General features: G+C 39.4%; 54 protein-coding genes and 5 pseudogenes (1 of these 59 running past the window's edge). 54 read left to right on the top strand and 5 right to left on the bottom strand.

Annotation, left to right across the window (positions count from 1 at the left end; genetic code table 11):
* From ACFORE_RS04965 to ACFORE_RS04925, 8 genes and pseudogenes are all read left to right on the top strand, one after another.
* Positions 1-1,131 (top strand): annotated as a pseudogene (locus ACFORE_RS04965) (ABC transporter ATP-binding protein) (it extends 618 nt beyond the left edge of the window).
* Entirely contained in the window at positions 1,131-3,008 is a 1,878-nt protein-coding gene (locus ACFORE_RS04960) for an ABC transporter ATP-binding protein (protein WP_264879677.1), read from the top strand. The pseudogene ACFORE_RS04965 and the gene ACFORE_RS04960 overlap by 1 nt, the downstream one beginning before the upstream one ends.
* A gap of 154 nt (positions 3,009-3,162) precedes the next feature.
* Positions 3,163-4,128, top strand: coding sequence for a thiamine pyrophosphate-dependent dehydrogenase E1 component subunit alpha (locus ACFORE_RS04955; protein ID WP_154454250.1), 966 nt, complete (start codon positions 3,163-3,165; stop codon positions 4,126-4,128).
* Between the two features lie 27 nt (positions 4,129-4,155).
* A complete protein-coding gene (locus tag ACFORE_RS04950) occupies positions 4,156-5,160 on the top strand; it encodes an alpha-ketoacid dehydrogenase subunit beta (RefSeq protein WP_154454249.1) in 1,005 nt (334 codons plus the stop codon).
* 32 nt (positions 5,161-5,192) lie between these two features.
* Positions 5,193-6,542 carry a dihydrolipoamide acetyltransferase gene (locus tag ACFORE_RS04940; protein ID WP_154454302.1) on the top strand — a complete coding sequence of 450 codons (1,350 nt, stop codon included), beginning with the start codon at positions 5,193-5,195 and terminating at the stop codon, positions 6,540-6,542.
* 20 nt (positions 6,543-6,562) lie between these two features.
* A pseudogene (locus tag ACFORE_RS04935) lies at positions 6,563-6,821 on the top strand (biotin/lipoyl-containing protein); the annotation flags it as partial.
* 122 nt (positions 6,822-6,943) lie between these two features.
* Positions 6,944-8,323 carry a dihydrolipoyl dehydrogenase gene (gene lpdA, locus ACFORE_RS04930; RefSeq protein WP_373875657.1) on the top strand — a complete coding sequence of 460 codons (1,380 nt, stop codon included), beginning with the start codon at positions 6,944-6,946 and terminating at the stop codon, positions 8,321-8,323.
* Positions 8,324-8,333: 10 nt separating this feature from the next.
* Entirely contained in the window at positions 8,334-9,323 is a 990-nt protein-coding gene (locus ACFORE_RS04925) for a lipoate--protein ligase (protein ID WP_269725786.1), read from the top strand.
* 48 nt (positions 9,324-9,371) lie between these two features.
* On the opposite strand, the gene ACFORE_RS04920 is transcribed toward ACFORE_RS04925, so the two are convergent.
* The gene (locus tag ACFORE_RS04920; RefSeq protein ID WP_154454246.1) at positions 9,372-10,154 is read right to left on the bottom strand and encodes a protein-ADP-ribose hydrolase; all 783 of its coding nucleotides are present in this window, start codon (positions 10,152-10,154) and stop codon (positions 9,372-9,374) included.
* 145 nt (positions 10,155-10,299) lie between these two features.
* Here ACFORE_RS04920 and ACFORE_RS04915 point away from each other — a divergent pair, with 145 nt between their 5' ends.
* The 13 genes and pseudogenes from ACFORE_RS04915 (at position 10,300) to ACFORE_RS04855 (ending at position 18,246) form a co-directional block, all read left to right on the top strand.
* Entirely contained in the window at positions 10,300-10,590 is a 291-nt protein-coding gene (locus tag ACFORE_RS04915; RefSeq protein ID WP_154454245.1) for a rhodanese-like domain-containing protein, read from the top strand.
* Between the two features lie 77 nt (positions 10,591-10,667).
* On the top strand, positions 10,668-11,135 hold the full coding sequence (locus ACFORE_RS04910; RefSeq protein WP_154454244.1) for a GNAT family N-acetyltransferase: 468 nt from the start codon (positions 10,668-10,670) through the stop codon (positions 11,133-11,135).
* A gap of 177 nt (positions 11,136-11,312) precedes the next feature.
* Entirely contained in the window at positions 11,313-12,497 is a 1,185-nt protein-coding gene (locus ACFORE_RS04905) for an Mbeg1-like protein (RefSeq protein ID WP_235280931.1), read from the top strand.
* A 158-nt stretch (positions 12,498-12,655) separates the two neighbouring features.
* Positions 12,656-13,051 (top strand): stress response transcriptional regulator NmlR, encoded by a 396-nt coding sequence (gene nmlR / locus ACFORE_RS04900; RefSeq protein ID WP_168260903.1) that lies wholly within the window; start codon positions 12,656-12,658, stop codon positions 13,049-13,051.
* Positions 13,052-13,069: 18 nt separating this feature from the next.
* Positions 13,070-13,914, top strand: a pseudogene (locus ACFORE_RS04895) (aldo/keto reductase).
* A gap of 38 nt (positions 13,915-13,952) precedes the next feature.
* Positions 13,953-14,276 carry a carboxymuconolactone decarboxylase family protein gene (locus tag ACFORE_RS04890; RefSeq protein ID WP_235280928.1) on the top strand — a complete coding sequence of 108 codons (324 nt, stop codon included), beginning with the start codon at positions 13,953-13,955 and terminating at the stop codon, positions 14,274-14,276.
* Positions 14,277-14,291: 15 nt separating this feature from the next.
* Positions 14,292-14,729, top strand: coding sequence for a cupin domain-containing protein (locus ACFORE_RS04885; protein WP_269725787.1), 438 nt, complete (start codon positions 14,292-14,294; stop codon positions 14,727-14,729).
* A gap of 42 nt (positions 14,730-14,771) precedes the next feature.
* A complete protein-coding gene (locus ACFORE_RS04880; RefSeq protein WP_269725788.1) occupies positions 14,772-15,629 on the top strand; it encodes a hypothetical protein in 858 nt (285 codons plus the stop codon).
* Positions 15,630-15,699: 70 nt separating this feature from the next.
* Entirely contained in the window at positions 15,700-16,200 is a 501-nt protein-coding gene (locus tag ACFORE_RS04875) for a YkgJ family cysteine cluster protein (protein WP_154455045.1), read from the top strand.
* Between the two features lie 122 nt (positions 16,201-16,322).
* Positions 16,323-16,532 carry a helix-turn-helix domain-containing protein gene (locus tag ACFORE_RS04870; RefSeq protein WP_204984551.1) on the top strand — a complete coding sequence of 70 codons (210 nt, stop codon included), beginning with the start codon at positions 16,323-16,325 and terminating at the stop codon, positions 16,530-16,532.
* A gap of 214 nt (positions 16,533-16,746) precedes the next feature.
* The gene (locus ACFORE_RS04865; RefSeq protein WP_154455047.1) at positions 16,747-17,208 is read left to right on the top strand and encodes a LysR substrate-binding domain-containing protein; all 462 of its coding nucleotides are present in this window, start codon (positions 16,747-16,749) and stop codon (positions 17,206-17,208) included.
* A 98-nt stretch (positions 17,209-17,306) separates the two neighbouring features.
* A complete protein-coding gene (locus ACFORE_RS04860) occupies positions 17,307-17,561 on the top strand; it encodes a hypothetical protein (RefSeq protein ID WP_269725789.1) in 255 nt (84 codons plus the stop codon).
* Entirely contained in the window at positions 17,545-18,246 is a 702-nt protein-coding gene (locus tag ACFORE_RS04855) for a Rossmann-fold NAD(P)-binding domain-containing protein (RefSeq protein ID WP_269725790.1), read from the top strand. The genes ACFORE_RS04860 and ACFORE_RS04855 overlap by 17 nt, the downstream gene beginning before the upstream one ends.
* A 133-nt stretch (positions 18,247-18,379) precedes the next feature.
* Here the strand turns inward: ACFORE_RS04855 and ACFORE_RS04850 are convergent, their stop codons facing one another.
* Positions 18,380-19,051, bottom strand: coding sequence for a Crp/Fnr family transcriptional regulator (locus tag ACFORE_RS04850; protein WP_154455048.1), 672 nt, complete (start codon positions 19,049-19,051; stop codon positions 18,380-18,382).
* Between the two features lie 51 nt (positions 19,052-19,102).
* Positions 19,103-19,999 (bottom strand): LysR substrate-binding domain-containing protein, encoded by an 897-nt coding sequence (locus tag ACFORE_RS04845; protein ID WP_380435026.1) that lies wholly within the window; start codon positions 19,997-19,999, stop codon positions 19,103-19,105.
* Positions 20,000-20,114: 115 nt separating this feature from the next.
* Here ACFORE_RS04845 and ACFORE_RS04840 point away from each other — a divergent pair, with 115 nt between their 5' ends.
* The 8 genes from ACFORE_RS04840 to ACFORE_RS04805 all read left to right on the top strand — a co-directional run bounded on the left by ACFORE_RS04840 (position 20,115) and on the right by ACFORE_RS04805 (position 29,179).
* Positions 20,115-21,137, top strand: a complete 1,023-nt coding sequence (locus tag ACFORE_RS04840) for a YeiH family protein (RefSeq protein WP_154455050.1) — start codon at positions 20,115-20,117, stop codon at positions 21,135-21,137.
* 114 nt (positions 21,138-21,251) lie between these two features.
* The gene (gene uvrC, locus ACFORE_RS04835) at positions 21,252-23,039 is read left to right on the top strand and encodes an excinuclease ABC subunit UvrC (protein ID WP_269725792.1); all 1,788 of its coding nucleotides are present in this window, start codon (positions 21,252-21,254) and stop codon (positions 23,037-23,039) included.
* 70 nt (positions 23,040-23,109) lie between these two features.
* Positions 23,110-24,822, top strand: a complete 1,713-nt coding sequence (locus tag ACFORE_RS04830; RefSeq protein ID WP_264879463.1) for a hypothetical protein — start codon at positions 23,110-23,112, stop codon at positions 24,820-24,822.
* Positions 24,823-25,096: 274 nt separating this feature from the next.
* Positions 25,097-25,240 carry a hypothetical protein gene (locus ACFORE_RS04825; RefSeq protein WP_235281065.1) on the top strand — a complete coding sequence of 48 codons (144 nt, stop codon included), beginning with the start codon at positions 25,097-25,099 and terminating at the stop codon, positions 25,238-25,240.
* Positions 25,241-25,896: 656 nt separating this feature from the next.
* Positions 25,897-26,499: a nitroreductase family protein gene (locus tag ACFORE_RS04820; protein WP_168260892.1), complete on the top strand. Its 603-nt coding sequence runs from the start codon at positions 25,897-25,899 to the stop codon at positions 26,497-26,499.
* Positions 26,500-26,589: 90 nt separating this feature from the next.
* Positions 26,590-27,996, top strand: a complete 1,407-nt coding sequence (pepV, locus tag ACFORE_RS04815; protein WP_380435025.1) for a dipeptidase PepV — start codon at positions 26,590-26,592, stop codon at positions 27,994-27,996.
* A 60-nt stretch (positions 27,997-28,056) separates the two neighbouring features.
* Positions 28,057-28,641, top strand: coding sequence for a uracil-DNA glycosylase family protein (locus ACFORE_RS04810; protein ID WP_154455055.1), 585 nt, complete (start codon positions 28,057-28,059; stop codon positions 28,639-28,641).
* A gap of 118 nt (positions 28,642-28,759) precedes the next feature.
* Positions 28,760-29,179 (top strand): zinc ribbon domain-containing protein, encoded by a 420-nt coding sequence (locus ACFORE_RS04805; protein WP_235281022.1) that lies wholly within the window; start codon positions 28,760-28,762, stop codon positions 29,177-29,179.
* 81 nt (positions 29,180-29,260) lie between these two features.
* On the opposite strand, the gene mnmE is transcribed toward ACFORE_RS04805, so the two are convergent.
* Positions 29,261-30,634, bottom strand: a complete 1,374-nt coding sequence (mnmE, locus tag ACFORE_RS04800; RefSeq protein WP_154455056.1) for a tRNA uridine-5-carboxymethylaminomethyl(34) synthesis GTPase MnmE — start codon at positions 30,632-30,634, stop codon at positions 29,261-29,263.
* Between the two features lie 159 nt (positions 30,635-30,793).
* Here mnmE and rpiA point away from each other — a divergent pair, with 159 nt between their 5' ends.
* From rpiA to ACFORE_RS04775, 5 genes are all read left to right on the top strand, one after another.
* Positions 30,794-31,474 (top strand): ribose-5-phosphate isomerase RpiA, encoded by a 681-nt coding sequence (rpiA, locus tag ACFORE_RS04795; protein WP_154455057.1) that lies wholly within the window; start codon positions 30,794-30,796, stop codon positions 31,472-31,474.
* Positions 31,475-31,580: 106 nt separating this feature from the next.
* Positions 31,581-32,792, top strand: coding sequence for a phosphopentomutase (locus ACFORE_RS04790; protein ID WP_204984540.1), 1,212 nt, complete (start codon positions 31,581-31,583; stop codon positions 32,790-32,792).
* Between the two features lie 10 nt (positions 32,793-32,802).
* On the top strand, positions 32,803-33,618 hold the full coding sequence (locus ACFORE_RS04785) for a purine-nucleoside phosphorylase (RefSeq protein ID WP_380435024.1): 816 nt from the start codon (positions 32,803-32,805) through the stop codon (positions 33,616-33,618).
* Between the two features lie 55 nt (positions 33,619-33,673).
* Positions 33,674-34,381 carry a purine-nucleoside phosphorylase gene (gene deoD, locus ACFORE_RS04780; protein WP_154455060.1) on the top strand — a complete coding sequence of 236 codons (708 nt, stop codon included), beginning with the start codon at positions 33,674-33,676 and terminating at the stop codon, positions 34,379-34,381.
* The gene (locus ACFORE_RS04775) at positions 34,378-35,175 is read left to right on the top strand and encodes a LytR family transcriptional regulator (protein ID WP_235281024.1); all 798 of its coding nucleotides are present in this window, start codon (positions 34,378-34,380) and stop codon (positions 35,173-35,175) included. The genes deoD and ACFORE_RS04775 overlap by 4 nt, the downstream gene beginning before the upstream one ends.
* A 59-nt stretch (positions 35,176-35,234) precedes the next feature.
* On the opposite strand, the gene ACFORE_RS04770 is transcribed toward ACFORE_RS04775, so the two are convergent.
* The gene (locus tag ACFORE_RS04770; protein ID WP_154455061.1) at positions 35,235-36,143 is read right to left on the bottom strand and encodes a LysR family transcriptional regulator; all 909 of its coding nucleotides are present in this window, start codon (positions 36,141-36,143) and stop codon (positions 35,235-35,237) included.
* A gap of 285 nt (positions 36,144-36,428) precedes the next feature.
* Here ACFORE_RS04770 and cpsA point away from each other — a divergent pair, with 285 nt between their 5' ends.
* From cpsA to relB, 20 genes and pseudogenes are all read left to right on the top strand, one after another.
* Entirely contained in the window at positions 36,429-37,904 is a 1,476-nt protein-coding gene (gene cpsA, locus ACFORE_RS04765; protein WP_380435023.1) for an LCP family glycopolymer transferase CpsA, read from the top strand.
* Complete coding sequence (gene cps4B, locus ACFORE_RS04760) at positions 37,905-38,636, top strand: capsular polysaccharide biosynthesis protein Cps4B (RefSeq protein ID WP_154455063.1); 732 nt, start codon at positions 37,905-37,907, stop codon at positions 38,634-38,636.
* An 8-nt stretch (positions 38,637-38,644) separates the two neighbouring features.
* A complete protein-coding gene (locus ACFORE_RS04755) occupies positions 38,645-39,331 on the top strand; it encodes a Wzz/FepE/Etk N-terminal domain-containing protein (RefSeq protein WP_380435022.1) in 687 nt (228 codons plus the stop codon).
* 14 nt (positions 39,332-39,345) lie between these two features.
* Positions 39,346-40,086, top strand: a complete 741-nt coding sequence (locus ACFORE_RS04750) for a tyrosine-protein kinase (protein ID WP_380435021.1) — start codon at positions 39,346-39,348, stop codon at positions 40,084-40,086.
* A gap of 77 nt (positions 40,087-40,163) precedes the next feature.
* On the top strand, positions 40,164-41,303 hold the full coding sequence (locus ACFORE_RS04745) for a sugar transferase (protein WP_380435020.1): 1,140 nt from the start codon (positions 40,164-40,166) through the stop codon (positions 41,301-41,303).
* A gap of 255 nt (positions 41,304-41,558) precedes the next feature.
* Complete coding sequence (locus tag ACFORE_RS04740) at positions 41,559-42,956, top strand: sugar transferase (protein ID WP_380435019.1); 1,398 nt, start codon at positions 41,559-41,561, stop codon at positions 42,954-42,956.
* 50 nt (positions 42,957-43,006) lie between these two features.
* Positions 43,007-43,291: pseudogene (locus tag ACFORE_RS04735) on the top strand (UDP-glucose 6-dehydrogenase); the annotation flags it as partial.
* Between the two features lie 772 nt (positions 43,292-44,063).
* On the top strand, positions 44,064-45,203 hold the full coding sequence (locus ACFORE_RS04730; RefSeq protein ID WP_380435018.1) for a glycosyltransferase: 1,140 nt from the start codon (positions 44,064-44,066) through the stop codon (positions 45,201-45,203).
* Positions 45,145-45,423: pseudogene (locus ACFORE_RS04725) on the top strand (dTDP-4-dehydrorhamnose 3,5-epimerase family protein); the annotation flags it as partial. The gene ACFORE_RS04730 and the pseudogene ACFORE_RS04725, both read left to right, overlap by 59 nt.
* A gap of 16 nt (positions 45,424-45,439) precedes the next feature.
* Entirely contained in the window at positions 45,440-46,282 is an 843-nt protein-coding gene (locus tag ACFORE_RS04720) for a glycosyltransferase family 2 protein (RefSeq protein ID WP_380435017.1), read from the top strand.
* A 96-nt stretch (positions 46,283-46,378) separates the two neighbouring features.
* Positions 46,379-47,218 carry a glycosyltransferase family 2 protein gene (locus tag ACFORE_RS04715; protein WP_380435016.1) on the top strand — a complete coding sequence of 280 codons (840 nt, stop codon included), beginning with the start codon at positions 46,379-46,381 and terminating at the stop codon, positions 47,216-47,218.
* 2 nt (positions 47,219-47,220) lie between these two features.
* Positions 47,221-48,501, top strand: coding sequence for a capsular biosynthesis protein CpsS (locus ACFORE_RS04710; RefSeq protein WP_380435015.1), 1,281 nt, complete (start codon positions 47,221-47,223; stop codon positions 48,499-48,501).
* Between the two features lie 6 nt (positions 48,502-48,507).
* Positions 48,508-49,650, top strand: coding sequence for a glycosyltransferase family 4 protein (locus ACFORE_RS04705; RefSeq protein ID WP_380435014.1), 1,143 nt, complete (start codon positions 48,508-48,510; stop codon positions 49,648-49,650).
* The gene (locus tag ACFORE_RS04700) at positions 49,650-50,582 is read left to right on the top strand and encodes a glycosyltransferase family 92 protein (RefSeq protein WP_380435013.1); all 933 of its coding nucleotides are present in this window, start codon (positions 49,650-49,652) and stop codon (positions 50,580-50,582) included. The genes ACFORE_RS04705 and ACFORE_RS04700 overlap by 1 nt, the downstream gene beginning before the upstream one ends.
* Positions 50,583-50,605: 23 nt before the next feature.
* Positions 50,606-51,634 carry a glycosyltransferase family 2 protein gene (locus tag ACFORE_RS04695; RefSeq protein WP_380435012.1) on the top strand — a complete coding sequence of 343 codons (1,029 nt, stop codon included), beginning with the start codon at positions 50,606-50,608 and terminating at the stop codon, positions 51,632-51,634.
* Between the two features lie 66 nt (positions 51,635-51,700).
* Positions 51,701-53,134: a lipopolysaccharide biosynthesis protein gene (locus ACFORE_RS04690; RefSeq protein ID WP_380435027.1), complete on the top strand. Its 1,434-nt coding sequence runs from the start codon at positions 51,701-51,703 to the stop codon at positions 53,132-53,134.
* 25 nt (positions 53,135-53,159) lie between these two features.
* Complete coding sequence (locus tag ACFORE_RS04685; RefSeq protein ID WP_380435011.1) at positions 53,160-54,263, top strand: DegT/DnrJ/EryC1/StrS family aminotransferase; 1,104 nt, start codon at positions 53,160-53,162, stop codon at positions 54,261-54,263.
* Positions 54,264-54,269: 6 nt separating this feature from the next.
* Positions 54,270-55,274 carry an ATP-grasp domain-containing protein gene (locus tag ACFORE_RS04680; RefSeq protein WP_380435010.1) on the top strand — a complete coding sequence of 335 codons (1,005 nt, stop codon included), beginning with the start codon at positions 54,270-54,272 and terminating at the stop codon, positions 55,272-55,274.
* A 15-nt stretch (positions 55,275-55,289) separates the two neighbouring features.
* On the top strand, positions 55,290-56,684 hold the full coding sequence (locus tag ACFORE_RS04675; RefSeq protein ID WP_380435009.1) for a pyridoxal-phosphate dependent enzyme: 1,395 nt from the start codon (positions 55,290-55,292) through the stop codon (positions 56,682-56,684).
* 29 nt (positions 56,685-56,713) lie between these two features.
* A complete protein-coding gene (gene relB / locus ACFORE_RS04670) occupies positions 56,714-56,965 on the top strand; it encodes a type II toxin-antitoxin system RelB/ParD family antitoxin (protein WP_380435008.1) in 252 nt (83 codons plus the stop codon).
* Positions 56,966-57,671: the final 706 nt, after the last annotated feature.

Raw genomic sequence — 57,671 nt, 5'->3', positions numbered from 1 at the left:
AAAGCCTTTGTGCGCGAAGATTATGAAAATAAAAAATTCACCAAGGCAGCAGAGAACATTTACCAGCTTTTTGTTAAGGCTGAAAAAATTGTCATTTTCAATAACCCAATCATGATGTTTATCATCTTCGCGTGTATGATTTGCTTGTCGTGGTTTGGGGCACACTTTATCGTGGCAGGAAGCTTGACCACAGGGGAATTGACGTAGCTCTTTTCGTATATCTTTGCCATGATGATGTCTTTGATGATGTTGTCTATGATTATGGTCATGATTTCCATGAGTACGGCCAGTGCTGAGCGGATATCAGAAGTGTTGACGGAAAAAGCAGATATTGTGAATCCTGAAAATCCATTGATGGAAGTGCCAGATGGCAGCATTTGTTTTGACCATGTGCATTTTTCGTACAAGCATGGTAGTGGTGAGGAAGTGCTATCTGACATTGATTTGTCTATTGCATCGGGTGAGATTATCGGTGTTATCGGTGGTACAGGTTCAGGAAAAACCTCATTTGCAAACTTGATTTCCCGTCTTTACGATGTGGATGCTGGTTCCGTTACTGTGGGTGGTCATGATGTCCGCCAATACGATTTGGAAGTTTTGCGTGACCAAGTTGCCGTTGTGTTACAAAAAAATATCCTCTTTTCAGGAACTATTTTGGATAATCTTCGCTGGGGAAATGAGGACGCGACGGAAGAAGAATGCATTGAAGCTTGTCGCCAAGCCTGTGCGGATGAATTTATCGAGCGTTTCCCTGATAAATACAATACGTGGATTGAGCAAGGTGGTAGCAACGTATCTGGTGGGCAAAAACAACGCCTTTGTATCGCACGTGCTTTGTTGAAAAAGCCAAAAGTCTTGATTTTGGATGATTCAACCAGTGCCGTTGATACAGCGACAGATGCCAATATCCGTCGTTCCTTTGCTGAAACCATTCCTGGCACAACTAAGATTATTATCGCTCAACGTATCTCAAGTATCCAACATGCTGATAAAATCTTGGTGCTTGACGGCGGTAAGATTTCAGGATTTGCCAGTCACGACGAATTACTCAAAACCAATGCTATTTACCGTGAAATCAATGATGTGCAACAACAAGATGATGGAGATTTTGATATGGAAGGTGGTGCCTAATGTCCCAAACACAAAAAGAAGTGAACAAACAAGACACTCTAAGACGGGTCTTGGCCTATGTTTTTAGCAACTACAAATGGCATTTTTTGCTGGTGCTATTGCTGATTTTGGTGACGGCACTGTGTATGGTACGCTTTAGTTTGTTCATGCAAACCTTGATTGATAGCTACATCACCCCTCTTTTAGCTGCCCAAAATCCTGATTATTCAGGATTGGCACGGGCTATTTTTCGCTTGATTTTGGTTGGTATCGTGGGGGTTTTAAGTTCTTACGGTTACAACCGTTTGATGGTTTACGTTGGGCAAGGAACCATGCGTCGCATTCGTTTGGACCTCTTTACCCATATGGAGCGTTTGCCAATTAAGTATTTTGATACCTATGCTCATGGGGATATCATGTCTATCTACACCAACGACGTGGATACGCTGCGTCAATTGATTGGTCAAAGTATCCCGCAAGTGGTCAATTCAACCTTTTCTATCGTGGTAACCTTTACTAGCATGCTTATGTTGAGCTTTCCTTTGTCCATGCTATCGCTTGTCATGGTGGCTATTTTGCTGCTGGTAGCTCGTCAGATTGGCACACGTTCGTCTAAACATTTCCACCAACAACAAAACGATATTGGTCGTGTCAATGCCTTTATCGAAGAAATGATGACAGGGCAAAAGGTGGTTAAGGTCTTTAATCACGAGGAGCGTGCCAAGGCTGATTTTAGAACCATCAATCAAGAATTGCGATACTCTGCCACAAGTGCCAATATTTATGCCAATATTTTGATGCCAGTGTCGGCTAATATCGGGCATATTTCTTACGTGCTTTGTGCCATGTTGGGTGCCTTTTTAGCCCTAAATGATCACGCCAGCTTGTCTTTGGGGACCTTGGTGTCTTTCCTAGCCCTAAACCGTAGCTTTACCAACCCAATTACACAAATCAGCCAACAAATCAACTCGGTTATTATGGCGATGGCGGGTGCTGACCGTGTCTTTACCTTACTTGATGCTGATGTGGAAGGGGACGAAGGTTATGTTGAGCTGGTGAATGCCAAGGTGGACGCTGCTGGTCACATCCAAGAGGTGCCAGAAACCACAAGTATGTGGGCATGGAAACACCCACACGAGGATGGTACGGTGACCTACCACAAACTTGAAGGTGGCGTGACTTTCTCAGATGTAACCTTTGGTTACAACGACCACAAGATGGTCTTGCATGATATCAATTTGTTTGCAGAACCTGGGCAAAAGATTGCCTTCGTCGGTTCAACTGGATCTGGGAAAACCACTATTACCAACTTGATTAACCGTTTTTACGATATTCAAAAAGGGAAAATCCATTACGATGGTATCAACATCCGCAAAATCAAGAAAGCAGATCTTCGCCATAGCCTAGGGATTGTGCTTCAAGACACACACCTCTTTACAGGAACGGTGATGGACAATATTCGTTATGGTCGCCTGACGGCATCAGATGAGGAGTGTATCGAGGCCGCTAAATTAGCCAATGCTCATGACTTCATCAAACGCCTGCCGAAAGGTTATGACACTGTTTTGACTGGTGATGGTAGCAATCTTTCACAAGGGCAATGTCAGTTGCTAGCGATTGCGCGTGCGGCGGTAGCCAATCCACCAGCCTTGATTTTGGATGAGGCAACCTCTTCTATTGACACACGGACAGAAGTGCACGTCCAAGAAGGGATGGACGCTCTCATGAAAGGGCGCACAACTTTTGTTATTGCCCACCGTTTGTCAACGGTTCGCAATGCTGATTGCATCATGGTGCTTGAGCGTGGTCGTATCATCGAACGGGGTAACCATGATGATTTGATGGCGCAAAAAGGACGCTATTACCAACTTTATACAGGAAACGCAATTAGCGACTAACCCATCCAAACAACCTTTGAAAATGGCTGAACTGTTTTCAGGGTTGTTTTTTTCTTTAAATCGTTTTCAAAAAAGCGGTTAAATAATTTGTGATTTGACCAATAATAGCTTATGATAAATAAAATAAGACATGGAAATTTTGGAGGGCAATCAGATGAATTTGTCACGTGAAAACTATATAGAGATGTATCTAAAAATGCAGCGCATTCGTGAGTTTGACCTGCGCATCAATAAACTCGTCCGCCGAGGCTTTGTGCAAGGCATGACGCATTTTTCTGTGGGGGAAGAAGCAGCTAGTGTTGGGGCTATGGCTCACTTGACCTATGATGATATTATTTTTTCAAATCACCGTGGGCATGGGCAGTGTATTGCCAAGGACATGGATTTGAATAAAATGATGGCCGAATTGGCAGGCAAGGTGAATGGGGTATCTAAAGGTCGTGGGGGCTCGATGCACCTAGCGGATTTTGAAAAAGGCAATTACGGTACCAATGGTATTGTAGGGGGTGGCTATGCCCTAGCTGTTGGTGCTGCCCTGACACAAGACTACAAGCAAACAGGCAATATTGTCGTGGCTTTTTCGGGTGATGGAGCAACCAACGAAGGGTCTTTCCATGAATCCGTGAACCTAGCTGCCACATGGCACTTGCCAGTGATTTTCTTTATCATCAATAACCGTTACGGTATTTCGATGGACATCACAAAAGCAACCAACACCCCTCACCTTTACACGCGTGCGGAAGCTTACGGCATTCCAGGTTTTTACTGTGAAAATGGCAATGATGTGTTGGCGGTTTACGACACGATGGGCAAGGCGGTTGCGCATGTGCGTGCTGGTAAGGGACCAGCCATCGTGGAAGTAGAATCTTACCGCTGGTTTGGGCATTCAACGGCCGATGCTGGAAAATACCGCAGCAAGGAAGAAGTCGATGAGTGGAAGAAAAAAGACCCGCTGGTCCTCTTTCGCACCTATTTGACGGACAATCACTTGGTTGACGCTGAAGCATTGGATGCTTTGGATGCTCAAGTGGTCAAAGAAATCGATGACGCTTACGCTTTTGCTCAAAATAGCCCTGAGCCAGATTTAGCAGTGGCATTTGAAGATGTTTGGGCTGACTAGGCATTTGCATCAAAAAGGAGAGATATAATGACTGAAACAAAACAAATGGCCTTTCGTGAAGCCATTAATCTTGCGATGGCTGAGGAAATGCGCAAAGACGACATGGTTTTTCTCATGGGTGAGGACGTCGGGATTTATGGTGGTGACTTTGGAACGTCTGTAGGTCTGATTGAAGAATTTGGTGCCAAACGAGTGAAAGACACACCGATTTCAGAGGCGGCGATTGCAGGGAGCGCTATTGGGGCTGCTATTACAGGTCTGCGTCCTATTGTGGATGTGACCTTTATGGATTTCATCACCATTGCCCTTGATGCCATTGTTAATAACGGTGCTAAAAACAATTATATGTTTGGTGGTGGTCTAAAAACACCCGTGACCTTCCGTGTGGCCTCTGGTTCTGGCATCGGCTCAGCTGCCCAACATTCGCAATCGCTAGAGGCTTGGTTGACCCATATTCCAGGCATTAAGGTGGTTGCACCAGGAACGGCTAACGATGCTAAAGGGCTCTTAAAATCAGCCATTCGAGATAATAATATTGTCATTTTCATGGAACCAAAAGCCCTCTACGGCAAAAAAGAAGAAGTGAGTTTGGATGTTGAGGAGTATCTACCACTTGGTAAGGGTGAGATTAAGCGTGAAGGAACAGATGTGACAATTGTGTCTTATGGCCGAATGTTGGAGCGTGTGCTGCAGGCAGCTGACGAGGTGGCACAAGATGGTATCAGCGTTGAAGTGGTTGACCCAAGGACCCTTATCCCGCTTGATATGGACCTGATTATCCAGTCGGTTAAAAAGACAGGACGCCTCATGTTGGTTAATGATGCCTACAAAACAGGTGGCTTTATTGGGGAAATTGCTGCGCGGGTGACTGAGAGTGATGCTTTTGATTACTTAGACTATCCTATCGTGCGACTGGCTAGTGAAGATGTGCCAGTGCCTTATGCTCGCGTCTTGGAAGAAGGTATTTTACCAGATGTGACAAAAATTAAAGCTGCTCTGTATCAAATGGCACGCAATGGACGCGACAACTAAGGGAGGTGTGGCCTGTGGCAAAGGAAATTATTATGCCAAAACTCGGCGTAGATATGCAAGAAGGTGAAATCCTAGAGTGGAAAAAAGCCCAAGGAGATAGTGTCCAAGAGGGCGATATTTTGCTTGAAATCATGTCTGACAAGACCAATATGGAAATTGAAGCTGAGGATTCAGGAGTTCTTTTGAAAATCGTGCATCCTGCGGGTGATGTTGTGCCTGTGACCAAAGTAATCGGATACATCGGTGCAGCAGGTGAAGCCCTTCCTGATTCTGTGGGAGAGGAGACGGCTAGTCCAAGTCCGTCAACTCAGGAAGCGCCAGCCCAATCCTTGTCAGGTGTGTCAGCGCCAGCTATTGCCCCTAAAAAAGTGGATAATGGCAAGGTTCGTGCGACCCCAGCTGCTAGAAAGCTAGCGCGGGAGCGAGGGATTGACCTTGAAAAAGTGACGGGAAGCGGTGCCAATGGGCGTGTGCATGAAGCAGATGTGCAGGCCTTTAAGGCAGTGCGCGTGACACCTTTGGCTCGCAAGATTGCGCAAGATAAGGGCGTTGATTTGAATACTTTGGTTGGTACAGGGGAGCGTGGCAAAATTACCAAAGAAGATGTTTTAGCCAGTGTGCCAGCAGAAAAAGTGGCTACTTCGCAAAAAACACCTCTTGCTGTGAATCAAGCCCAAGACGGCGTTGAAGTGATCAAGATGTCTGCTATGCGTAAGGCTATTTCAAGAGGCATGACCCAATCTTATTTCACGGCGCCAACCTTTACCTTAAATTACGATATCGACATGACCAATCTCATAGCGCTGCGTCAGCAATTGCTTGAGCCAATCAAGACCAAAACAGGTTACAAGGTGACCTTTACCGATTTGATTGGGCTTGCTGTAGTTAAAACCTTGATGAAGGAAGAACACCATTTTCTTAACGCTTCTTTGATACATGATGCGCAAGACATTGAACTCCATCATTTTGTGAATTTAGGAATTGCCGTTGGGCTTTCAGACGGCTTAGTGGTACCTGTGGTTCACGGTGCAGACCAAATGACTTTGTCAGAATTCGTGGTGGCTTCAAAAGACATCATTCAAAAAGCGCAGGCTGGCAAATTAAAAGCGGCAGAAATGTCAGGATCAACCTTCTCAATCACTAATCTGGGGATGTTTGGCACTAAATCATTTAACCCCATTATCAACCAGCCAAATTCGGCTATTTTAGGTATTTCAGCGACGATTGATACGCCAGTAGCATATGAAGGTGAGGTGGTTATTCGTCCTATTATGGGAACGAGTTTGACCATTGACCACAGGCTAGTGGATGGCATGAACGGTGCCAAATTCATGCTGGATTTGAAAGCACTTCTTGAAAATCCTTTGGAATTGCTCATCTAATTAACAGAAAGGAAAAAGCAATGGCAGTAGAAATTATCATGCCCAAGCTCGGCGTTGACATGCAAGAGGGCGAAATCTTAGAGTGGAAAAAAGCCGAAGGGGATCCTGTGAACGAGGGCGATATTCTCCTTGAAATCATGTCTGACAAAACCAATATGGAAATCGAAGCCGAGGATTCAGGGGTACTTTTAAAGATTGTGCATCCTGCAGGCGATGTTGTCCCTGTCACAGAAATCATTGGTTACATTGGTGCTGAGGGTGAGGCCGTCGAATCAAGTCTGCAAAGGACAGCCGATAAAGCTGTCTCAGACCTAACTGCAGCAGGCTTGGTCGTTCCGCCAGCCGTTTCAGTGGTCAAAACCAACCATGACAAAGTGTTGCTGGCAGCTGAGGAATACGATATGATTGTCGTCGGTGGCGGTCCTGCAGGTTATTATGCCGCTATTCGTGGGGCTCAATTAGGAGCTAAAGTAGCCATCGTTGAAAAATCTGAATTTGGTGGTACCTGCCTCAATGTTGGCTGTATTCCAACCAAAACTTATCTCAAAAACGCTGAAATTTTGGACGGACTCAAAATTGCTGCTGGACGCGGAATAAACCTCGCCTCAACCAATTACAGCATTGACATGGATAAAACCGTTGATTTTAAAAATTCGGTTGTTAAAACCTTGACAGGCGGTGTTCGTGGGCTCTTGAAGGCTAACAAGGTTACTATTTTTGATGGTCTTGCTCAGGTTAATCCAGATAAAACCGTAACCATTGGCTCTCAAACCATTCAGGGGCACAGTATTATTTTGGCGACAGGTTCAAAAGTATCGCGGATTAACATTCCAGGTATTGAGTCACCTCTTGTTTTGACCTCTGATGATATTTTAGATTTGCGAGAAATGCCTAAGTCACTAGCTGTTATGGGTGGTGGCGTTGTTGGAATTGAACTTGGTTTGGTGTGGGCGTCTTACGGTGTTGATGTCACTGTTATCGAAATGGCAGACCGCATTATTCCAGCCATGGATGAAGAAGTGTCTCAAGAATTGCAAAAAATTCTCACTAAAAAGGGCATGACCATCAAGACCAATGTTGGCGTAGCGGAAATCAAGGAAAGCAATCACCAGTTGACCTTGACCCTTACAAATCACGAAAGTATTCAAGTTGAAAAAGCCCTGCTATCTATTGGACGCGTTCCACAAATGCAAGGACTTGAAAACCTCAATCTGGAAATGGAAGGCAACCGCATCAAAGTCAATGCCTACCAAGAAACCTCTATCCCAGGCATTTACGCTCCAGGTGATGTCAATGGGCAAAAAATGCTGGCGCACGCTGCTTATCGTATGGGCGAAGTGGCTGCTGAAAATGCTATTCGTGGCAATCATCGCAAAGCCAACCTCAAATACATCCCAGCAGCTGTTTATACCCATCCAGAAGTTGCCATGGTTGGTCTGACGGAAGAAGCGGCACGAGAACAATACGGCGATGTTTTAATTGGCAAATCAAGCTTTGCTGGCAACGGACGAGCCTTAGCATCTAACGAAGCGCAAGGTTTTGTCAAAGTCATTGCAGACCGCAAATACCATGAAATTCTTGGCGTTCACATTATTGGACCTGCTGCAGCCGAACTCATTAACGAAGCCGCAACCATTATGGAAAATGAATTGACCGTTGATGATGTGGCGCAAGCCATTCATGGACACCCAACCTTCTCTGAAAATATGTACGAAGCCTTCATGGATACTATCGGAGAAGCCATTCACAACCCACCAACACCTCGCCATTCTCAAAGATAAGGACCATTAGATGAAATACATTATCAATCATTCTCACAATCCAGCCTACAACATTGCCTTGGAAGCCTATGCTTTTCGTGAATTATTAGAAGAAGATGAGCTATTTATCCTGTGGATTAACGAGCCAACTATTGTTATCGGCAAGCATCAAAATGCTATTGAGGAAATAAATAAGGCTTACACAGATGAGCATGGTATCCATGTGGTGCGGCGTTTGTCAGGTGGCGGAGCCGTTTACCACGACCTCAACAATCTCAATTACACGATTATTTCCAACAAATCTCAAGAAGGGGCTTTTGATTTCAAGACCTTTTCTCAGCCTGTTATTGCCACTTTGGCGGATCTCGGCGTGACGGCAACTTTCACAGGACGAAACGACCTTGAGATTGACGGCAAGAAATTTTGTGGTAATGCCCAAGCTTACTACAAGGGGCGAATGATGCACCACGGTTGCCTGCTCTTTGACGTGGATATGACCGTTCTTGGCAATGCCTTGCAGATCTCAAAGGATAAAATCCAATCCAAAGGTGTGAAGTCTGTGCGTGCGCGTGTGACCAATATCTTGGATGAATTGCCTGAAAAAATCACGGTTGATGATTTCTCAGAAAAATTGCTCAACAAAATGCGAGAATTGTACCCTGACATGACCCAATACCATTTTTCAGAGCAGGAATTGCAAGCCATTCAGACTTTGGCAGACCAACAATTTGGCACCTGGGATTGGACCTACGGCACAGCTCCTGAGTACACAATCAAGCGCTCGGTTCGCTACCCATCAGGTAAACTAACCATTTATGCTGACATAGACAAATCCATCATTCAGGGCATTAAAATCTACGGTGACTTCTTTGGCATCAAAGACGTTTCAGATATTGAGAAAGCCCTTATTGGCCTTCGCTATGAGTATTCAGACGTCCTAGCTAAACTCCAAACCATAGACACAAGCCTTTACTTTGCCAATATCAGCCCAGAAGACATTGCCAAAGCCATTGTTGAGTAAGAAAAAACCGTTAGCTATTGCTAACGGTTTTGAGGTTGATGATTGGAATCAATTCAACAACTTTTGATAAATATGGCGTTCTTTATCGTTATTGACGGCAAAGATGACTTTTTTGACAAAGTGGCTTTGTTCTAAGAATTGTTTGGTTGTTTGGACGGCGACTTCGGCGACATTTTCATCGACAAAATGCGGGTCCTTGCTAGAATTAATCGCAGGTAGTGCCACGGATTCTAGCTGATTTTTCTCAGACAAGCCCAAGCAAGCCAAATAGGTTTGCGTCAGCAAATCCTTAGACATGGGGGTCAGAGGTCCACTGAGATTAGGGCTGACGGTGTGTAGGACAAATTTGGCAGGCAGATTGTAAGCGGGTGTGATTTTGGCTGTTCCTGTTGGTTCTTCATAAGGCTGTTGCTCCATGAGATTGTAACAATCTTGTCGCAGCTGAACACCCGCATAAGTGTGGATGGCATTTTCCGAGCAATTATGCAAAGGTTCAAAGCAGCCTAGCAGATGACGACTCGCCGTATTAACAATACCGTCAACTTTTAGCCGTGTAATATCCCCCTTCCAAACGTAAAAACGCTCATCGTTGGGAACAGTGTGTAAGTGGTTGAGAAAAACCACTACACGCTCTGCCGCTTTTAATTGCAAATAATCGTTTTGAACAGAGAGGAAGTGCCGAGATGTCGCCATTGGAGGACGAACATTTAATAGAGCACGCAATAAGGACTCTTGACCTGACAAATCCTCTGGAATATGAATTGCTTTGTATTGCGAATTTTCCTTTAGCAAGTAGCCTAAGAGATAATTAACCATTTCTTGTTTAGTCATGAGGCCTCCTTTATGAACGCATAAATGTTACTAAGGATAAGTATAGCACCTTTTTGACAAAATGGCATTAAGAAATGCAAACGATAACACAAAAAACATCTTTTTATGTTAATAAATGAGAATAAAAAAGGAGATAAGATGCATTATGATTAAAACCATTACAACACAGGACCTGAAAGAAAACCTGCAAAGACAACAATGTCATGTGCTTGATGTCCGTGAGCCAGACGAATATGCCACAGGGCACGTGCCAACGGCGGTTAATTTACCATTGAGTGAATTGGTCGAACGGTACCAAGAATTAGATAAGGACATGCTTTATTATGTGATTTGTCAGATCGGTGGGCGTTCTGAGCGGGCAAGTTTGTTTTTGGACCAAGAAGGTTACCAAGTCGTAAATGTGCTAGGAGGAACATCCGCTTGGCCAGGGCATTAGAAAAATAAGCTCTGCCGTAGTTACAAGCCACAAAGAAGATGGTATAATAGATAAAACGAGATATGGGGGAGTTAGACATGACCATTAGACCTGCGACAAGTGCTGATATTCCAAGCTTAATGGACCTTTTGCAACAAGTTTTGTCCGTACATCATGCAGTAAGACCTGATTTGTTCCAAGCTAAAGGTGTGAAATACACGGAGCAAGAATTGGCAGATCTGCTTTCTGATGATAAGCGTCCTATTTTTGTCTATGAAGGCGAAGAGGGCAAGGTGTTGGGGCATATGTTTACTATCATTGAGGAAGCGCAAGCGCCAAAAGTTCCTCACAAAACCTTGTTTATCGATGATTTGTGTGTGGACGCGGCAGCGCGTGGGCACAAAATTGGGGAGCAGTTGTACCAGTTTGCCTTGTCTTATGCGAAAGAGATTGGTTGCTACAACGTGACCTTGAACGTTTGGAATGCCAATGAAGCGGCTCTGCGTTTTTACCAACATCAAGGCATGACCCCGCAAGAAACCCGTATGGAACACATTATCAAATAAGCTGACAGTTAGGAGCAGCCCTAACTGTTTTTTTGCCATTTTTTGAAAATACATGAGAAAAACATGAAAAAAATACAGTTAAAATCCATCTTTTTTTCAAAAATATGAGATAATAGGAGTGTAAACGATTGCCCATTGAGCAGCAATCAGATGGCGTGTTTCGCAAAAGGGGGACTTATGGGGACAATAAACGATTATGTGACGCAACATCAAGACAAGACTTTCGAGGCTTTTCCACTTAATGAGGCGGATAAAATGTGCATAAATGAGTTGGGTTATTTTTGTTTTGAAGAACTGGCTGCCAGTATCGATGTGACCAAGGATGTCTTGGTGCAAGAAGTTTTTCGTCCGTATAGCACGGGGGAAAAGACCTTGGACCGCAATTTTTTGGCGACTAAATCACGTATTGATTTGCTAAAAACAGTGGCGGAATCGGACCGTTTTGCGGATTTGCACGTGTCTTATTATGTCAATGATGTGGACGAAGAATACGAAAGACAGTTTGCGGCAATGGTCTTTAGTTTACCTCAGTTAGATTATCGCCAACTGGTTTTTCGTGGGACTGATGACACCTTGATTGGTTGGAAGGAAGATTTCAAACTGAGTTATGTGCGAGAAATCCCAGCTCATCGTTCGTCTTTGAAATATTTGGAAGAAATTTTAAGTGAGAATGCGGGTTCTTTTACCTTGTCAGGGCATTCTAAAGGTGGCAATTTAGCCCTATACGCGGCGGCCAATGTGCGTCCTGACCTTCGCTCGCAAATCACGCAGATTTATATGTTGGATTCTCCAGGGCTTAATGAAGCCGACCTTGCAAAAGAAGGTTACCGAGCAATTCGCGATAAGGTGCGGGTTATTCGACCAGAAGAGTCTATCGTTGGGGTGATGTTGTACAATGACATCGAGCCAGTTATCGTTCAAAGTCAAGGTGTGGGCATCATGCAGCACGCTTTGACCAATTGGCAAATGGACGCTGAAACAGGCCAATGGCTAATTGCCGAGCATCCAACAGAATTGAGCCGAAATCTTGAAAAAACCTTTAAACAGTGGACGGATGATTTATCAAGCCAAGAATTAAAACTCTTGTTTGATACCTTGTTTGACACCCTCATGTCCAGTGGCATTACCAGTATCAACGATTTAGCGGTTAATCGAGAATTTGTGTCGAAACTCTCTGCTAGTCTGACCTCCTTTCACTCTATTGGAGCAGAGAAGAAGCTTCTCCTAGCCAAGTCGGCCAAGCTCTTTTTGGGGGCTTTTATGGGACACAGTAAATTAGCTACCTTGACTAAAGACAGAGGCAATTTGTCCCTGCCTGATTTGAATCGTTTCCGCGACTATTGGGACGATAGAAGAGAGTGATGAAATTGTTTAGCACTTAGATTGGTCTGGGTGCTTTTTTTGGTGTTCCAGCCTATTTTAGAAAACGATTATACTTTTACTAAAAAGTTCCTTTTTGGGCTTGACTTGGAGTGGACTCTAAGGTATATACTGAGGGTAACAAAGAGAGGAGATGACCTATGAATATCAAAACCGTTAGCGAGCAGACAGGGATTTCGGCAGATACGATTCGTTATTATGAGCGGATTGGCTTGATTCCACGCGTCAAACGTCAGGCGTCGGGCGTTCGTGATTTTTCAGAACGTGACATTGCGGCCTTGGAATTTGTCCGTTGTTTCAGAAGAGCAGGCGTTGGCATCGAATCCTTGATTGAGTACATGGGCTTGGTGGAAGCAGGTGATGGCACCGAACAAGCAAGGCTAGACTTATTAGAAGAAGAACGTGTCAAATTAGAAGCCCGCATTGCCGAATTGCAAGAAGCCCACAGACGACTCAACCGCAAAATTCAAAACTACCAAAACATCGTTCTTAAAAAAGAACAGCATTTGTTTAACGAAGAAATCACAAAATCTTGATGTGGAAAGGAGAACCTAGTGGAATACAAAACATTATCAAACGGTATTAAAATGCCTATTTTAGGATTTGGAGTTTACCAAATTCCTAATATCGATGAATGCGAGCGTGTGGTTAGTGATGCCATTTTAGTTGATTATCGTTTAATTGATACAGCTCAATCCTATAAGAATGAAGAAGCTGTTGGAAATGCTATCCGTAAGTCAGGATTGCACGTGAAAATTTTTTTATCACAACTAAAATTTGGATAAGCAATTATGGCTATGAGAAAGCAAAAGCTTCTCTGGATGCTTCTTTAGCTAAACTTCAAACAAACTATATTGATTTAGTCCTTCTCCACCAGCCATTTGGTGATTATTATGGTGCTTATCGTGCTATGGAAGAGTACTATAAAGCTGGTAAAATAAGGGCAATTGGTATTAGTAATTTTGCCCCTGATCGTATGGCAGATTTAGCTATTTTTGCGGATGTTACGCCTATGGTCAATCAAATTGAGACACATGTCTTTAATCAACAATTGAAAGCCCGTCAGACAATGGATGAATATGGTATTCAAATAGAATCTTGGGGACCATTCGCAGAAGGGCGCAATGATTTCTTTACAAATGAAACACTTGTTAATATTGGGCGAAAATATCATAAATCGGCTGCACAAGTCGCCCTTCGTTATTTGATTCAACGTGATGTTATTGTCATTCCTAAGACCGTGCATAAAAATCGTATGGAGCAAAATTTTGATGTCTTTAATTTTGTTTTAACAAAAGATGATATGGAAGCAATTTTGAAACTTGATATGGGGGAGAGTCAATTCTTTTCCCATGTTGATCCTGAAACAGTTAAAAGGATTAGTTCATTTAAACTTTAAGTGATGTGATTTTACTTTCTACCAGAAAGGAGAGAACAATGACCATTAAACAAACAGCAGGACGTGACCAATTGGGTGATTTTGCGCCAGCATTTGCTCATTTTAACGATGATGTGCTTTTTGGTGAAAATTGGAACGACACGGCTATTGACTTGAAAACCCGCTGCCTTATCACGGTAGTGGCCCTCATGGCACAAGGTATAACCGATAGTTCGATGGCGCATCACCTTGAAAATGCTAAAAATCACGGCGTTAGCAAGGAAGAAATAGCGGCAGTAGTTACCCATGTGGCTTTCTATGCAGGCTGGCCAAAAGCTTGGGCTGTTTTTCGCCTAGCTAAGGACATTTGGCAGGACGATTAAAGAAGGGAGTTTACTATGACGAATACAGAAATGGACAAAGTGGCATTTGATCAGGCAAATGTTTTCGGAAAAGGGCAGGCAAATGATGCTTTTGCACAGTATTTTGACGGGCAATCTTTTCTCAATCCCTTGGTGGATGAGGAGTCGCCTTTATTTCTCGCAAATGTGACCTTTGAGCCTGGTTGTCGCAATCATTGGCATATTCATCAAGCAGATAAGGGTGGCGGTCAGGTATTGATTTGCACAGCTGGGCAAGGTTGGTATCAAGAAGAAGGCAAGGAAGCGGTAAGCCTTGAGCCAGGCAAGGTCATCGTCATTCCAGCTAACGTTAAACATTGGCATGGCGCTAAAAAGAATGCTTGGTTTAGCCATATTGCCATCGAGGTGTCTGGTAATAATACCAAAACCATCTGGATGGAGGCCGTTAGTGACGCAGATTACAAGGCCCTTTAACTTTGCCGTGACAATTTAGCATTAGCGTGTTACACTAAAATCATGAAACACATTGCTCACACTCATATCGTCAAGGCAGGGCATTTTCTGAAACTATTCAAAAATGATGCCCAGTTTAGCACACCTATTTTTCGTCGAGATAAAAAACGCAAAAACCTACAATTTGTTATTGTTTTTAAAGATGCAAACGGATCTTACGCCCTTAATCATTCGCAGCAAGGGTATAGCTCGTACCTCAAGCGCCTCAAAACATTTAGTCAAAAGACGCTTTATCAAGGCATCTTGTCTGTGCCGGCAAAAGCGCGTGCGAGTGTTCAGGTTTTGCAGGTGCCAAGTGACCGAAAAGTTCGGGCGTCGGACGTTACCTATTATTCGGACGCTGAGATTGAGGCCATTTTGTCTAAGAAAAAGGTTATAGAAGAAGTCTATGATCCCTTTCGTGATGCTCATTCGGTAGTATTTCAGCAGGATACAAAAGCTTCTGAGATGACCTACGAAGATTACCAAGGCATCCAAGATTTTCACCCTTTTTTGACGCTCAAGGACCAAGCGACCGAGGTGTTTTGTACCTATCAAGACCACAACAAAAAACAAGCCATTTCCTTGAGTTTAATGGGGTGGTATTATCTGGGGCAACAATTAAAAATCAGCTGGAAACCTAATTCTCAGCCCAAAGCACGTTGGCGTTCATCCTTGCTTGCCATTGACAAAAAGACCAAGCGTTATTTCTTTCAGGGCAATATTTACCAAGAAAAGGGCACCGATCCTGTCTTTTTGGAAAATCTGACCTTTCAGCCACAAAAAAGCAGAGCTAATAGCCAAGCCGTGGCTGCAGAATTTCAGCGCCTCATCCAAGAAATAAAGCAACAGGAGCGTGCTGCTCTCTTGACGCGTCGCTAAAATGGCGGTTGAGTCTTTTGTGATTTATGCTATAATGATCTCTGATTGAAAATTGTTAGAAAGTGCAAAAATGACAGAATTGGATATTGAGCGTTACCACGAATTGGCTCAGCAAAAGCAAAAAGAACACCGCAAATTTTTAGCAACCCTCAAGAAAAAAGCCCCTAAAAACCTTGACAAAATCACGCAGGAAATCCACACGGAAGTCTTTCAAGAGATTGATTGCACCCAGTGTGCGAATTGTTGTAAAAGTCTGGGACCGCTTTTCACTGAAGCAGATATTACCCGCATTTCAAAGGCTTTTCGCATGAAATTATCAGTCTTTGAGGACGCTTATCTTCGTGTTGACGAGGACGGCGACAAGGTTTTCCAAAGCATGCCTTGCCCTTTCCTAGGCAGCGATAATTTGTGTACCATTTACGATGTCCGTCCCAAAGCGTGCCGTGAATTTCCCCACACCGACCGTAAAAAGATTTACCAAATCAATAACCTTACTATTAAAAATACCCTCTTTTGCCCCGCCGCCTATCTTTTCGTTGAAAAACTCAAGGAGCGATTGGAGGGGAGATAATTAACCAAAACTTCTTGAACTGTTTCGTTTCAAGAGGTTTTTATTATAATTTTATTAGGATTCTAATTATTTGCAATACCTCATGATATAATAGAATAACTAAAAATGAAATGAGAATTTCTATGCATATTGAAAAATTAAAATACTTCATAGATTTGTATGAATGTAGAAATTATATAGAAACAGCTCGTAAAAACTTTATTTCACAAGCATCTATTAGCCAATACATTTCTTCACTTGAAAAAGAATTTAACACGAAATTTTTTGATAGAAGTGTGACTCCTATTCAACCAACTTTAGCTGGAAAAATGCTATATAATAATGCAAAATGATGTTAAAGCAGTATGAAGAAACAAAAATTCAAATACAAAATTCAATAAATACCTTGAAGCCAAGACTCAGTATTGCCTATACTTCTTTATATGATTTAAGATTACCCCTACCTTTTATCTCCTATCTTAAAGAAATTGGCTTTCCTATCAACATTCAATTAAAAAAGTAGAAGGAAAAAATATTGAAACCTATGTTACAAAAGATATTTCTGATTTGGCATTATCATTTGGAGAAGAATTTACCAGTAAAAACATTTCAAAATTAGTGATAAAATCAGGTAGATATAATGCATTGGTCGCTCAGGGACACCCACTATTTGATTATCAGGTTATTAATGTTTCGGAACTGTATCAGTATCCTTTGTTAATGTTGAGTGAGGAGAGCATGGGTAAAAGTTATGTCATTATGAAAGAACGTTCGCTAAAAGATGGCTTTTATCCTAATATTGCTAGGACGGTTGATGATTTTGAAGAAAGTTTCTTTTATATATTATCAGAACAACTTATTGGATTTGGAACAGATGATTTTAATTTATCTAAATTAGATGGAATGATTCGAAGCATTCCGATTGAAGGTAGCTGGCATACTTATGAAATTGTTCTAGCTTATCAAAAAGATTCTAAAAATCAAACACTTATTGATTTTCTAACCATTTTTGATAATTCCTTATTATGATTTCTAATGGGCCATAAAAAAATAGGATTTAATTTTAGATAGCGTTTACATTATAATAAAACTAACAATAAAGTAAATATCTTTTAAGGAGAAGTATTATGACAAAAATTGTTGTTAAAGGTGTTGATGGAAACTTTGGCTCACAAGTCGCTAAACATATTCAAAATTTGTTACCAAAGGACGATTTATTATTTACTGCACCTAGAGAGGAAGCATTAAAACCTTATCAAGAACAAGGTATTAAGACAGCAGTAGCTGATTTTAACTCATTGGAGAATCTTGTAAAAGTGTTTGAAAATGCAAATAAAGTACTTCCGATTTCAATGCCTTTTGTTGGTGAAAAAACGTTGTAAAGTTCATCAAAATGTAGTTGAAGCTTGTGTTAAAGCAAATGTTAGACAAATTGTATACACCTCAGTACTTTCAGATAGTCACCCACTTAATCCAAGTATTGAAAATATAGACCATAGTTTTACAGAAGCTATCATTCAGAATTCACCATTAGACTACATTTTCCTTCGTAATTCTTTATTTGCAGAAGCTTTTATTAGTGATTATTTAAGAGCAGTGGATGCAAAAGAAGAGGTTATTTCTAAAAATATGGGCGATGGTCGAGTTTGGTTTATTTCTCGTCGAGATGCAGCCTTTGCTGCGAGTTGTGCCCTTTCCAATGACCTTCTTCATCGTGAAGTATTGAATATTAATGGTATTGAACCGATTTCTTATCAAAACTTTCTAGACATTGCCAATAAGGCAACAGGAAATCATATCGCATATAATAAATTAACAGACGATGAATTATATGCCTATTTCGATTCTATTGGAGTTCCAAGAGATACTGACGGTGACTTTAGTAAGAGTCCTATCCAAGCTACATCAGAAGGTATGGTAAGTTTTGGTACAACAGTGACAGAAGGCTTTTTAGATGTTCCAGTTAGTGATTTTGTTAAATTGACAGGACGTAAACCACTTAGCCAATCAGAGATGTTTGAAAATGTGGACGATTATTTACTAGGAGAGCGTCATACTGTAGAATAATTTTTGTCGGTTAACAATGAACAGCTGGAGTCAGATGACTTCAGCTGTTTGTTTATATGACTTTCAGTCCATCACGCTATCAAGCTGTCAGAAGCAAAAAAATCATGATCACCCATTAACGGGTAGTCATGATTTAGTAATCAATTTTTTGTTCTTCGGTGATGAGGTTTGTCATTTTTTGGGGATTGATGATGCGAATTTGGTGGCCAACCTTGTCAATCAGGCCTTCTTCACGCAGGGCTTTGACCATGCGGGCAATTGTCACAGAATGCATACCAAGATAGCTGGCGATTTCTTGGTAAGTAAAGACAGTGTCGAGCAACAGCTCGCCAGAAGGTTCTTGCTCAGCTTGGTCCATCAAAAAGCGGCTGAATTGCACAAGGGCAGGTTCGTTTTTGCTGCTATGAAAATGCTCCATCAAATACACCAAGTTTTCAGTGAGGGTATTGACCATCAGCGCTGTGATAGATGGAAAACCGAGCAATTCCTGAAAACTGCGGTTTGAAATGCGGTAAGCAACGCAAGGGGTTTTAGCAATGATAGAGAAGGTCTTTTTGCCATAATAATTTAAATTAAAGGTTGTCATAAGGGATGTAAATCCGACAAATTGTTCTCTCTTAAAGTAGAGGTAGGTGGTTTCCTTGCCGTCAAGAGAAATGGACGAGAGTGCGCAAATGCCTGAAGACAGGATGAAGATGTCCCCGTTAGACTCTCCTGCGATGGATGTGGCTAGGCAGTCCCCTTTTTTAAATGTGACCCTCTCCCCATATTGTAAAAGCTCTGTGATGTCAACTGTTGTATGCATATATGCCCTTTCTAAGTTACAAGCTGTGCCCGTTTAATTACTTAGTTTACGTTAATTTTGGTTTTTAATCAAGTCCTTATTTTCTAAAAATAGTTTAAAAATATCTTGGTAAAGTGTTTTAAAATGGCTATTTTTTCGCCAGATAAAAGTAAAATCATGCCAAACTGGTGGAATATCAAGGTCGATGGCCACCAATTTTCCAGAAGCCAATTCATTTTTGACCACGCTGCGATAAACAAAACTAATCCCTACATTGTGCGCGACCAAGCTGCGAATCATATTGAGGCTACCAATTTCAGTGACTTGTCGAAAATCATTGATAGATAGGTTGTTTTCTTTGAGAATGAGCGACAGCATTTCACGCGTGCCAGACCCCTGTTCTCTGATGATAATAGGATAATCCAACAAGGTTTCCAAGGTCACAGCTTTGCCATTTAAATCTGACTGCGACGAAGCAACGGCGATGAAGGGCTCTGACGTGTAAGGGAGAAAATCGTATTTTTCCTTGGAGAAAAAGCCCTCGATAATGGCAAAATCAATCTTTCCTTGATCCAGTGCCTTGAGCAAGGACGTGGTATTATTGACCAGCATGTTGAATTGGTATTGGGAATATTGTGAAAAGATGTGAATCAAGGAGTCACACAAGATAAATTCCCCGATGGTGGAAGTGGCGCCAAAATTCAATGGTTTGACATCTTTCTTCAAATTCGATTTGAAATGCTGGATGTCATTGTTGATGGTCATGAGCAAATTCAGCAACTCTTCGCCGTTTTGCGTCAATTGGCAATGTTTTCCTGAAAAGGTGAAGAGCTTGGTTTGATACTCGATTTCCAAGGCTTGAATGTGCTTGGTGACAGCAGGTTGTGTGATGTGAAGTTCCTTGGCGGCTTGGGTAAAGTTCATGGTTTCACATACTTTCATAAACGTAAACACACGATAGTCCAACATGGTGGGATTTGTCCTTTATCATTCTTTTTTGTTATTATATCATAAAAAAGAATAATTTTACATTATAGTTAAGAGGGGGTATAATTATTGTCATGAAAAGGAGTTTGAAACTATTATGACATTTCAGAAAAAAGTTCCCGGTGTTTTATTTTGTACCATTTTAGCCTTGCCAGCTTGGTTTTTAGGGGAAAAATTCCCTCTTGTTGGTGCTCCGGTATTTGCCATTTTGCTTGGTATGATTATCGGTAATTTTCACACTAATCGTGAACAAACGGCGGAAGGGATTGCCTTCACGTCAAAATACGTTTTGCAAATCGCCGTTGTGCTTTTGGGATTTGGTCTTAACTTGACCCAAGTGGTGAAAGTAGGGACAGAATCTTTACCTATTATCATCAGCACCATTTTGGTATCGTTAATCATTGCCTTTCTTTTGCAAAGATGGTTGAAGCTTGACGTCAATACAGCAACCTTGGTTGGTGTTGGGTCATCTATTTGTGGTGGTTCAGCCATTGCAGCGACAGCGCCAGTTATCCAAGCCAAAGACGAAGAAGTGGCTAAAAGTATCTCAGTTATCTTCTTGTTCAACATCTTGGCAGCCTTGATTTTCCCAACCCTTGGGGAATTGCTTCACTTGTCAAACCACGGTTTTGCGGTCTTTGCAGGTACAGCCGTTAATGATACCTCATCTGTAACAGCGGCTGCAACAGCTTGGGATGCTGTACACGGTTCAAATACACTTGACGGAGCAACCATTGTTAAATTAACACGTACATTGGCTATTATCCCGATTACCTTAGGTTTGTCATTTTACAGAGCTTACAAAATGCAAAAAAATGGTGGAGAAGCTAAACAAACCTTCCAATTGCGTAAATCTTTCCCAACCTTTATTTTATTCTTCTTGATGGCATCAATCATCACAACAATTGCCAGCAGCATGGGTGTTGACACTGTGATTTTTGATAACTTGAAAGTTCTTTCAAAATTCTTCATCGTTATGGCTATGGGAGCTATTGGTTTGAATACCAACCCTGTGAAATTGGTCAAAACTGGTGGACAAGCCATCATGCTTGGGGCTATTTGTTGGGTAGCAATTACTTGCGTGAGCCTCTTCATGCAACATTCTCTAGGTATTTGGTAATTTTTGACAAAAATCTGAGTCGAAAGGCTCAGTTTTTTTGTGCCCAAAACGCCTGACGTGGCTTTTGTGAGCTTATGTTATCCTATGAGTCCTGAATTTGTTATAATAAAGGGTATGAACGAACTGATTAAACACAAATTACAATTATTGCCAGATAGTCCAGGATGCTATATCCACAAAGACAAGCATGGCAAGATTATTTATGTGGGAAAGGCTAAAAATCTGAAAAACCGTGTTCGGAGTTATTTCCACGGTAGCCACGATACCAAGACGGAATTATTGGTGTCTGAGATTGCGGATTTTGAGTATATTGTGACAGGGTCAAATACTGAAGCCCTATTGCTTGAAATCAATCTCATCCAAGAAAACCAACCCAAGTACAACATTCGGCTAAAAGATGATAAGTCTTACCCTTTTATCAAGATTACGGTCAACGAGCAATACCCACGATTGCTCATTACGCGTCAAATCAAAAAAGACGGTGCCATGTATTTTGGCCCCTATCCTGACTCGGGGGCGGCAAATGAAATCAAACGGCTTTTGGACCGCATTTTCCCCTTTAAAAAATGCACCAATCCAGCCAATAAAGTTTGTTTTTACTACCATTTAGGGCAATGCAACGCCCACACGATTTGCCATGTGGATCACCAGTATTTTGTTGATATGGCGCAAGACGTCAAGCATTTTCTTAATGGTCAAGACGATAAAATTGTCAACGAACTCAAGGCAAAAATGCAAGCAGCTTCAGATGAAATGGCTTTTGAGCGTGCGGCAGAATACCGTGACTTGTTGCAGGCCATCTCGACCTTGCGCACTAAACAACGGGTGATGAACCAAGACATGATGGACCGTGATATTTTTGGGTATTATGTCGATAAAGGGTGGATGTGCGTCCAAGTTTTCTTTGTTCGTCAAGGCAAACTCATTCAGCGGGATGTCAATATGTTTCCTTATTATGACGAGCCTGAGGAAGATTTCTTGACTTATGTGGGGCAATTTTACCGTGACAAGAAGCACTTTGTACCCAAAGAAATCTTCATTCCCAATGACATTGACGAGGACTTGGTTAAGGCTGTGGTAGATGCTAAAATCGTCAAACCGCAACGAGGTGAGAAAAAGCATTTGGTCAATTTAGCGACAAAAAATGCCCGTGTCAGCCTGCAACAAAAATTTGATTTGCTTGAAAAAGACATGAAAAAGACTTACGGTGCTATTGAAAATATTGGAAACTTGTTGCATATTCCAAAACCTGTTCGCATCGAGGCTTTTGATAATTCCAATATTCAAGGAACGAGCCCAGTGTCTGCCATGGTGGTCTTTATTAACGGTAAGCCAAGCAAGAAAGATTACCGCAAATTCAAAATCAAGACGGTTGTGGGGCCTGATGATTATGCCAGTATGCGCGAAGTGCTTTACCGCCGTTACCACCGCATGATGACAGAAGGGCAAACACCGCCTGATTTGATTATCATTGATGGGGGGCAAGGTCAGGTCAATGTGGCGCGTGATGTCATTGAAAAGCAACTTGGCTTGTCTATTCCCATCGCAGGTTTGCAAAAAAATGACAAACACCAAACCCATGAATTGCTATTTGGTAATCCCTTGGAGGTGGTTCCTCTCCCACGCAACTCAGAAGAATTTTTCCTTTTGCAACGTATTCAAGACGAGGTGCACCGCTTTGCCATTACCTTTCACCGTCAAGTGCGCAGTAAAAATTCCTTCTCATCTAAGTTGGATGGCATTGCAGGTTTGGGACCAAAGCGCAAGCAATTGCTCATGAAACACTTCAAGAGTCTTGCCAATATTCAAAAAGCAGATGTGGAGGCTATCAGGAAGTGTGGCATTCCGCAAAACGTAGCGCTCGCAGTCAAGGAACGCCTTCAAGAAGAAACAGAGGCTTAATGGTGTTTTTAGATTGTGTTATCGCCTAAACTATTCTAACATGGATAAGGATTTTTTTAAGGAGATGATCATGTTTCAGAATGTAAGAGAGAGGCTTTCTCGTTTCCGAGAAAAAGAGGTTTGGCTATCCGGCCTTATCACCGTGGTAGCCGCCTTTGTATTGATTCTTCCTCAAGTATTAACAAAAGGAGTCATTGCTGGCAGTGATTTTCTTTTTCATTACAACCGTTTTTACGAAACGGCCATGCAGATAAAGACGGGCAATTTCAGCTACTTTATTTCGCTATTTGGCTTTTACAGTTCGGGCCGCATTGTTAACGCCTTATATGGTCCGTATTTTGCCTATTTTCAAGGGCTTTTAGTGCTCATCAGCCGAAATTGGTACACGTATCAGCTGGTGTCACGCTTTCTCATGGGCATTATCGCTGGCTTTTCCATGAATGCTCTTACCAAGCGAGCAGGCGTTAAGCCTAAGATTTCCCTAGCCATAGCGGTCTTTTACATGACTACGTTTTCCATTCAGTACTGGACTTTCCGTCAAGGATTTTCAAGCTGGGGAGCAGCCGTCATGCCTTGGTGCTTGATTCCTGCCATTGATTTTATTCAAACGAAGAAAATTGCACCTGTTCGTTTAGCAGTGGCGGTGTCTGTTATGGTGCAGATTCATATGCTGAGTGCTTTCTTGCTCATTTTGGCCTACCTGCCTTTTTACCTCTATGGTTTTGTCAAATCCACGGACAAGAAAAACATCTTGTGGAATGGCATCAAGGCTGTCGCCCTAGCCCTTGTTTTAACGGCAAATGTTTGGGTGGTGCTGGCAAATGTCGGACGTGCCAACAATCTGGTTGAGCCTTTTATCAATTCAAAACTGTATATCATGACGGTCAATCAGCGTAGCATTCAGTGGTTGATAACACCGATTCCTTTGCTGCTCATGGTCTTGTACCAGCTCTATTTCACTTTCAAACATTGGCGTCATTTTGATACGCTCTTGCGTTTGGTGGTAGGGTCATTTTTCCTATTTTTGGTGCTATCCAGCAGCATTTTCCCTTGGTATTCCATCAACAAATTGAACCTATCCTTGGTCAACCTCATTCAATTTCCTTTCCGCTTTTTCATTCCAGCAACGGTACTCTTGTTATTAGCGGTGGCTTTAATTCTTGAGAGGTATTTTGATGTCAAGTGGTCACGCTGGGTAACGATTGGCTTATTGCTGGTTAATGTGGTTAGTTTTGCTCAAATTATGCATTTGCAGCAGGAAAAAATCACTGAATATTACACAGCCAAACACCCTATTAAAAACAAAAAACACACCTTTGTTCTTGGCAACACCAAAGCTGTCCAAGCAAGCTTTTACAGTTCTAATTTGAATGATTTACTGGACTTGATTGCCAAATCAACACCAGACTACTTGCCATCTAAAAAGTCAAATACCGACAACAAGTATGTTTTGTATGAGAAATTTGTCCTCAAACATACGGACGATTTCAAAAAATCACAAGACGGCAGCACCTTGATAGTGACTTGGAATGCGGACAACGACGGCACGGTTAGTTTACCAGTTGCCAAGTATCAAGATACGCAGCTTGTTTTAAACGGCAAGAAATTAACGTCTAAGGACTACCTTTTGTCTGGTATTGGAACACCGACAGTTACCCAACGAATTGGTAAAAACACGTTAGAAGTCACTTACCAAGTTGGGACATGGTTCTATGCGCTTATCATTATCAATCTACTAACTTGGGTCGCAGTCTTGTTTGTGCCGAGGGTTAGACGGTCTTAGAGATGGTGGAAAAATTATTTTCTACTATCTAGCGATTTTCCTACGATTTATGATAGTTTTGCATCTCAGAGCTTTTCTGCTTGTTTTTGTAGTAATTGCAATTAGTATCTCTCTGGGATGCTTTTTGTATATCTAAGCGACTAACTGTTTTTCAGAATACTCTGTAGTTTTTAATAATCATTCTAAAGAATTGTAATAAGATAAACGGATGTCACCTTAGCTTAGAAAATGGTATAACAGTAGGATATGAAATAGGAGTTAGGAGAGAAAAAGGATGACTGAGGAATTTGATTACGTTGCTTTTGCGAAAGAGTTTGAAGCTGCTAATGGACGACCACCATCAGCTAAAGAACTAGACGATGCAAAGTGGTCTCATTATGGGGTTAAATGGGGAACACCAGAAAGAAGTACAGGCTAGACTAGAAAGCTTAAAACCTAGCTCTGGGGAGCGTTTAATCGATCTTTTTGGCTATTTGATAAAAGGTGTTGGCTTTTTATCACGAGGCTTTCTGAGAGCCTTAGTTCTTTTGGTACAAACACCAGTTTATTTAGTATCGTTTGTATTCAACTACATAAGATCTGCCATAGCGGTTATGATTATGTTTTTTGTAACTAAAGTGGCAATGTTTTTTGGTAGTTAACGTTTTCATGGAGCATCTTAATATTTCAAATTTATCTCAAGCTTCAGGTTTACTCGGATTCTTTGGAAAACTTGTAATGATCTACAATTTGCAGCCCAACTTCTGGGCATATCCAGCCGTTGACATTATAGTAATACAGGTTGCTATCATCTTTTTTTGCTTTAGTCATGACATTCTCAAAAATAGATGAAAGACGCTAAATAGTTTTTAAGAACCTTTCGAGGTTCTTTTATTTTTGATTGGAAAGGAGTTGTATGAAAGATATTCTTTCAGAATTGACCAAAAGTTTGGAGATTACCCTGTTTTATTGACTGTTATTCTTTAAGATTATTTTTCTAGTCGTTGTTTTTTGATTTTGGCAAAATAATTTTGTTTAATTGTTAACAAAATGCTAAAATAAAGAGGCATAGAATATCTTAGGAGGGCGAAGCTTATGAAATTCCTAGAATTAAACAAAAAGCGTCACGCAGTCAAACATTTCAATGACAAACTAGTGGATTACAAAGATTTACGCACAGCCATTGAAATCGCCACCTTATCGCCAAGTGCGAATAACCTGCAACCTTGGAAATTTGTGGTTGTCAAGGACAAAAAGGCAGAACTCGCTCAAAGCATGCCTGGACCAAACCGAAAACAAGTGGAAGAAGCACAATATGTGGTTGCCTTGTTTACGGATACTGATTTGGTGCAACGTTCGCGTAAAATTGCACGTATCGGGGTCAAATCATTAAGCAATGACCAATTGAGCTACTACATGGAAACCTTGCCAGCACGATTTGCAGCTTTTGATGACCAACACAAAGGAGAATATCTGGCTCTTAATGCTGGTATCGTGGCGATGAATTTTGTATTGGCTTTAACAGACCAAGGTTTGGCTTCCAATATGATTTTAGGATTTGATAAATCAGTAACCAACGATATTCTAAACATCGACCACCGTTTCCAACCTGAATTGTTGATTACGGTTGGTTACAGCGACGAAACATTAGAACCAAGTTATCGTTTGCCTGTGGATGACCTCATTGAACGCCGATGAGTCGTCTGATTGTGTGAAACAAGTGTGTGATATGATACGTCAATAGCTCTCAAACGGAGGCAAAATCATATCTTAGAAGGAGTTTGAAAAATGACAGTAGATTTTAGAGCAGAGGTGGACAAGCGCAAAGACGCCATGATGGATGACTTATTTGCCTTGTTGCGCATCAATTCAGAACGTGATGATAGCCAAGCAGATAGCAAACATCCATTTGGACCTGGACCTGTGAAAGCTTTGGAGCATTTCTTGGCAATGGCAGAGCGCGATGGTTACAAGATACGTAATATTGATAACTACGCAGGGGATTTTGAATTTGGTGAAGGTGACGAAGTCCTTGGTATCTTTGCTCACTTAGACGTTGTGCCTGCAGGTAGTGGCTGGGATACTGACCCTTACGAACCTGTTATCAAGGATGGTCGTTTGTATGCGCGTGGGTCATCTGATGACAAAGGCCCAACTATGGCTTGTTATTATGCCCTAAAAATCATCAAAGAACTTGGCTTGCCAGTTTCTAAAAAAGTACGCTTTATCGTCGGTACAGATGAAGAATCAGGCTGGGGCGACATGGATTATTACTTTGCCCACAATGGCTTGAAAGACCCTGACTTTGGCTTCTCACCTGATGCAGAATTCCCAATTATTAATGGGGAAAAGGGAAATATCACAGAGTACTTGCATTTTGCTGGTGAAAACGATGGTGCTTTCCAACTGCTTAGCTTTAAAGCAGGGCTTCGTGACAATATGGTACCAGAATCTGCCACTGCAACCTTCACTGCTAACAGCAGCCTAGCAGACCTTCAAGACAAATTGGCAGCCTTTACAAGCGCTGAAGGTTTAACCGCAGAATTAACACAAGACGGTGATGTTTATCGCGTGACCCTTATCGGAAAATCAGCTCACGGTTCAACACCAGAAGCAGGTATCAACGGGGCAACCTACTTGGCAACTTTCTTGAACCAATTTGACTTTGCTGGAGCAGCTAAAGCTTACTTGAATGTCACTGCCAATGTCTTACACCGTGATTTTGCTGGTAAAAAACTGGGTGTGGCTTATACAGACGCTAAAATGGGTGCCCTTAGCATGAACGCTGGTGTCTTTACCTTTGACCGTCATTCAGATGACAACACAATCACGCTTAACTTCCGTTACCCACAAGGTACGACACCACAAGCTATCAAAGAACAATTGGAAACTTTGGATGGTGTAACATGCGTGACTCTTTCAGACCACGAACACACCCCACACTACGTGCCAGCTGATGACCCATTGGTCGCAACGCTTCTTTCTGTTTACGAAAAACAAACAGGCCTTAAAGGTTACGAACAAGTTATCGGTGGTGGAACATTCGGACGTCTTCTTGAACGTGGTGTTGCCTTTGGCGCTATGTTCCCAGGTTATGTGAATACCATGCACCAAGCCAATGAATTTGCGGACGTCGAAGACCTTTACCGTGCAGCTGCTATTTACGCAGAAGCTATTTACGAATTAATCAAATAATAAACAGTAAGGGAGAGAACTCTGAAAAGAATATCTCTTCTTTGTTTTGAGGAGCATGTGATGGATACCATTGACCAATTAGTAGCAGATATTATGGCAGATGAGCAAAATATCGCCTACACCAAAAAAGGCATCAAGCCCTTATTTACCGTACCAAGCACTGCACGCATCAATATTGTCGGACAGGCACCAGGTATTCGTGCCCAAGAGTCAGGCTTGTATTGGAATGACCCGAGTGGGGACAATTTGCGCAAGTGGCTTGGGGTTGACCGAGAGATGTTTTACCATTCAGGGCTTTTTGCGGTGGTTCCGATGGATTATTATTTTCCTGGTACGGGGAAATCAAGGGACTTGCCGCCTCGCAAGGGCTTTGCCCAAAAATGGCACGAGCGAACCCTCGCTCTAGCACCGCAGATTGAATTGCACATTTTGGTGGGGTCTTACGCTCAGCGCTATTATTTGCACCAAAAATCGTCTGCCAGATTGACTGAAACGGTCAAACATTACAAAGATTATTTGCCGACCTTTTTTCCGTTGGTGCATCCATCGCCTCGCAATAACATTTGGCAAGCTAAAAATCCTTGGTTTGCGGAATATGTGATTCCAGATTTGCAAGCGCGTGTCAAGGAAATTCTCTCGAAATAAGGCAAAAACTCGCTGTTCGGGCGAGTTTTTTAGTGCAAGAAAAGCAACAGACGATTGCTTGAAAACGCAAACAAGTCCATGCTATAATGAAGGTGTTCCAAAGAGGGAGGGAGAAAAGATGGAAACAAAGGATATCTTAAAAGCAATTCGCACGAAACACCATCTCACGCAGGATGATATGGCTGATAAGTTGTTTGTTACCCGCCAAGCTGTTTCACGTTGGGAAAATGGGGATTCAACCCCAAATATCGAAACCCTGAAACAGATTTCCATTACTTTTGACGTGTCAATCAATACATTGCTAGGAAGTCCAAGAAAGCTTATTTGCCAGTGTTGTGGCATGCCGCTGGATGAGGACGATATGATTAGTAGAGAAGTGGATAAGCATTTCAACGAGGACTATTGCAAATGGTGTTACACGGATGGGCAGTTTGTTTATCAAACGATGGATGATTTGCTTGATTTCTTGGTCGCTCATATGTCAAATGACACCTACACCCCTGAGCAACCAGAGCTTATTTTTCTGAGCAATTGCTAACATTGAAGCACTGGAAATTAAAAAAGCCGCTACTGTAGTAGCAGCACTTGGCAAGAAATCTGAAAAGTGATTTCTTGCTTTTTATTTTCCAAGACAGAATTGGCTAAAGAGTTTGGTGATTAACTCATCTGGGGCAGCATCTCCAGTGATTTCACCGAGAATTTCCCAGCAACGTGTCAAATCAACTTGCAGCAAATCAACGGGCATTCCTAGATCAAGCCCTTCATTGACCGCTTGCAAACTTTGCACCGCCTTTTCAATCAATGAAATGTGGCGAGCATTTGACAAGTAGGTTGCATCTTTTTCAACCAAACCAGCGTTATCGAAGAAGAGTTGGTTGATGCGGTCTTCGATAAGGTCGATATTTTGGTTGGTGAGAACGGAGATGCGAATAACATCCTCAGGCAATTGGTCAGCCTCGATTTGTTCAGGCAGGTCTGTTTTATTGAGCAAAATGATGCGGTTGCTATTTTTGCTAAGTTCTAGCAGAGCGCGGTCTTGATCGGTCAAAGGTTCAGAACTGTTGAGGACAAGCAGAACCAAGTCAGCTTCCTCAAGGGCCTTTTTAGAGCGTTCAACACCAATTTTTTCCACGACATCATCCGTTTCGCGAATACCAGCAGTATCCACCAATTTCAGCGGAACACCCTTGATATTCACGTATTCTTCAATCACATCACGCGTGGTTCCTTCGATATCCGTGACAATGGCCTTATCTTCACGCAAGAGATTGTTCAGCAGGCTTGATTTTCCAACATTTGGACGACCAATAATCGCTGTTGACAAGCCTTCACGCAAGATTTTCCCACGGCGAGCGGTGCGCAATAAATTTTCCAAAAGTGCTTGGAATTCTTGCGTTTTTTCACGAATCAAAGCGGTGGTCATTTCTTCTACATCGTCGTATTCTGGGTAATCAATATTGACCTCGACTTGAGCCAGTGTGTTGAGGATTTCTTGGCGCGTGTCGTTGATGAGTTGTGACAAAGAGCCATCTAGCTGCTTGACGGCAATATTCATGGCTTTGTCGGTCTTAGCACGGATAATATCCATCACGGCTTCGGCTTGGGTCAAATCCACACGACCATTCAAAAAGGCGCGCTTGGTAAATTCCCCAGGCTCTGCTAAGCGAGCTCCTTGACGCAAAACCAATTGCAAAATTTCATTGGTCACCGCAACCCCGCCGTGTGTGTTGATTTCAATCACATCTTCGCAAGTAAAGGTTTTAGGCGCCAGCATGACAGACACCATGACTTCATCAAGAACTTCATCCTTATCAGGGTCGACAATGTGACCGTAGTTAATGGTGTGCGTAGCCACTTGGTTTAGGTCTTTCCCACGGTATATTTTTTGCGCAATCGCTAGCGCATCTGTTCCAGAAATTCTGACAATCCCAATGGCCCCTTCACCAAGAGGAGTTGAGATAGCAGCAATTGTATCAAATTCATTAGTAATCATACTGCTATTGTAACGTAAAAACAGCATTCTAGCAATCAGAAAGGGCTCTCTTACAAAAACTCCCCTAACTGATAAATATACACAATACAAACGCCCAAAATCATGGTATAATAAGTATTTGGAAATAGGAATTCTTTAATGAGATATAGAGAGGTAGCTATGGACAAACTCAAAAAAATGGCTGGTGTAACAGCTGCTCAGTACGTGAAAGACGGTATGGTTGTTGGTCTTGGAACAGGTTCAACGGCATATTTCTTTGTTGAGGAAATCGGTCGTCGTATGAAGGAAGAAGGTTTGCAAGTGACAGGTGTCACAACATCAAGCCGTACAACAGCCCAAGCCCAATCCCTAGGTATTCCCTTAAAATCAGTTGATGACATTGACGTGATTGATGTGACAGTTGATGGTGCTGATGAAATTGATGCTCAGTTTAATGGCATCAAAGGTGGCGGCGGTGCTCTCCTTATGGAAAAAATCGTGGCAACCCCAACAAAAGAGTACATTTGGGTAGTTGATGAGTCAAAAATGGTTGAAAAATTGGGTGCTTTCAAGTTGCCAGTTGAAGTGGTGACTTACGGTGCCGACCGCATTTTCCGTGAATTTGACGCCAAAGGTTACAAGCCATCTTTCCGCATGGTAAGCGATACAGAACGCTATGTCACTGATATGGGAAATTTCATCATTGACCTTGATATGGGCGTGATTGACAATCCAGTTGCTTTTGGCCAAGAATTAAAAGCTATGGTTGGCGTTGTGGACCACGGCCTCTTTAACGGTATGGTCAATAAAGTTATCGTCGCAGGTCAAGACGGTGTCACTATTTTGGAAGCTAACTGCTAATTGTTAGATATATTCGTAGATGTTTTAGAAAAGTGCTAATCTTTGTCACATAAAAGGATTAGGAGGTTTTGGGTGCTAACCGTAACCACCCTAGATGAGGAAAAGTATGTCAACATTTAATCGTATTCACCTTGTTGTTTTGGATTCTGTCGGAATCGGAGCAGCACCAGATTCAGATAAATTCTTTAATGCTGGAGTTCCAGATACAACATCTGACACCCTTGGTCACATTTCAGAAGTCGCAGGGCTAAACGTGCCAAACATGGCAAAAATCGGTCTTGGGAATATCCCACGCGAAACACCCCTAAAAACCGTACCAGCTGAAAGCCAACCAAGTGGCTATGTGACAAAATTGCAAGAAGTATCACTTGGAAAAGATACCATGACTGGCCACTGGGAAATTATGGGGCTTAACATTACAGAACCATTTGACACTTTCTTTGACGGTTTCCCTGAAGAAATCTTGACGCAGATTGAAGAGTTTTCAGGTCGTAAAATCATTCGTGAAGCGAACAAACCTTATTCAGGAACACAAGTTATCGCCGACTTTGGCGGACGCCAAATGAAAACAGGTGAGTTGATTGTTTACACATCAGCAGACCCAGTACTTCAAATTGCAGCGCACGAAGATGTGATTCCGCTTGATGAATTGTATAAGATTTGTGAATTTGCTCGTTCGATCACTTTAGAGCGTCCAAGTTTGCTGGGACGTATCATTGCTCGTCCATACGTTGGTGAACCAGGAAACTTCACTCGTACGGCTAACCGCCACGACTATGCTTTGTCACCATTTGCCCCAACAGTCCTTAATAAATTGGCTGACGCTGGTGTGCCAACTTACGGTGTTGGTAAAATCAACGATATTTTCAACGGTTCAGGTATCACAAATGATATGGGTCACAACAAATCAAACAACCACGGTGTAGATACGCTTCTCAAAACCATGCAATTGCCAGAATTTACCAAAGGTTTGTCATTTACTAACCTGGTTGATTTTGACGCTATGTACGGACACCGTCGTGACACAGAGGGCTACCGTGATTGCTTGGAAGAATTTGACAGCCGTCTGCCAGAAATTATCGCTAACATGAAAGAAGATGATTTGCTCTTGGTGACTGCAGACCACGGAAATGACCCAACCTATGCAGGAACTGATCACACCCGTGAGTTTATTCCACTTTTGGCTTACAGTCCATCATTCAAAGAAACGGGTGTCTTGCCACAAGGTCATTTTGCAGATATCTCAGCAACAATTGCTGAAAACTTTGGTGTTGCAACAGCCATGGTTGGGGAATCTTTCTTAGATAAATTAGTATAAGAGGTCATTTATGAAAACAATTATTGAAAAAATCGAGGAAGCGCGCCAGTTTTTAGTTTCAAAAGCTTGTGATGCTCCTGAATTTGGCTTGATTTTGGGTTCAGGACTTGGCGAATTAGCTGAAGAAATTGACAATGCTGTTGTTATCCCTTATGAAGATATTCCACACTGGGGACAGTCAACCGTTGCGGGTCACGCTGGCCAATTGGTTTACGGTGACCTTGGTGGGCACAAAGTACTTGCCCTTCAAGGGCGTTTCCATTTTTATGAAGGCAACAGCATGAAAGTGGTGACTTTCCCAGTGCGTGTCATGAAAGCTCTTGGTTGTAAAGGGCTTATCGTGACCAATGCCGCTGGTGGTATTAGTTTTGGCCCGGGAACTTTGATGGCTATTTCAGACCACATTAACATGACAGGTCAAAACCCATTGATTGGGGCAAACCTTGACGAATTTGGTCCACGTTTCCCTGATATGTCGGATGCCTACACAGCTGACTACCGTGCTATTGCTCACAAGGTCGCTGAAAAAATCGGTATTACCCTAGACGAAGGGGTTTACCTTGGGGTATCTGGTCCATGTTATGAAACACCAGCAGAAATCCGTGCCTTCCAAACACTTGGTGCAGATGCTGTCGGCATGTCAACTGTTCCAGAAGTTATCGTTGCTGCTCATTCAGGCTTAAAAGTTTTGGGAATTTCAGCTATTACGAACCATGCCGCAGGTTTCCAAAGTTCTTTGAACCACGAAGAAGTGGTAGCCGTTACACAACAAATCAAAGAAGATTTCAAAACCTTAGTCAAGTCTATTTTAGCAGAATTGAACTAGGCTACTAAAATGTAGTATTTAAATACCACACTGTTATTTAGTGAAAGGAAGTATTATGTCAATACATATTGAAGCCAAACCAGGCGACATTGCCGATAAAATTTTATTGCCAGGCGACCCATTACGTGCCAAATTTATCGCTGAAAACTTTTTAGAAGATGCTGTATGTTTCAATAACATTCGTGGTATGCTTGGTTATACAGGAACTTACAAAGGACACCGCGTCAGCGTTATGGGAACAGGTATGGGAATGCCATCTATCTCTATCTATGCCAACGAATTGATTACGTCATACGGTGTTAAAAAATTGATTCGTGTCGGAACGGCGGGTTCTTTGAACAAGGATGTTCATGTGCGTGAATTGGTCTTGGCACAAGCTGCTGCAACCACATCAAGTATGATTAAAAACGAATGGCCTTTGTACGATTTCCCACAAATTGCCGATTTCACTCTGCTTGACAAAGCTTACCACATTGCGCAAGACTTGGGCATGAAAACACACGTTGGTAGCGTCTTGTCTGTGGATGCTTTCTATTCTGATTTTGCGGACAAGAATATCCAATTGGGTCAATTGGGTGTTAAAGCCGTTGAAATGGAAGCTGCAGCTTTATACTATTTAGCTGCTAAACATGGGGTGCAAGCTCTAGGTATTATGACGATTTCAGATAGCCTTGTGGCTGATGAGGACACAACTGCTCAAGAACGCCAAACAACCTTTACAGATATGATGACTGTTGGTCTTGAAACCTTGATTGCTGAATGATGCCACCCATTCCTATCCCCATCTATGAAACCATAGATATTCTCTTGGATGTTTATGCCTATCACCACGCTTGGAGGATTGCAGAGCAGTATTCTGCCTTTCCAAAGCAAGGCTGCTATCTTTTAGAAATGTTAAAAGAGCGTCGTGAATTAAATGTGGGCTTTGTCTTTACTCATCACGAGGAAAATCAGGCCATTTATCAGCAATACGGTTTTTCTGTGATTCGTAATCCTCGAGAAGAAGAGCAATTGGCCAATTATATCATGGATTTGGAAGCCAAGGTAAAAAACGAGAAAATCATTGATTTTGTGAGGGCTGTCAGTCCCATTCTTTATCGTCTTTTCTATCGTTTGGCCAAGAGGGAGGTTCCTAATTTTGAAACCTTTATTCATGATGCTAAAAATGCCCAGTACGACACATGGCTCTTTCACAAAATGAAGCAAAGCGATTATCCCATTTTTCATCAGTATCTGGCCATTAGGCGTGATGACAAGATAACTACAAAGAGCTTGTCAGAATTGCTGCAATACAGTCATTTGCCTTATGATATCAAGGAAATCATAAGAGAGTTGCGTCAATTTGAGCGTTCGGTACGCAATCCCTTGGCGCATCTGATTAAGCCTTTTGACGAGGAGGAGTTACACCGCACTACAAATTTCTCCTCACAAGATTTCCTCAATAAAATCATTACGCTGGCAAGCTATGCTGGCATCCATTATGACCGTTATCATTTCTATTTTGATAGTGTTAACGAACTCATTAAGCAAGAAATGCGTTCGCATTATGACTGGTAATAATAAAAAACTAGGACATCTCCTGAAATGGCAACAGGATGTGTCCTAGTTTTTGGTATCTATTGGTCAAATTGCACTTCTTTAAGCAAGTAATCAATGAAACGCTCACCCATCTTAGAAAGATTAGCTTTTTCATGACGAATATAGACAATATCAATCATATCCTCTACATCCAGCGGAATAGAAACGATATTGTCACCATTAAGATTGCTATTTAAAATCCCCGTAGCAATGGTGTAGCCATCCAAACCAATCAAGAGATTAAACAAGGTCGCACGGTCACTCACGACGATAGACTTTTTATGCGGAATTTGTGAAAAAATCTCTTCTGAAAAATAGAAGGAATTGTGAATCCCTTGGTCGTAACTCAAATAAGGAAAGTCTTCCAAATCCTTCATGGTCACTATGTCGCGATTGGCAAGCGGATTATCCTGGCTCACAAAGATATGAGGGTGTGCTTGAAAAAGACTGGTATAAGTCAGACGATTATCGTCAAACATCTTTGTCAAGACATCGCGGTTGTAGCTATTTAAAAACAAAACGCCGATTTCAGAACGGAAATTCTTAACGTCGTCAATAATCTCATAGGTGCGTGTTTCCCGCAAAAAGAGCTCGTAACGTGACATATCAGCACCCTTGAGTAGAGAAACAAAAGCGTTGACCACAAAGGCATAATGCTGTGAAGACACGCTAAATAGCTCACGATTGGTATCTTTGCTCTTATAGCGTTCTTCTAAAAGAGCAGTCTGCTCCAAAATTTGGCGCGCATAAGAAAGAAATTCCACACCGTCCTTGGTTAAGGTAATTCCTTTGGGATTGCGGATAAAAATTTTGATGCCCATTTCACGCTCCAAATCTCGAACAGCATTTGATAGGCTAGGTTGCGTGATGAATAGTTGCTTGGCAGCCTCATTCATGCTACCTGTTTCAACGATTTTAACGATATAATGTAATTGTTGTATTCTCATAGCTTTTAGTTTATCTTAAAATAGAAAGAAGGGCAAGTAGGGAGCATATAATAGAAAAAGCGAACGATAACAAAGAAAAAACACTTGTTACAAATATGTAACAATTTTGCAACAATATAATTAATTGTTTCTCATTTTCTTAAAAAAATACTTATTTTATTTGTTTTCATGATTGTTTTCAAACATTGAATTTACAAATAATTGATTAAAAACTATATTGAAAAAAAAACAACTGAGTGATAAAATAAGAACGTTATTATTTATTATTAGAAAGTAGAGATGAAAATGTCCCATTCTACACGCCATAAGCGTCGTCGTAGTCGCTCAAACGACCGTTTTGACACGCAGATGATTGCCAATGGTGTCTTATTAATTTTGTTCGCCCTTTTAGCTGGAATTGCTAGCTACACCATGTATGCTCATAACATTTTAGCCTTTAGGCATGTTAATGTGATTTACACAGCCGTGTTGGTAGTTGTTTTTCTTGTTTGTTTACTACTAACATTGTTTAAAAAGGGAAAACACCTGGTAACTGTTTTGCTCGTTCTTTTTTCGATTGTCGTTGGTGTTTCCTTATTCGCCTTTAAATCATTGGTGGATGTTGCCGGCAATATCAATAAGACGGCTAGTTACTCTGAAATCGAAATGAAAGTGGTTGTTCCTGCCAATAGTTCGATTTCGGATGTGAGTGAGTTAACCAATGTGCAAGCACCGACTTCAGCAGATGAAAGCAATATCAATGCCTTGATTGCTAATATTAAATCTGAAAAAGGAGTGGAGTTAACTGTTGATCCCGTTGATTCTTATCAATCTGCTTATGAAAATCTCATTAATGGTAGCAGTCAAGCTATGGTACTAAACAGTTCCTACTCAAGTTTACTTGAGTTATCCTATAATGATTACGAATCAAATCTAAAAACCATCTATACTTATAAAATCAAGAAAGCCATTGAAGATACAGCTAAAACAACAGATAAAAATGTCTTTAACATCTATATTAGTGGTATTGATACTTCAGGTGCTGTTTCAACGGTTTCGCGTTCAGATGTCAACCTGATCTTGACGGTTAATATGAATACCCATAAAATTCTTATGACAACCACACCACGTGACTCTTATGTTCGAATTCCAGATGGCGGAGCTGATCAGTATGATAAATTAACCCACGCTGGAATCTATGGTATTGAAACATCTGTTAAGACCCTTGAAAATCTTTATGATATTCCAATAAATTACTACGCACGTTTGAACTTCACCTCATTTGTAAAACTCATTAATGCCTTAGGTGGTGTAACGGTTTATAATGACCAAGCGTTCACAAGCTTATATGGTAATTACAATTTTGGTGTTGGAAATATTAATCTAACATCAGGTGAAGAGGCCCTTGGCTTTGTTCGTGAACGTTATAGTTTGGAACATGGTGACTATGACCGTGGAAATAATCAATTGAAAGTTATCCAAGCCATTGTAGAAAAATTAACGTCATTCCAATCAGTTTCTAACTATTCAGATGTTATTTCAACCTTACAAGATTCGATTCAAACCAATATGCCTCTCAATACAATGATGTCATTGGTGAACGAACAATTGGATTCAGGTAAGACATTCATTTTCAGTTCACAGGAAGTAACTGGTACAGGTTCAACTGGACAGTTGACCTCTTACGCCATGCCAAATGCTAGCCTTTATATGATTCAACTGGATGATGCTAGCGTAGCAAAAGCCTCACAAGCTATTAAAAATGTCATGGAAGGAAAATAAATGATCGATATTCACTCGCATATTGTTTTTGGTGTTGATGATGGCCCAGCGACTTTGCAAGAAAGTTTGAATTTGATTGGCGAGAGCTACCGTCAAGGTGTCCGAACGATTGTGTCAACATCGCATCGTCGCAAAGGTATGTTTGAAACACCAGAAGAGACCATTGCCGACCATTTTCAACAAGTCAAAGAGGCTGCAGAATCCAAGTATGAAGACCTTACGATTTTGTATGGTGGTGAACTTTACTATAGTGGAGACTTACTAAAAAAACTAGAGGAAAATCAGGTTCCTAAAATGCATAATACACGTTATGCCTTGATTGAGTTTAGTATGACCACACCATGGAAAGACATTCACACAGCCCTTAGTAATGTCATTATGCTTGGTATCACACCGATTGTTGCCCATATTGAACGTTATAATGCTCTAGAATTTGAAGAGGATCGTGTTAAGGAGTTGATTAACATGGGCTGCTATACGCAAATCAATAGTGCCCATATTTTGAAATCAAAACTCTTTGGGGATAAAAACCGTACCTTTAAAAAACGTGCTCGCTATTTCTTGGATAAAAATGTAGTTCACTGTGTGGCTAGTGATATGCATAACCTAGGACCTCGTCCTCCTTTTATGGATAAAGCAAGAGAAATAGTCGCAAAAGAATATGGTAACAATCGAGCTTACCGCTTGTTTGAAGGCAATCCACAAGCCTTATTAGAAAATCAATACTTATAGGAGTTAATATGAATTCAAATGACAATGCTAGCATCGAGATCGATGTGCTTTACTTGTTGCGAAAGCTTTGGAGTAGAAAGTTCTTCATTATCTTTATCGCCCTTGTTGTCGGAACGATTGCTTTATTAGGAAGTGTCTTTTTAATCAAACCTAAGTACACATCGACAACACGTATCTATGTGGTTAGCCGTACAGCAGATAGCATCACAAACCAAGATTTACAGGCTGGATCTTATTTGGTTAAGGACTATCAAGAAGTGATTACATCAAACGAAGTTTTGTCTTCAGTTATTGATAAAGAAAAATTATCATTAACACCAAATGAGTTATCATCAATGATTTCTGTTACTATTCCAACAGATACTCGTGTGATTTCGATTTCTGTTGAAGATGATAATGCTCAAGAAGCTACAACTATCGCGAACACTGTTCGAGAGGTGGCTGCTGAGAAGATTAAAGCTGTTACGAAAGTGGATGACGTGACAACTTTAGAGGCAGCAGAAGTACCGAAAGAACCTTCATCACCAAATATTAAACGCAATACACTTATTGGAGTTATTGCTGGTGGGGTATTAGCGGTTATTAGTATTATCATACTAGAAGTTTTTGATGATCGTGTACGTCGTCCAGAAGACGTCGAAGAAGTGCTTGGTATGACACTTTTAGGAGTTATACCAGATATTGATAAATTATAAGGAGAAAAATTGTAATGCCACAATTAGAATTAGTAAGAGCTAAAGCTCAAATGGTTAAATCTATGGAGGAATATTACAATTCTATCCGTACCAATATTCAATTTAGTGGACGTGATTTAAAAGTAATTACGTTAACTTCGGCTCAACCTGGCGAAGGAAAATCAACAACGTCTGTTAACCTTGCAATTTCTTTTGCGCGTGCAGGTTTCCGTACACTTTTGATTGATGCTGATACACGTAATTCAGTCATGTCAGGAACGTTTAAATCTAATGAACGTTATCAGGGGTTGACAAGTTTCTTATCTGGAAATGCAGAGTTGTCAGATGTTATTTGTGACACAAGTATTGATAATTTGATGATTATTCTTGCTGGGCAAGTTCCACCAAATCCAACATCGTTGATTCAAAATGATAACTTCAAAGCGATGATTGAAACTGTTCGTGGACTTTACGACTATGTTATCATTGATACACCACCGCTTGGTTTGGTTATTGATGCTGCTATCCTAGCACACCATTCAGATGCTAGCTTGCTTGTGACAAAAGCAGGAGAAGATAGACGTCGTACAGTTACGAAACTAAAGGAACAATTGGAACAAAGTGGTTCAGTTTTCCTTGGTATTATTTTGAATAAATATGATATTCACTTAGATAAGTATGGTTCATATGGTAGTTACGGTGGGTACGGTGTTTATGGCAATTACGGAAAAAGTGAAGAAAAAACAAAAATTGGTAGAGGTAAACGAAAAAAATAGCTGATACCTTTACCTTAAAATAGGGAACAGGGAGTTATATGTATAGCGAAGATTCGAAAAAGAAAGTTTAATACCTTTTGTCGGATATTGTAGCTTTAGTGGTGAGTTATCTCATTTTAGCGCAATTTTATCCTTATCACCTTTTTGATAGTAAATTCTTTGCAGTTGTTTTTGGGATTCTGACTGTGATTGTTAGTGTCTTAAGCGATGAATACTCTTCAATTACAAATCATAGTTATTTAAAAGAATTGAGAGTATCTGTGATTTATGGTATGAAAGTTTTAGTTTTATTTACTTTTGTACTGATACTTGGAAAAATTCGTTTTATCCATGACATTTCACAGATGTCTTATTTCTTCTTGGGACAAATTTTTATTTTAGTAAGCTTTTTTGTCTTCATTGGACGTATTTTAGTTAAGAATCTTTTCAAAAGTCATGCAAGAGACATTAATCAGGTATTGTTTGTCACGGATTTTACGAATGGTCAGGAAGTCGTTAAAGAGCTTAACAATTCCAATTACAATATCGCTGCTTACATCAGTCGCCGTGATAATCCTGACATTTCACAGCCTATCTTAAAAAGTACTAAAGAAATTAGAGATTTTGTGGCAAATCATCAAGTTGACGAGATATTTGTTGCCAAAAATCACCAAGATGATTTTATAGAATTTGCTCATTGCTTAAAATTGTTAGGGATTCCAACGACAGTAGCTCTTGGGAATTATTCGGACTTCTATGTTGGAAATAGTGTTCTAAAAAAAGTAGGTGATACGACCTTCATAACGACAGCCTTCAATATTGTAAAATTCCGTCAGATTGCTTTAAAACGTCTTATGGATATTGCAATGGCTTTAGTTGGCTTAGTGATTACTGGGATTGTAGCTGTTATTATTGCACCGATAGTCAAGAAACAATCACCAGGACCTCTAATTTTCAAACAAAAACGTGTTGGTAAAAATGGTAAAGTTTTTGAAATTTACAAATTTAGAAGCATGTATACCGAAGCCGAGGAACGCAAAAAAGAATTACTAGCGCAAAATGATTTGAATACTGACTTAATGTTTAAAATGGAAGATGACCCTCGTATCTTCCCATTTGGACATAAGTTACGTGATTGGTCACTTGATGAATTACCACAATTTATCAATGTCCTAAAAGGCAGAAACAATATAATACAAACAACAGGAAGAATTGATGATTTTCTACTGGTTGTATAACGCAAAAAAACGCCGTATCTATAGTGTTTTTTAAAGATTGAGGTGACTATCCAGCAAGAAGATCAAATAAGCTTTTTTGTTGAGAGAAACAACCAAGAATTAGAAAAGACATTATATAGATTGGCTAATTTGCAAAGTTTGCTAATGAAAATTAGCTGCCAGGGGAGAAATATGGTTACGTATTCCTCTTTTCGTGCGTAAAGAGCTAATATTCAAATTTAATCTTTAGTTTTTTACTTTTGAATGGAGAAAAACATGTATTTAGGTAGAAAAAGCAGTTGGCTTAAACACTTGGATTTTATTTTAATAGATCTAGCCACTTTCATGTTTACATATATTATTGCTGTTTTAATTTGTCATGGACAATTCAATTATAATGATGAGACTGTTCGAATCGGATTAATCTTTTTTGTGCTATCAGATTTATTAATTGCATTCTTTTTTCAATCATATAAAGATATCTTGAAAAGAAGTTCTTATGATGAATTTACATGTACAGTTAAACATGCAGTATTAGTTATGTTTACTGTTATAGCTTTGTTGTATGTAATGAAAATCGGTTCTTATCAATCTCGTTTAATTGTTGCAATGTCTACAGCGCTATTCATGTGGATTGCATGGGGATTAAGAGTCTGGAGAAAGAAAATTATTAAAGATTATAACTTAGCTAATAAAAAGCAATTGTTGATTATTACAGACAAAGCAAATCTACAAGATGTAAAGAACAGTATCAAGGATCATGAATTTGTTGGATACAATATCAAACAAATCATTTCATTAGATAAAGTGGATGATGAAAATGTAGTAGTTATGAGGTATCATGAACAAATTGTTGATTGGGCAGTACGTCAATGGATCGATGAATGTTTATTCTGCATTGAAGGAAACTATGCAAGTATAGTTGACATTATTGAAAAATTTATTGAAATGGGTATTACATCACAATATGAATTATATAAGCGTCAAGAACGATATTCGAACACGGTAACTCATGTAGGTAAATATACTACATTAACTAGAACAGTTAAGATTGCAAATTATAGAGATGCTTTCTTAAAGCGTTGTTTGGATATTGTGGGGGGATTAGTTGGATGTTTTATTACATTAATTTTAATGTGTACATTTGGACTAGCAATTAAGATTAAAGACCCAGGACCAGTGTTCTTTAGTCAAACAAGAATTGGTCAAAATGGTAAGAAGTTTAAAATTTATAAATTCAGATCTATGTATATGGACGCTGAAGATCGTAAGAAAAAATTATTAAAACAAAATACATATGGAGAAGAATCTTTAATGTTTAAACTAGACGATGATCCAAGAATCATTAAAGGAATTGGTCATTTCATTAGGGATTATTCTATTGATGAATTTCCACAATTCTTCTGTGTGTTATTAGGTACCATGAGTTTGGTAGGGACAAGACCGCCATTAGTGGATGAATGGGAAAAGTATTCACATCATCACAGAATTAGAATGGCAGTAAAACCTGGTATTACAGGAATGTGGCAAGTATCAGGAAGAAACGATATTACAGATTTTGAAGAAGTAGTTAAATTAGATAGACAATATCTTGATAACTGGTCTATTGGTCAAGATATTAAAATTTTATTTAAAACAGTTGAAGTTGTTTTAAAAAAAGAAGGAAGTAAATAAATGTAGTTAAATTACTACAATTTTTGTGCGTATAATGGGGGGAATTAATCATGGAAGAAAATAAAGATTTAATTATTGCAGTAGCTGGTACTGGTTATGTTGGTTTAAGTATTGCAACTTTATTATCATAAAATCATAAAGTTTATGCAGTAGACATTATTTCTGAAAAAGTGGATTTAATTAATAACAGAAAATCACCAATTCAAGATGATTACATTGAGAAATATTTGGCTGAAAAGGAATTAAACTTAACAGCTACGATAGATCCAAAAGAGGCATATACAAATGCAGATTTTGTGGTTATTGCAGCACCAACAAATGTCTACTCAACAAACCGTATTGACGTAGCATCGTCAAAAAGAACCCGTTTTGCACACTCAACACAGTGCTATGATGTTGCATAATGCACTGAAATATGGGAGTAAAACGGGCGATTATGGTACATATTGACGAAAAAAGCCTGAAAGAAAACCAAATGTAGAACACATCGACGAGTAATGGATATGAAAACCGCTGAAATGACCTTTTTGATGATAAATACATCAAAAATCCATGAGTTTATCATTAACGTCTGAAACTGCTGTTGAGTACACTATCTGACCCGCTAATGACACCTACATCATAACGGTTTGTTGAGTCATGAAAAATGGAGAAAAACAGATGATTTCTACTTCATAAAACAGCTGTTGAGTAGAGCATGAATGGTGATGATAATTACATGTTTTGAGTGGTTAAAGTGAATGATTTGTTCATAACGAACAATAAATGGTGAGAATTGGACTGGATGATATATACAGTTTTAACAAAACTCATGCACCGACAAGGTTCGATTCAACAATCCAACACTTAGAAAAAACGTCATTGCAGGGTATACGGGGTTCGACCGTATAAATCAACACTTCGGTTATAGAGGAATAGAGACGAGTGTACTCAACGGATGTTTTATGGAGTAGAAAACAAGGGAAATATGATTGCTGGGGTAATTGGATACGACAGTATAAGAAAACACTTAGCCGAGTGAGCGGTAAGAGGAAAAAGAAATACTATCTGCGATGAGCGGATGTGTGCATAGATAAAAATTTGAGGGACCAGTGGAGGAAGAAACCTATGGCGGAGAAAAAGAAAATACTGTACATAGTCGAAGCTATGGGCGGAGGCGTTTTTACTTACATAGTTGACCTTGCCAATGAGCTTGTCAATTCCTATGACATGTACATTGCTTATGCAGTGCGGAAACAGACACCACAGAACTATAAAGATTATTTTGATAAAAGGATTCATTTGATTGAAGTCAAAAACTTTGGACGGGCAATTGATCCGGCGAAAGATATCGCCGCATTTTTTGAAGTTAAAAAAATAGCGGCAAAAATCAAGCCTGATGTAATCCATCTACATAGTAGTAAAGCTGGTGCAATTGGTCGGGTTGCGTTCAATGGAAAAATCCCAATGTTCTATACCCCACACGGTTATAGTTTTCTGATGGAAAATTATAAGCCGATGAAGCGTAGAATGTTTAAGGTGATTGAATCGGTGTGTGCAAAACGAAATTGTACGACCATCAGTTGCAGCGTGGGTGAGCATCAAGAATCTTTGAAACTAACTAGGCGTGCTACTTATGTAAATAATGGCATCAACATGGCGGAACTTCAGGAAATTATTGATAAAACAGAAAAAGTAGAACACCCATTTACAGTTTACACACTGGGTAGAATCTGTTATCAGAAAAATCCCACACTGTTTAATGAGATAGCCGAATCACTTCCAGATGTGAAATTTGTCTGGATTGGTGATGGAGAGCTTCGAGAACAACTTACGAGCAAGAATATCGAAATCACAGGATGGGCTGATCGAAGCACTGCGATTAGATATGCGGTCAATGCAGATGTTTTTCTCCTTCCCAGTAGATGGGAAGGTTTACCGATATCATTGCTGGAATCTATGTATATGAAGAAAATATGCGTGGTAAGTAATGTGATCGGTAATCGCGATGTCATCCACAACGGTGAGAATGGTTTTGTATGTACGAAAGTGGAAGATTTCGTAAAAGCTATTGAAGAATGCCAGGGTGAAAATGGAAAACTGACAGAGCGAGCATATCAGGATATTTTGAAGATGTATAACACAAAGGTGATGGCGCAAATGTACAGCAAAAAGTACGAAAGTGCGCTGAATGAACGGGGGGGGGTACAAGAAGCAGTTCCTCATTCCAGAGGGATTTGCGCACGGTTTCCTGGTTCTGAGCGATGAGGCAGAGTTCTGCTATAAGGTCAACGACTTCTGGCATCCGAATGATGAGGGTGGCATGGCTTGGAACGACCCGGAGATCGGCATTGAGTGGCCGGAACTGAAGGGCGAGTATAAGGGCAGCGCAAGTGCTGAAGGCTACACGCTGAAAGATGGTACTGCATTGAACTTGAGCGATAAGGACCAGAAGTGGCTGGGACTGAAAGATACTTTTAAATTTTAAGAATAAGGAATAATCGATGAAGATATGTTCAATAGTGGTTCTATATGAGCCTAATAACAAAGAAATAGAAAATATTCTGGATTATTATGACAGCGTTGATAAAGAATATATTTTAGACAACTCAGTTGAAAGCAGAGAAGCAATTGTAAATGATGTTTTATCGAAGCGTAGTGGGCATGTCAAAGAAAAAGCGGAGTACATCCATTTCCATAAAAACATTGGTTTATGCAAAGCATTAAACCATGGAATGAAACTGGCGGCAGATGAAGGCTTTGAATGGGCTCTTATTATGGATGCCGATAGTACCTTCAATACTAATGTTGTGAAAGTATATAAAGATTATATCCAAAAGAATAACTGCAGTAAAATAGGTGTCCTTGCGCCAGTACATCTTCATGATAGAAACCTTGAGAGTAAATTTGAGGGACAAAGAGATGTGTCTTGGGCGATGACATCTGGATGCTTTTATAATATCAGCGTGTTTGAAACTGCTAATGGGTTTAAAGAGGAACTTTTTGTAGACGGTTTGGATATAGATTATTGCTATAAAATGCATAGATATGGGTATCGCGTAGTAGAACTTGCGGATGCCCGAATTAATCATTTGCCAGGTGAAACTCGCATGTTTAATCTTGGTGGATTTAAAGTAAAATATGGTGTGGCTTCACCGTGGCGGTATTACATGCAAGCTAGAGCAATAGTTTGGTTGGCACTGGAGTATAAGTCGCTAAAGGAGGTAGCTCGATACTGTGTGAAATGGGGAAAGGTACTTCTCTTGTTTGATAATAAGACGGATTATATAAAACAACTTATGCATGGAACTAAAGATGGGATAAAACTATGGAGAAGTATTCACTGAGTGGAATAGTTTTATGACGTTTTATTATGATTTAGACATAGTTATTATCAGAAATAGATAAAATACCGTATCAATTCAATGGAGGATATATTACACATGGACATATCAGCGGGCATTGTCCTTTTCAACCCAGACATAAAAAGATTAAAAGAGAACATAGATTCTGTTATTGTTCAGTGTACTCATGTGTATCTGGTGGATAACGGGTCAAAGAATATTAGTGAAGTGCTTGAAATGTTGAATGGATTTAATTCTTCGCAGTTTTCTGTAATTCTCAATTTAGAGAATCAAGGAATTGCAAAAGCACTTAATCAGCTTACAATTGCTGCGCAGAAGGATGGATATGAGTGGATTCTCACATTAGATCAAGATTCAGTTTCTCCATCAAATATCATAGATGAGTTTGAAAATTACACGGCATATCAGAATGTTGGAATGCTATGTCCGGTTATTTACGATAGAAATAAAGGCGAAGAAATAAAAGCCAAGGAAGGCTGTACAGAGATTGATGAATGTATTACGTCTGGATCACTTTTAAATATTGAAGCATGGAATAACATTGGTGGCTTTGATGAGAATATGTTTATTGATGGTGTCGATTTTGATATTTGTTATCGATTAAGACAAAGTGGATATAAAATTTTGTGCATTCAGAGCGTTATACTTCTGCACGAATTAGGACGAATCGAATATCATCGTTTTCTCTTTTGGAGAGTTCTTGTGAAAAATCACTCAGCGTTTCGCAAATATTATATAGCTAGAAATATTATTTATACTGCCAAGAAAAGAAGAAGTACGCTGCTGGTTGTAAAAGGACTATTGCAAGAAATTAAAATGATTGGCATTGTAATTTTTTATGAAGAAGACAAGTTAAATAAAAGCAGGTGCATCTGTAGAGGAATATATGACGGCTTTAAGGGAAAGGTTGGTGAATGATTATGGTTGCATTAGAAGGCTTTATTGTAGCATATTCGTTCATTAATCTCATATTAATGATTAAAAAGTACAAAAGATTTCATAGTATATATCCGGTTATAGCTGTTTTTGACTTAGTTATGGTAGTTCCACTTTTTCTAGAGATGTATTTTGGCATCCCAGATATACCAAGGGATGTATATATGAATTTTGTTCGAGCTATGGAGGATCAAACTACATTACTAATATACTGCTTATTTGTTCTTCTGGCTCAGTTGATGTTTACATATGAATTAAGAAGAATCAAGAGATTAGATCGAAGCGTAACAAGAACTAACGATATACAAGAGTTTCTGCTGTTTATTCAAGATTTCAAATATCGTAAGATAGTTGTAGGAATATGTTACATTATTGTTGCGGCAAGTGTGTTTTCTGTTATAGTTGCACCTAATCCAATGTACTATTTGACATTCCGAAATGTTCATATTCAGGTATCAGATTCAATTGCTAGATACTCGGAGCGTGTTATTTGGCCATTATTTGAGTTACTTGTTGGTGCGATAATCGCCTTGAAGTTTTTTGATTCTAAAAATAAAATTGGTGGAGTTGTTTTTAGGATAATCTTAATAGTTTTTTTTACAGTGGTAAATGGAAAACGAACATATCTGATGATAATGATTGGGGTGTTCTTTTTGATTGATCTTCTTAAGGAAGGTTCACTAAAAAAGATTGCTCCAAAATATGTATTTTTATTTGGTATGGTTGCGGTTTATTTTTATGCATATATGTACATAACAGATAAAATTAGTTATAACAGTGATTGGTATTACGAGATGCAGGAGTATATTTTCCGCTCAATGCATGTCAGATTCTCTATATATGCAACGCTTCATCCTGAAAAGATTCATATTTTGGATTATCCGGGACAATCGATGTTATATAGTTTGTTTTTCTTTATCCCAAGAGCAATATGGACAAGTAAGCCGAGACCATACATTGATTATTATATGCGTGGAGTATTGGGGTCATCTTCATTAAGCAATGTGACATATCATATGCCAGCTTCTTATTATCCAGAGTTTGTTTCAAACTTTGGAATTTTGGGTCTGGCTCTTTCTTTAATATTTACAATATGGATTACGAGATATTTTGATAAAAGAAAAACAGCATGCAAACTATTGGGAACTGCATTGATAGCATTACTTAATGTCTATTATTACAATGATTTGCTTAAGATGGTGGCAATGTTTACTCTCTATTTATGTATCACTGAAAAGTATAGATTTGTGATAGGAAGGAGATGATTGGGAATGAAGTATAAATACAAAAAACAACTGACCAAAATTAAGCGGATATTTCAGAACCCAGGGGACTTTAAATATCTTAACGTGAACAAAAAGGTTAAGCAATCTGGAATGCTCCTTGTTATTCATGAATCACAAGAATTAGGTGCAAGTATTTTAGCATTGCATATTGCTGAGGAACTTAAGCATCAGGGAGTAGATGTCTATATTGTCTCAAGGCAATTTGGCGTGATGAATGAAAAATATAATAAAGTTGCACCCCTTCAGATTGCACTGAACACAAAATCATATGAGGTAATATGCCGTAATCTTTATAAAAAAGGCTATAGAAAAGCATTAATCATTACAGCTTCAAATGGAGATCTAGTGGAAATTACAAAAAAATGTGGTTTTAAAGTGGTATCTATGATTCATGAATTAGAGCAAGTTATTAAGATGCTTCATTTGGAAGATGCAACAAGAGATATGCTGGTGTACTCTGATAAAATTTTGTTTTCAACTTCAATTGCAAAAAATCAGATTTTAAGTCTCTGTAAAGTTTGTGACAGTCAGAAGATATCTATAAAGCCGCAAGGGACGTATTTGAAAAAGCCCTCATCGGAAGAGATAAAAAGACAAAGAGAGAAGATTGCAGAAGCGTATCCCGTTTTAGACTGTGGCAAAAAAGTGATAGCAGGCGTAGGCAACACAACGGAGAGAAAGGGATTCGACATTTTCCTTCAGACTGCAGCATTAATACCGGAATGTGAATTTATTTGGGCTGGAAAGAAGGAAAATTACTACGATGAGGCAATTGAGAAAAACGGAAATCCATCCAATTTTATTTTTCTTGGTTCACTTAATGCCGAGCAATTGTCTGGGGTATATTCTCTTGCTGATATATACTTAATGTGTTCGCGATTTGATACGTTGCCATCAACTATTTTAGAAGCGTTGCTGTTTGGTACTCCTGTTATAGGGGCAAAAAATTCAGGTGGAATTGTGGACATTATAGATTCAAATAATGGATTTTTAACAGAAACGGCTGATAGTAAGCAGTTTGCAGAGGCTATAAAGGTAGGCCTTACTAGGAATTATAAAATTGAAGAGATAGACGAATCATTTGCAGAATATGTGGCATATGTGCTTTCGTTATATGAGGATGAATAATGCTGATAACAGAAGATAAATATTTTATTTTTGATAAACCAAGAAATGAAAATTTTGTATATAAGATAAAATATTGCATAACAGTTATGCAATGCATTGGATATAAAGTGTTGAAGACTATTTTTCGTAAAAAAGCGAGCGATGACAAAAAATATTATGTTTCAATTTGTGGTATTTTTAAAGATGAAGCTTTCTATTTGAAAGAATGGATAGAGTACCATAAAAAGGCTGGAGTAGATCATATTTATCTTTATAATAATAACTCGACGGATAATTATCTGACGGTCATTAAGCCATACTTGGAGGAAAGATATATTGATTTAATTGATTGGCCGAAAAGTCAAGCCCAAATGGAAGCCTATCATGATTGTTTTAATCGATTCAGAAATGAAACTAGTTGGCTGGGGTTTATTGATATTGATGAATTTATTGTACCGATTGAAAATAAAAGTGTAAAAGAATATTTCAAAGAGCATGCTTATGAGCAGTCTATTTTAATATATTGGAAGATGTTTGGATCAAATGGTCTTATTCATAGGGATACAAAAAGACCAGTGACAAAAGACTTTACTTCCTGTTGGTATAAATATGATGACATAGGAAAGTGCTTTATTAATACTGAATTTGAAATTTCGGATAAACAACCAATTTTACACCATATGTTATGGACAAAAAGAGGGGCGTTTAATATGCCTCCAGTAAACTGCTGTGGAAAAATTTGTCCAAGAGACTGGTATAATCCAGCTGATAGAGATGTCTTTCCGATTCAAATAAATCATTATGTGCTCAAATCATATGATGAATATATGAGTAAGGTGAATAAGAGTGATGTTATGTTCACTCAAAATCCAAAAGGAGAAGAGCACTTTAGAAGACATGATAGTCCATCGACGAGTACAGACTTTACAATTTCAAAATTTTTAGAAAAATGAGTTATACAAGGGAGAGTTTATATATGGAGGAAAAAGTTTATGCACCGATGTTAATACCAACGCTTTGTAGAGACCAACACTTTATGCGGTGCATAGAAAGTTTAAAGAAGAATACTTGGGCTAAATATACAGATGTCTATATTGGGCTTGATTATCCGCCTGACGAAAAATATAGAGATGGATATATTAAAATTTGCGAATATCTAAAAAGCAACGATTTTAGTCAGTTTGCTTCATTTAACGTATGTAAAAGGAACGTGAATTTTGGATCTGTAAAAAACATGGCTGCTCTAAGAGATTCCGTTGAAACTAAATTTCCATATTTTATTAGAACTGATGATGATGCTGAATTTTCACCAAATTTTTTAGAGTATATAAACAAAGCATTATGGCATTATAAAGATGATAATAGAGTGTTAGGCATAATGGGATTTAGTTATCCTTTAAAATGGGATGTAAAAAATAATTGTAATGTATTCAAACTGAATTGTATGTGTTATATGTGGGGAACAGCTTTTTATTTTGATAGATATAATAGGGTGAAAAATGATTTAGAAAATCAATTTATAAAAAATAATTTTAGCCAATTTGTGAAAGAAAAAAGGTATAAAAAGCTATTGGATGTAAGGTTTGAAGAATTTATATGTGAAGGAATTTTTGAACATCAATTATTAGAAACTGCAAGCGATGTTGGCATAGGAACATATATGCCATTAAAAAAGAATGTGTGTATGATTGCACCAACTATTAGTAAGGTGCGAAATTGGGGGTATGATGGTACTGGATTGTATTGTCCAAATATCACAGAACATTCTGGTAAAATGACTTCTTTAAATTTTGATTATGTAAATCAAGAAATAGATTCTAGTGTGGAATTCACTGCAATATTTGATGAAGATGAAAAATTTGACGCTAATAGAAAAATTCTAAATGAGTTTGAAATTAGAGACAAAAAAATTTTATTTAGAAGTTATTTGAAACTATTGATTTACAAAGCATTTGGATTGAAAATCTTTCAAATTTATAAAAAGAAAAAACATAAATTCGATTGACGAAGTAAGCTCTAATCTAATATTAAGAAAGTTTAATACTACAGAGAGGAATGTCGATTGAATAATATGAGCAATAAAACAATAAAAAATTTTATTTGGCGTTTTGCAGAACGCTGTGGTGCACAATTGGTAACATTTATAGTATCAATTGTTCTTGCACGTCTCCTTGCACCCGAGGATTATGGAACGATAGCTCTTGTAACTGTTTTCACAACAATCTTGCAAGTATTTGTTGATAGTGGTTTAGGCACTGCACTGATCCAAAAAAAAGATGCCGATGATTTGGATTTTTCTTCAGTGTTTTATTTCAACTTTTTTGTGTGTATTGTCCTCTACATAGGAATGTTCCTAGCAGCACCGATAATTGCAGGATTTTATGGTGACAGTTCATTGATTCCCATTATTAGGGTAATCAGCTTGACTATAGTGATTTCCGGTGTTAAAGGAATTCAGCAATCCTATGTGGCACGAAATATGCTCTTTAAACGATTTTTCTTTGCAACATTAGGAGGAACGATTTTTTCAGCCTTTCTCGGTATAGGACTTGCATATGCAGGCTTTGGTGTTTGGGCAATAGTTGCTCAACAGTTGTCTAACACAGCAATTGATACTTTGATACTTTGGATTACAGTGAAATGGCGTCCAAAGAAAATGTTTTCGTGGAATCGTCTTAAAGGGCTTTTTTCTTTTGGATGGAAACTTTTGGTTTCGTCTTTGTTAGATACTGTATATAACAACCTTAGAAACTTGATAATTGGAAAGTTCTATTCCTCCGCAGACTTGGCATATTACAATCAGGGAGATAAATTCCCTAAACTTATAGTTACCAATATAAATAATTCGATTGACAGTGTTCTTTTACCGACTCTTTCAAGTGCACAAGATGACCGAGAGCGTGTGAAGAATATGACAAGGAGAGCTATAAAAACAAGTACATATATCATGGCACCTCTTATGATGGGATTGGCATTTTGCGCAACACCTATTGTGCGCCTGCTTTTAACAGAGAAGTGGTTGCCTTGTGTACCTTATCTACAGATCTTTTGCATTACATATATGTTCTGGCCAATTCATACAGCTAACTTAAATGCAATCAATGCAATGGGAAGAAGCGACTATTTCCTGAAATTGGAAATTGCCAAGAAAGCGATTGGTATGATACTACTCCTTTCAACAATGCATTTTGGCGTTATGGTGATGGCATATAGCTTGCTCGTAAGTACTGTGACAAGTATGATTATTAATTCATGGCCTAATAAAACACTCTTGGGTTATAGTTTTAAAGAACAAATGGTAGATATTTTTCCGGGAATTTTTTTAGCACTCATCATGGGAGTTGCAATTTCACTAATACGGTTGTTGATGTTGCCAGATATTGTAACACTGGCTATTCAAATATTGGTTGGTGCTGCAATTTATATCGGCTTATCGGCTATCTTTAAGGTCGAATCTTTTGAATATCTATGGAACATGGTTAAAAGTGTATTAAATAAGAAGTAATTAAACAAACGGAAGGAGAAAAATTATGAACAACATACTGGTTACAAGATCGTCTATGCCTTCTTTTGAAGAATATTGCGAGGAGATAAAAGATATTTGGGATAGCCATTGGCTTACTAATATGGGCGTGAAGCATAAGGAACTGCAGAAAGAACTGGAAAACTATCTTGGAATTCCTCATGTTGCTTTATACACCAATGGACATCTCGCTCTGGAGAACGCGATTGCTGCATTAAATCTGCCGAAGGGTGGCGAGGTTATTACCACTCCATTTACTTTTGCTTCCACGACACATGCGATTGTTAGAAATGGATTGGTTCCAGTTTTCTGTGATATTAAAGAAGATGATTACACGATTGATACACAGAAACTTGAAAATCTGATTACGGATAACACAGTGGCAATCGTTCCGGTACATGTTTATGGCAACGTGTGTGATGTAGAGGAAATTGATCGTATTGCTAAAAAGTATGGATTGAAGGTTATCTATGATGCAGCACATGCTTTTGCAGTAAAGTATAAAGGCGTATCTTCGGCTTGCTTTGGAGATGCTTCTATGTTTAGTTTCCATGCTACAAAGGTATTTAATACTATTGAGGGAGGTTGTGTCTGCTTCAAGAACGATGCATGGGTTCAACTCTTGAATGATATGAAGAATTTTGGCATCCACGGTCCGGAGTCGGTACAGTTTGTTGGTGGCAATGCAAAGATGAATGAGTTCCAGGCAGCAATGGGAATTTGTAATTTGAAACATTTAAGTGAGGAAATCACCAAGAGAAAGAATGTTGTAGAACACTATAGAAGCCGTCTTGAAGGGGTAGATGGAATTAAATTGTCCGCAATTCAGAAAGATGTTGAAAGCAACTACGCGTACTTCCCGGTTGTATTTGATGGATATAAGTACACTCGAAATGAAGTCTTTGAAAAATTGGCCGAGGTTGGTATTGGTGCGCGAAAGTATTTCTATCCTTTGACAAATAGTTTCGAGTGTTATCGCAATTGCCCGACTGCAGGAACCGAGAAGACACCTATTGCCCAGCACATGGCGCTTCGTGTTTTGACGCTTCCGTTATATGCAGATTTGTCTCTGGAAGATGTTGATAGAATTTGTGATGTGATTTTGGGGTGAGTATAGATGAATGTGATGTTGACATCTGTAGGCAGAAGAGCCTATATGGTAAAGTATTTTAAAGAAGTGCTTGGGAACGACGGAAAAGTATATGTGTGCAATTCGGATGACAAGTCGATTGCGTTTAAGTATGCGGATGAAAAGGTTATTTCTCCGCTGATTTATGATGAAAATTATATTCCTTTCTTACTGGACTATTGTCGGAAAAATGAGATCAATATTGTGATTTCGTTGTTTGACATTGATCTTCTTATGCTGGCAAGGCATAAAAAGGAATTTGAAGAAATTGGTACAAAAGTAATTGTGTCAGATCCAGAGATTGTAGAAGTATGCAATGACAAATGGAAAACCTATAATTTCTTGCGGGATAACGCTTTCCATGCACCTCTATCTTTCTTGAACATGCAAGAGGTTATAGATAAGATTGCAGCTGGTGTGTTAAACTACCCGGTTATAGTAAAACCTCGATATGGCTGCGGTTCGATTTCGGTTGCAATTGCTTACGATGAAGAGGATTTGCGTTATTTGACTAAAAAAGCAAATGAAGATATCGCAAACTCGTATCTGAAATATGAGTCAGCAGTGACTGAGGAAAAAGTTATCTACCAGGAATGTCTAAAGGGGCAGGAATATGGTGCGGACATTATCAATGATCTTTATGGTGAAACACAGAATGTAATCGTTCGAAAAAAGCTTGCTATGAGATCTGGTGAAACTGATATCGCACAATTGGTTGATGAACCAATTATCAAAGACACGCTCCTTCGACTTGGAAAGGCTACAAAGCACATTGCCAATATGGATTGCGATGTGTTTTTAGTAGATGGTGTGCCTTATGTGCTGGAAATGAATGCACGTTTTGGTGGGGGCTATCCATTCTCACATATGGGTGGTTGCAATTTGCCAAAGGCAATAGTAGATTGGGTTAAGGGCAAAAAAGTTGATAAGAGCGTGATTTCGGCTAAGACAGGCATCACTGGGTATAAGGAAATTTATATAACAGAAATCTGATAAAGGAGAATAGAGATGCAAGATGATTTTGGACTGATGCAGATAAAAACGCCTGTCATTCAAGTTCCAGATGAAAAGAATAGTATCTATGTAAAAAGAGATGATTTGCTTCCATTTTCGTTTGGTGGGAATAAGGTAAGAATCGCCTTGGAATTCATAAACGATATGAAAAAACAGGGCAAAGATTGTATTGTGGGATACGGGAATGCCCGGTCAAATTTGAGCAGAGCACTAGCGAATCTTTGCTATCAGTTTAAAATCCCTTGCCATATTATTTCTCCGGCAGATGAAGACGGAACAAGAATTGATACCTATAACAGCAAGATGGTGCTATCCTGTGATGCTAAATTTCATTATTGCAGGAAAACAAATGTAAAGGAAACTGTTGAAAGTGTACTAAATGACATACGCAAAGAAGGATTAAAACCGTATTATATTTATGGTGATTCAACAGGAAAAGGTAATGAGCATACACCTATGCTTGCGTATGCAAAATTGTACGAGGAAATTAAAGGTCAGTACGATTACATCTTTCTTGCAACAGGAACAGGAATGACACAGGGGGGACTTCTGGCTGGAAAAGCAATCAATAATGGCACAGAGAAAATTATTGGAATTTCAGTTGCCAGATCTGCAGCACAGGAAATAGAGGTGCTCCGCAAATCGTTAGAATGTTTCAGTGATAGAATTCAAAAAATTGAAAACTATAAAATCAATGTAGAGGATGCTTATCTGTGCGATGGATATGGGACATATAATCGGCAGATAGAGAAGACAATTCACCAGCAGCTTACATGCAATGGAATGCCATTAGATCCTACATATACCGGAAAAGCATTCTGGGGAATGCAGGATTATCTAAATCGAAAGTGCATCACTGGGAAAAAGGTATTGTTTATTCATACGGGAGGAACACCACTGTTCTTTGATTATATGAATGGTATTCAATTGAGAGTGGTTTCTGATAATAATGCTGTTGAAGAAGCAGTAGAACGTTTAGAAATGATGCTGGTTCCATCGTTATCCGAGCGAGATGTAAATATGGCACAGTATGCGAAAAAGTTGTGCATTCATGGTAGGGTTTGGTGCCATTATGATATGGGAAAACCTGTTTCAATTATCGCTGGATATTTTAATGATATGACTTCTCAAACTGCGTATCTTTCGATGCTTGCGGTTGCAAAGGAATATCAAGGTAAGAAGCTGGCATCTTCTTTGCTATCGGAATTTGAAGACTATGCAATTCAAAAAGGGATGGCGTATGTAAAACTTGAAGTCAGAAAGCATAACACTGCTGCACAGAACTTGTATAGGAAATTTGGATATGAGATTATTGATGAAGCCTCCGAGACATCGCTTTATATGAAGAAAAAGCTGAAAAATATCGGGGGGGGGGCAAGAACTCTATGAGTTTTTAAAGAAATCGAGATTTTAAGTTTTTGACTAATAAGGAATTGTTAGAGCGGGCAAAGATTAATTCGAAAAAACAGGGAACTACTTTGTCGAAGGCACTTGATTTATTTGTTAAGCAAGTGGCTATTACCGGAAAAATTAACCTGATGAGTGAAGAAGAGCTTGAAAAAGAAAGATTGTTTAGACAACTTCAGACAGAGGTAAATGAAAGTATAGCAGAATATAAAACTGGAAAATATTATACTGAGGAAGATTTAAATGAACGATACGGTTTATGAGATTGTTTTCCAAAGTAATATGATTACAAAACTAGATGAAATATATGACTATATAGCTAGAATGCTTTCTGCTCCGATTACTGCAAAGAAAAAAAATTAAAGAAATTCGAGATAATATATCTATATTGAAAATGTTTCCTGAAGCTAGTTTTGATGTAGATGAGAAATTTGGAAAGATAATAGATTCCAATAACAAAAGGAGGGACATCACTTTAAAAAGAGGTTGTATTGTTTTATATTTTATTGATGGTAATCAAAGACGTGTAGCTGTTACAAATTTATTTTCAATAAAAAGCGATTATGTGAAACTTTTTAAGTAGACTAAGAAAAGAAACCTCCTTTTGAATTTTTGGTACTTCAGGAGGAGGTTTTTGTTATATTTTTCAAAGGTTAACTATTCGTGATTTAGGATTGTTGCACCTTCAAAATCATCCATCATATGTAAGTTACATTTTTCCTTGAAAGGGTTAGATAGTTCAGTTATTAACAATTTAGAATTGTTTTGCTCTTATTAAGCTTTATTGGTTTTACTGTAAAAGCCATTAAAAAGCCTTCCTTCTCATTAGGTATAGAGTATGGGAAGAATCTTTTCCTGTCAATTAATAGATCGTTCGGTTTTTGCCAAATTTCAAGTTCAAATTAGCCAGCCTGTAAAAACTCTTTAGGAGATTTATAATTGAATAGTTTCTTTGGATAGTTGTTAATC

This window comes from Streptococcus alactolyticus (assembly GCF_042649785.1).
Taxonomy (GTDB): domain Bacteria; phylum Bacillota; class Bacilli; order Lactobacillales; family Streptococcaceae; genus Streptococcus; species Streptococcus alactolyticus.
This window is presented reverse-complemented; position numbering and strand designations above follow the sequence as displayed.

What these genes read in the sequence shown, in the direction of transcription:
- ACFORE_RS04960 (WP_264879677.1), top strand. Translation starts at nt 1,131, where the DNA reads ATGTCCCAAACACAAAAAGAAGTGAACAAACAAGACACTCTAAGACGG.
- ACFORE_RS04955 (WP_154454250.1), top strand. Translation starts at nt 3,163, where the DNA reads ATGAATTTGTCACGTGAAAACTATATAGAGATGTATCTAAAAATGCAG.
- ACFORE_RS04950 (WP_154454249.1), top strand. Translation starts at nt 4,156, where the DNA reads ATGACTGAAACAAAACAAATGGCCTTTCGTGAAGCCATTAATCTTGCG.
- ACFORE_RS04940 (WP_154454302.1), top strand. Translation starts at nt 5,193, where the DNA reads ATGCCAAAACTCGGCGTAGATATGCAAGAAGGTGAAATCCTAGAGTGG.
- lpdA (WP_373875657.1), top strand. Translation starts at nt 6,944, where the DNA reads ATGATTGTCGTCGGTGGCGGTCCTGCAGGTTATTATGCCGCTATTCGT.
- ACFORE_RS04925 (WP_269725786.1), top strand. Translation starts at nt 8,334, where the DNA reads ATGAAATACATTATCAATCATTCTCACAATCCAGCCTACAACATTGCC.
- ACFORE_RS04920 (WP_154454246.1), bottom strand. Translation starts at nt 10,154, where the DNA reads ATGACTAAACAAGAAATGGTTAATTATCTCTTAGGCTACTTGCTAAAG.
- ACFORE_RS04915 (WP_154454245.1), top strand. Translation starts at nt 10,300, where the DNA reads ATGATTAAAACCATTACAACACAGGACCTGAAAGAAAACCTGCAAAGA.
- ACFORE_RS04910 (WP_154454244.1), top strand. Translation starts at nt 10,668, where the DNA reads ATGACCATTAGACCTGCGACAAGTGCTGATATTCCAAGCTTAATGGAC.
- ACFORE_RS04905 (WP_235280931.1), top strand. Translation starts at nt 11,313, where the DNA reads ATGGGGACAATAAACGATTATGTGACGCAACATCAAGACAAGACTTTC.
- nmlR (WP_168260903.1), top strand. Translation starts at nt 12,656, where the DNA reads ATGAATATCAAAACCGTTAGCGAGCAGACAGGGATTTCGGCAGATACG.
- ACFORE_RS04890 (WP_235280928.1), top strand. Translation starts at nt 13,953, where the DNA reads ATGACCATTAAACAAACAGCAGGACGTGACCAATTGGGTGATTTTGCG.
- ACFORE_RS04885 (WP_269725787.1), top strand. Translation starts at nt 14,292, where the DNA reads ATGACGAATACAGAAATGGACAAAGTGGCATTTGATCAGGCAAATGTT.
- ACFORE_RS04880 (WP_269725788.1), top strand. Translation starts at nt 14,772, where the DNA reads ATGAAACACATTGCTCACACTCATATCGTCAAGGCAGGGCATTTTCTG.
- ACFORE_RS04875 (WP_154455045.1), top strand. Translation starts at nt 15,700, where the DNA reads ATGACAGAATTGGATATTGAGCGTTACCACGAATTGGCTCAGCAAAAG.
- ACFORE_RS04870 (WP_204984551.1), top strand. Translation starts at nt 16,323, where the DNA reads ATGCATATTGAAAAATTAAAATACTTCATAGATTTGTATGAATGTAGA.
- ACFORE_RS04860 (WP_269725789.1), top strand. Translation starts at nt 17,307, where the DNA reads ATGACAAAAATTGTTGTTAAAGGTGTTGATGGAAACTTTGGCTCACAA.
- ACFORE_RS04850 (WP_154455048.1), bottom strand. Translation starts at nt 19,051, where the DNA reads ATGCATACAACAGTTGACATCACAGAGCTTTTACAATATGGGGAGAGG.
- ACFORE_RS04845 (WP_380435026.1), bottom strand. Translation starts at nt 19,999, where the DNA reads ATGTTGGACTATCGTGTGTTTACGTTTATGAAAGTATGTGAAACCATG.
- ACFORE_RS04840 (WP_154455050.1), top strand. Translation starts at nt 20,115, where the DNA reads ATGACATTTCAGAAAAAAGTTCCCGGTGTTTTATTTTGTACCATTTTA.
- uvrC (WP_269725792.1), top strand. Translation starts at nt 21,252, where the DNA reads ATGAACGAACTGATTAAACACAAATTACAATTATTGCCAGATAGTCCA.
- ACFORE_RS04830 (WP_264879463.1), top strand. Translation starts at nt 23,110, where the DNA reads ATGTTTCAGAATGTAAGAGAGAGGCTTTCTCGTTTCCGAGAAAAAGAG.
- ACFORE_RS04825 (WP_235281065.1), top strand. Translation starts at nt 25,097, where the DNA reads ATGACTGAGGAATTTGATTACGTTGCTTTTGCGAAAGAGTTTGAAGCT.
- ACFORE_RS04820 (WP_168260892.1), top strand. Translation starts at nt 25,897, where the DNA reads ATGAAATTCCTAGAATTAAACAAAAAGCGTCACGCAGTCAAACATTTC.
- pepV (WP_380435025.1), top strand. Translation starts at nt 26,590, where the DNA reads ATGACAGTAGATTTTAGAGCAGAGGTGGACAAGCGCAAAGACGCCATG.
- ACFORE_RS04810 (WP_154455055.1), top strand. Translation starts at nt 28,057, where the DNA reads ATGGATACCATTGACCAATTAGTAGCAGATATTATGGCAGATGAGCAA.
- ACFORE_RS04805 (WP_235281022.1), top strand. Translation starts at nt 28,760, where the DNA reads ATGGAAACAAAGGATATCTTAAAAGCAATTCGCACGAAACACCATCTC.
- mnmE (WP_154455056.1), bottom strand. Translation starts at nt 30,634, where the DNA reads ATGATTACTAATGAATTTGATACAATTGCTGCTATCTCAACTCCTCTT.
- rpiA (WP_154455057.1), top strand. Translation starts at nt 30,794, where the DNA reads ATGGACAAACTCAAAAAAATGGCTGGTGTAACAGCTGCTCAGTACGTG.
- ACFORE_RS04790 (WP_204984540.1), top strand. Translation starts at nt 31,581, where the DNA reads ATGTCAACATTTAATCGTATTCACCTTGTTGTTTTGGATTCTGTCGGA.
- ACFORE_RS04785 (WP_380435024.1), top strand. Translation starts at nt 32,803, where the DNA reads ATGAAAACAATTATTGAAAAAATCGAGGAAGCGCGCCAGTTTTTAGTT.
- deoD (WP_154455060.1), top strand. Translation starts at nt 33,674, where the DNA reads ATGTCAATACATATTGAAGCCAAACCAGGCGACATTGCCGATAAAATT.
- ACFORE_RS04775 (WP_235281024.1), top strand. Translation starts at nt 34,378, where the DNA reads ATGATGCCACCCATTCCTATCCCCATCTATGAAACCATAGATATTCTC.
- ACFORE_RS04770 (WP_154455061.1), bottom strand. Translation starts at nt 36,143, where the DNA reads ATGAGAATACAACAATTACATTATATCGTTAAAATCGTTGAAACAGGT.
- cpsA (WP_380435023.1), top strand. Translation starts at nt 36,429, where the DNA reads ATGTCCCATTCTACACGCCATAAGCGTCGTCGTAGTCGCTCAAACGAC.
- cps4B (WP_154455063.1), top strand. Translation starts at nt 37,905, where the DNA reads ATGATCGATATTCACTCGCATATTGTTTTTGGTGTTGATGATGGCCCA.
- ACFORE_RS04755 (WP_380435022.1), top strand. Translation starts at nt 38,645, where the DNA reads ATGAATTCAAATGACAATGCTAGCATCGAGATCGATGTGCTTTACTTG.
- ACFORE_RS04750 (WP_380435021.1), top strand. Translation starts at nt 39,346, where the DNA reads ATGCCACAATTAGAATTAGTAAGAGCTAAAGCTCAAATGGTTAAATCT.
- ACFORE_RS04740 (WP_380435019.1), top strand. Translation starts at nt 41,559, where the DNA reads ATGTATTTAGGTAGAAAAAGCAGTTGGCTTAAACACTTGGATTTTATT.
- ACFORE_RS04730 (WP_380435018.1), top strand. Translation starts at nt 44,064, where the DNA reads ATGGCGGAGAAAAAGAAAATACTGTACATAGTCGAAGCTATGGGCGGA.
- ACFORE_RS04720 (WP_380435017.1), top strand. Translation starts at nt 45,440, where the DNA reads ATGAAGATATGTTCAATAGTGGTTCTATATGAGCCTAATAACAAAGAA.
- ACFORE_RS04715 (WP_380435016.1), top strand. Translation starts at nt 46,379, where the DNA reads ATGGACATATCAGCGGGCATTGTCCTTTTCAACCCAGACATAAAAAGA.
- ACFORE_RS04710 (WP_380435015.1), top strand. Translation starts at nt 47,221, where the DNA reads ATGGTTGCATTAGAAGGCTTTATTGTAGCATATTCGTTCATTAATCTC.
- ACFORE_RS04705 (WP_380435014.1), top strand. Translation starts at nt 48,508, where the DNA reads ATGAAGTATAAATACAAAAAACAACTGACCAAAATTAAGCGGATATTT.
- ACFORE_RS04700 (WP_380435013.1), top strand. Translation starts at nt 49,650, where the DNA reads ATGCTGATAACAGAAGATAAATATTTTATTTTTGATAAACCAAGAAAT.
- ACFORE_RS04695 (WP_380435012.1), top strand. Translation starts at nt 50,606, where the DNA reads ATGGAGGAAAAAGTTTATGCACCGATGTTAATACCAACGCTTTGTAGA.
- ACFORE_RS04690 (WP_380435027.1), top strand. Translation starts at nt 51,701, where the DNA reads ATGAGCAATAAAACAATAAAAAATTTTATTTGGCGTTTTGCAGAACGC.
- ACFORE_RS04685 (WP_380435011.1), top strand. Translation starts at nt 53,160, where the DNA reads ATGAACAACATACTGGTTACAAGATCGTCTATGCCTTCTTTTGAAGAA.
- ACFORE_RS04680 (WP_380435010.1), top strand. Translation starts at nt 54,270, where the DNA reads ATGAATGTGATGTTGACATCTGTAGGCAGAAGAGCCTATATGGTAAAG.
- ACFORE_RS04675 (WP_380435009.1), top strand. Translation starts at nt 55,290, where the DNA reads ATGCAAGATGATTTTGGACTGATGCAGATAAAAACGCCTGTCATTCAA.